We start from the raw sequence: 57,502 nt of genomic DNA, 5'->3' as shown, positions 1-57,502 counted from the left end.
ACCAGGGTCTGCCGTGGGAATCGAAGGCGGTGCTGACCGAGGGCAAGGCCGCGGGCAAGATCCCGGCGAGCAGCCCGGACGCGGGCAGCCTGCTGGCGGCGGCGAACAAGTCGATCTCGAACGAAGGGTCGATGGCGGCGGTCGAGGCGCGCGCGATGAAGGCGGCGGACGGCAAGCTCGCCGCGAGCACCGCGGACGCCTATCTCGGGACCGGCGAATATCCCAAGGCGATCGCGCTGTACCGCGCCGCGCTGCAGAAGGGCGGCGTCGACGCCAATGTCGTGAACACGCGGCTCGGCATCGCGCTGGCGAATTCGGGCGACAAGGCCGGGGCGAAGACCGCTTTCCAGGCGGTGTCCGGCAGCCCGCGCGCCGATATCGCCGGCTGGTGGATCGACTTCCTCGATCACCCGCCGGTCGCTTAACGCGCGCCGATCGGAAGCGAATGTGGAGGGGCGGCCGGCGGGCCGCCCCTTTTTCTATGGTGCGTGTGGCGTTGCGATCAGCTGATCGGGACGCCGGCCTGCGCCTTGAAGGTGCGGATCGTCAGCGACGACTTCACGCTGGTGACATTGGGCGCGGACGTCAGCTTGGTGGTGAGGATGCGCTGAAAGCTTTCCAGATCCTGCGCGACGATCTTCAGGATGAAGTCGATCTCGCCATTGAGCATGTGACATTCGCGAACCTCGGGGATCGCGGCGACATGCGCCTCGAAGGCGGCGAGATCGGGCTCGGCCTGGCTGCGCAGGCTGACCATCGCGAAGACCGTGATCGGGAAACCCAGCTTGGTCGCGTCACACTCGGCGTGATAGCCGCGAATCACGCCGGCCTGTTCGAGCGCACGAACCCGGCGCAGGCAAGGCGGCGCGGTCAGGCCGACCCGTTCGGCCAGCTCGACGTTCGTCATCCGCCCGTCCTCCTGCAGTAGCGCCAGGATTTCGCGATCGATCCGATCAAGGGTCATCTTATCTCACTCAACTTGCCGCGCATCTTCGCGATAGCTTCTATAACGAGGGCTATAGGATTGTTGCGCTCAAACGCAATTGTCCAAAGCTGCTTCAATACGGGATGCCGGCGCGATCTGCGCGATGGCTCCGAACCGGCCGCGTCTCTACGAACGGCGGCGGGATGAACCCGATAAGAAAAGAGGTCGATCGTTTCCGTGCGCTTCAATGACAGCCTCAGAACCGTGTTGGCAGCCGAGGCGCGCTCGGCACTGGGTGCGCGCGCGACCTATCGGCAGCTCGTCGACCTGATCGCGCGCGGGCGCGCGCCGGCCGACGATATGCTCCTGATGCGGCTTGAGCAATTGCGCGAGCGCGTACCGGAAGCGGTGCGGATCGCCTGCGCGCGATCGCTGGCGCTGGTCGATGCGCCGTTGCCGCTCGTCACCGCGTTCGTGAACGACACGCCCGACGTGGCGGCGGCGGCATTGCGCGCGGTGCGACTCGACGCGGCGGATTGGGAGGTGCTGCTGCCACGGCTCGGGCCGGTCGGACGGAGCGCCCTGCGACACCGGCGCGACCTGCCGCCCTCGGTCGAGCGCGCGCTGGAGAGTTTCGGCGGCGCGGACTTTCGGCTCGGCTACGCGCCCGCAGCGGTCGAGACGGCCAGCCGGGACGGAGCGGGCGGTACGCGGTTCGACGTCGCCGATCTGGTCGAGCGGATCGCCGCGCATCAGCGCGACGGGGACGAGCCGATCCGCCCGCTCGCCAGCTTCCGGTTCGAGACCGACGCGGCGGGGGTGATCCGGTGGCTGGATGCCGTGCCGCGCGGCGCGGTGATCGGACTGACGCTCGACCATCGCGCCGGCATCTGGGCAGGGGCGGCGGTCGACGGCGTGGCGTCGGGTGCGTTCCGCAAGCGCGCGCCGTTTTCCGGCGCGCGGCTGCGGGTGCCGGGCGGATCGGCGATCGCCGGGGAATGGCGGATCGCCGGGGTGCCGATGTTCGATCAGGCGACGGGTACGTTCACCGGCATGCGCGGGCAGGCCCGCCGCCCGCGTGCCGACGAGCGCGCCGAACGCGCGGTGGAGCGCGATCACGCGGCCGGGGCGGAAGGGCTGCGCCGGCTGGTGCACGAGTTGCGGACGCCGACGAACGCGATCGCGGGCTTTTCCGAGCTAATCGAGCAGCAGTTGCTCGGGCCGGTCGCCGCGCCCTATCGCGATCGTGCGAGCGATATCCGCCGCCGCGTGACCGATCTGATCGGTGCGATCGAGGATCTCGACCTTGCGGCGCGGATCGACGGCCATGCGCTGGAGCGGCGGGGTGGCGTCACGCCGGCCGCGGCGCTGTTGCAGCGGATCGCGGACGACCTCGCACCGCTCGCCGCCCTGCGAGGTGCGGAGCTGGCATTGCCGGCCGCGCGCGACGCGGGCTGGTCGGTCAGCCCGCACGATGCCGAACGACTGATCGCGCGTTTGCTGTCGGCCGCGTTGTCGGCGGCCGCGCCGGGCGAGCGATTGACGATGACGCTGGTCGGCGGGGTCGGGACGCTGGCGCTGGCGCTGGAACCGCCGGCGGCCTTCGCATCGCGCGATGAGGCGAGCCTGTTCGCGCTGGATGACGAGGAAGCGTCGCGTGACGAGGGCGCGCCGCTGCTGGGGATCGGCTTCGCCTTCCGGCTGGTGCGCAATCTCGCGACCGAACTAGGTGGGCGGTTCGTGATCGCGCCCGGCTTGTTCACGCTGCTGCTGCCGGCGGTGGAGGATGGCGTCACGGGCCATGCGACCGGCGGCGCGACGTAGACGCTTGCCAGCGGGCGGGCGGCGGCGCTACGGGGCGGCGCGGTGTCGGGGCCTGTAGCTCAATGGTTAGAGCTGGCCGCTCATAACGGCTAGGTTGCGGGTTCGAGTCCTGCCGGGCCCACCACCGCACGTCGCTGGCGCATTGCGCCGCGGACGCGGCGTCGCCATGTGCCGCGCATGAGCAGCATCGGCACCCCCATCGACGAGACCGGCCTGTTGGTGCGCGAGCATGGGGCGTTCGTGCTACAATGCGACCGCGGCGGTCGCTATGTGCTGGAACTGCCGCGCGTTCCCGTCGACCACGTGCAGAAGCGGGTGCGCGTGCAGGGGGTGGTCTGTGCCGAGGGGCGCGTCGAGGCCGAGGGCGTCAGCGCCGCCTGAAGCGTGATCCACTTACGTGGAAGCGGCATCGGCTCGCTCCCCGCTCGACCGCCCATAGCGCATCCCGAAGGAAAGGTCGGGTGGCGGAGCGGGCCGGTGCCGCCGCCCATCCAGCTTTGCCGGATCAGGCCCTGATGATGGCCGGGCGGCGGATCGTTCGTCCGCCGCCCGGCCGGCCCGATCAGGCCCAGTTGGCCATCTTCTTCTCGAGATTGAGGCGGACCGCCTCGAAGAACTGCTCGGTGGTCATCCAGCGCTGGTCCGGACCGATCAGAATCGCGAGGTCCTTGGTCATGTCGCCGCTCTCGACGGTTTCGACGCAGACCTGCTCGAGCGTCTCGGCGAAGCGCGTCACGTCCGGCGTGCCGTCGAACTTGCCGCGATACTTGAGGCCGCCGGTCCAGGCGAAGATCGAGGCGATCGGGTTGGTCGAGGTCGCCTTGCCCTGCTGATGCTGGCGATAGTGACGCGTGACGGTGCCGTGCGCCGCCTCGGCCTCGATCGTCTTGCCGTCGGGGGTCATCAGCACCGAGGTCATCAGCCCCAGCGAACCGAAGCCCTGCGCGACCTGATCCGACTGGACGTCGCCGTCATAATTCTTGCAGGCCCAGACGAACTCGCCGTTCCACTTCAGCGCCGAGGCCACCATGTCGTCGATCAGGCGGTGCTCGTAAACGATGCCCGCGGCCTTGAACTGCTCGGCGAACTCGCTCTCGAACACCTCGGCGAAGATGTCCTTGAAGCGGCCGTCATAGGCCTTGAGGATCGTGTTCTTGGTCGACAGATACACCGGCCAGTTGCGACCCAGCCCGTAGTTGAGCGAGGCGCGCGCGAAGTCGCGGATCGACTCGTCGAGGTTGTACATGCCCATCGCGACACCCGATGACGGGAAGTTGAACACCTCGTGCTCGATCGTGTCGCCGTTCTCGCCTTCCCATTTCATGGTCAGCTTGCCCTTACCGGGCACCTTGAAGTCGGTCGCCTTGTACTGGTCGCCGAAGGCGTGACGGCCGACGACGATCGGGTGCGTCCAGCCCGGGATCAGGCGGGGCACGTTCTTCATGACGATCGGCTCGCGGAAGACGACGCCGCCGAGGATGTTGCGGATCGTGCCGTTGGGCGAGCGCCACATCTTCTTGAGGCCGAACTCCTCAACGCGCTGCTCGTCGGGGGTGATCGTCGCGCACTTCACGCCGACGCCATACTTCTGGATCGCCTTGGCGCTGTCCACCGTCACCTGATCGTCGGTGCGGTCTCGCTCCTGGACGCCGAGATCGTAATAATCGAGATCGATGTCGAGGTACGGCTTGATCAGGCGCTCGCGGATCCATTCCCAGATGATCCGCGTCATCTCGTCGCCGTCGATCTCCACGACGGGCGTCTTAACCTTGATCTTCGCCATGCTCGCTTGTCCTTCGAGTGGGTGGTTTGGTGCGGCGATAGGGGGAAGGCGGACGGGGATCAACCTGCGGCGTTGTCACCGCCCGCTTCGCCAGATAGGACGAAGCGATGACTTCGCTCGACAAGCCCCCGGTCGTCACGACCAACGTGAAGTGGCGCTTTCCCGCCGTTCACCCGGAGGGGCAGAAATTCACGGCCATCGCGTTCGGCATCACGCTGTTGATGACCATCGTCTCCAAGGTGTTCTTCTGGCCGTTTCTAGGCCTTACCCTGTGGGTGGCGGCCTTCTTCCGCGATCCGGTGCGCACCACGCCGATCGGCGACGACCTGATTGTCTCGCCCGCCGACGGGCTCATCACGATGATCGAGCGCGTGCCGGTGCCGCGCGAGCTGATCGGCGACCTCGGCGAGACGCCGATGGTGCGGGTGTCGGTGTTCATGTCGGTGTTCGACGTCCACATCAACCGTTCGCCGATCGCGGGGACGATCCGGCAGGTCGTCTATATTTCGGGCAAGTTCCTCAACGCCGATCTCGACAAGGCGTCGGAGGAGAATGAACGCCAGCATTTCGTGGTCGAAAGCTTCGATGGCCGCCGCGTCGGCTTCACGCAGATCGCCGGGCTGGTGGCGCGACGCATCGTCGGCTTCGCCAAGATCGGCGACATCGTCGCTGCCGGACAGCGCGTCGGACTGATCCGCTTCGGCAGCCGCGTCGACGTCTATCTGCCCGAAGGTTATGAGCCGCAGGTCGCGCTGGGGCAGCGTGCGGTGGCGGGTGAGACGGTGCTCGGTCGCCTCGGCGTGCCGCGCATCACCAGCAGGTCGCAGTAACGCGATGCGCCCGCCGATCCGTCGCCCGCTTCGTCGTCCGCCCGGTGGCCTGCCGCTGCGCGCGGTGGCTCCCAATGCGGTGACCGCCCTGGCGCTCTGCTCCGGGCTGTCGGGGATCCGTTTCGCGATCTCGGCGCAATGGGAGCTGGCGGTGGTGATGGTCCTCATCGCCGGCGTACTCGACGGGCTCGACGGGCGCGTGGCGCGGCTGCTGCATGGCGAGAGCCGGTTCGGGGCTGAGCTCGATTCGCTTTCCGACGCGATTTCGTTCGGCGTCTCGCCGGCGCTGATCCTCTATCTCTGGTCGCTTCACGCGCTGCCGCGCTTTGGCTGGATGGCGGCGCTCGTGCTGGCGGTGTTCTGTGCGCTGCGCCTTGCGCGATTTAACGCCAACATCGATGCCGACGACCAGCCGCACAAATCGGCGGGCTTTCTGACGGGGGTGCCCGCACCGGCCGGGGCCGCGTTGGCGCTGTTGCCGCTGTTCCTGTGGTTCGTCACCGAGGCGCCGATCCTGCGCGATCCGCGGCTGGTGGCGCCGTGGGCGGTCGCGGTCGCGCTGCTGATGGTGTCGAGCCTCGCCACCTTCTCGACCGGATCGCTGAAGCTGCGCCCCAACATCCGCTTCGAGGCGATCGCGATCGTCGTAGCGGTCGGTGCCGCGGCGGTCAGCGCCCCGTGGCAGACTGCCGCAGCGGCGGGGATCGCCTATCTGCTCGCACTGCCGTTCAGCGTCGCCAGCTATGCGCGCGTCAAGCGGCTTCGCGCAGCCGCAGCGCTGCCGCCGTCATCGTCGAGCCTGCCGCCCAGCGCCTGACCGCGATCCGCCGCTCGGCGCGAACCAGCGACGAAAGCGGCTCGAAACGTACATTGCCGGATTGCCCGCGCAGCACCGCGGCAATCCGCGACGCCTGCGGCAGTACCGTCGCCGCTAGCGCGTAGAGCGCCAATGCGGCCGCGCCGCCGAACACCATCACCGCCATCAAGGTCGCCATGCTCGCCTCCTCGCACATCGTGCGAACCGTGGTCCTGTAAATTCCTGCACAGCGCCACGGTTCCTAAATCAACGTCAGAGCGGACACTTAACAGTCGAGTTCCCGCTCTGTTCCAAAACCTTGTTCCATCTATGTTCACGCGTGTCAACACCCGCTCCCAGATTGCATTATAGATTGCGGTCGGCTAAGGCGCGCGTCTCAACCCCGCATGGGGAGCATCATCAACCGGTGCGCTGGCCTTTCAGGTCGCGTCACTCGCTCCCCAGAGGCTCAACCGGAAGGAAAAAACACCATGGCGGCTCCTGTCGTCTCCATGCAGCAGCTCATCGAAACCGGCGCGCACTTCGGTCACCAGACCCACCGCTGGAACCCGAAGATGAAGCCCTACATCTTCGGTGAGCGGAACGGCGTCCACATCATCGACCTGTCGCAGACCGTGCCGCTGTTCGCGCGCGCGCTCGACTTCGTCAGCCAGTCGGTCGCGTCGGGCGGCAAGGTGCTGTTCGTCGGCACCAAGCGCCAGGCGCAGGAGCCGGTCGCCGAGGCGGCGCGCCGCGCCGGCCAGCATTTCGTCAACCACCGCTGGCTGGGCGGGATGCTCACCAACTGGAAGACGATCTCGAACTCGATCAAGCGTCTGAAGAGCCTTGAGGAGCAGCTGTCGGGCAACACCGCCGGCCTCACCAAGAAGGAAGTCCTTCAGCTGACCCGCGAGCGCGACAAGCTCGAGCTGTCGCTGGGCGGCATCCGCGACATGGGCGGCATTCCGGACGTTATGTTCGTGATCGACGCCAACAAGGAAGAGCTGGCGATCAAGGAAGCCAACACGCTCGGCATCCCGGTCGTCGCGATCCTCGATTCGAACGTGTCGCCGGACGGCATCGCTTTCCCGGTGCCCGCCAATGACGACGCGGCGCGCGCGATCCGGCTGTATTGCGAGGCGATCGCCATTGCCTCGACCCGCGGCAACCAGCAGCAGCAGGCGAGCCGTGGCGTCGATCTGGGCGCGATGAGCGAGCCGCCAGCGGAAGAGGCGCTGGCCGCCGAGCCGGCCGCGGAACCCGTAGCGGCCGAGGGCGAACCCGCCGCCGCGTAAAGCGAATGTCATGGAGGCGTCGTAACCGGCGCCTCCACTATTTCCCGATCGACGCGTGGCGATGGAGATGTCGCCGCGCGTCGACTCCATCACAATCGAGGACAGTCAAATGGCCGAAATCACGGCAGCGATGGTCAAGGACCTGCGCGAGAAGAGCGGCGCGGGCATGATGGACTGCAAGAAGGCGCTGAACGAGGCCGGTGGCGACACCGATGCGGCGCTGGACTGGCTGCGCACCAAGGGCCTGGCCGCGGCGCAGAAGAAGTCGAGCCGCACCGCCGCCGAGGGTCTGGTCGGCGTCGCCGTCGCCGGCACCAAGGGTGCGGTGGTCGAGGTGAACTCCGAGACCGACTTCGTCGCGAAGAACGAGCAGTTCCAGAACTTCGTCCGCGAAGTGACGCAGATCGCGCTCGCCACCGGCGGTGACGTCGACGCCATCAAGGCCGAGAAGATGCCGTCGGGCCCCACCGTCGAGGAGGTTCTGACCAACAACATCGCGACGATCGGCGAGAATCAGTCGATCCGCCGCGCACGCCAGCTGAGCGTCGCGAACGGCGCGGTCGTGGCCTATGTCCACAACCAGCAGGCACCGGGTCTCGGCAAGATCGGCGTGCTGGTCGCGCTGGAGAGCAATGCCGCCGACGACGTGCTGCAGGGTCTCGGCAAGCAGCTGGCGATGCACATCGCCGCCGCCTTCCCGAAGGCGCTGAACGAGAACGACCTCGACGAGGCCGAGATCGAGCGCGAGCGCGCGATCGCGACCGAAAAGGCGTCCGAATCGGGCAAGCCGGCCGACATCATCGCCAAGATGGTCGAAGGGTCGATCGCCAAGTACCGCAAGGAGCATGCGCTGGTCAGCCAGCTGTTCGTCATGGACGGCAAGACCAAGATCAGCGACGTGGTTGCCAAGGCCGGCAAGGACGCCGGTGCCGAGATCAAGCTGGTGGACTATGTCCGCTTCCAGCTCGGCGAGGGCATCGAGAAGGAAGTGTCCGACTTCGCCGCCGAGGTCGCCGCCGCTTCGGGTGTGCCGCAGGGCTGATCCATCTGCCGCACCGCGGGCGTCCCCCCGGTGCCGGTCGGATATTGCGCCGCCGCTCCGGTCCAGGCCGGGGCGGCGGTTTGCGTTTGTGCGGCGCGGGGAGGGCGTCCGGATCATGTCAACCCATTGCCAGCCGCGCACCCGCCGCTTAGGGTCCGCGCCGCTTCGCCCTCCCACAACGACGGAATTCACGTGACCGAGCCCCGCTACAAACGCATCCTGCTGAAACTGTCGGGCGAGGTCCTGATGGGGCAGGGAGGGCTCGCGATCGATACCGCGGTCACCGCGCGCGTTGCCGAGGAGATCGCCGATGTGCGTGCGCAGGGCTATGAGCTGTGCGTCGTCGTAGGCGGCGGGAACATCTTCCGCGGCATCTCCGGTGCTGCCAATGGCATGGAGCGCGCGACCGCCGATTATATGGGCATGCTGGCGACGGTGATGAACGCGCTGGCGGTGCAAAACGCGCTGGAGACGATCGGGGTCGATACGCGCGTCCAGTCGGCGATCCCGATGCACTCGGTGTGCGAGCCGTTCATCCGCCGCCGCGCCGAGCGGCATCTGGAGAAGGGCCGCGTGGTGATCTTCGCCGCCGGAGTCGGCTCGCCGTTCTTCACCACCGACAGCGGCGCGGCGCTGCGCGCGGCCGAGATGAATTGCGACGCTCTGTTCAAGGGCACCTCGGTCGACGGCGTCTATGATGCCGATCCGAAGAAGGTCGCCGATGCGAAGCGTTATGAGACGGTCAGTTACGACATGGTGCTGGCAAAGAACCTGAAGGTGATGGATGCCAGCGCCGTGGCGCTGTGCCGTGATTCGGACATTCCGATCGTCGTGTTCAACATCCGCGAGCATGGCAACTTCGCCGCCGTGCTGGACGGCAAGGGCGTATCGACGGTCGTGCAGAAGAAGATGGAGACTATCGATGCCCGCGTATGACAAGGCCGATCTCGAGCGGCGCATGAACGGCGCGATCGAAGCGCTGAAGGGCGACCTGAGCGGGTTGCGCACCGGCCGTGCCTCGACGTCGCTGCTCGATCCGGTGACCGTCGAGGTCTATGGCGCGCACATGCCGCTCAACCAAGTCGCGACCGTCTCGGTGCCCGAGCCGCGGATGCTGTCGGTGCAGGTCTGGGACAAGACCAATGTCGGCCCCGTCGAAAAGGCGATCCGCTCGGCCGGGCTCGGTCTCAACCCGATCAACGACGGCCAGACGCTGCGGCTGCCGATCCCCGATCTGACCGAGGAGCGCCGTAAGGAGCTGGCGAAGCTGGCCGGGCAATATTCCGAGAAGGCGAAGATCGCGGTGCGCAACGTCCGTCGCGACGGCATGGATGCGCTGAAGACCGACGAGAAGAAGAACGTCATCTCCGAGGACGATCGCAAGCGGCTGGAGACCGAGGTCCAGAAGCTGACCGACGCCACGATCACCGAGATCGACGCGGTGTCGGCCGCCAAGGAAAAGGAAATCCTCAACAAGTGACGTCGTGCGCGCTTCGGGGAGGGATCTGATGGCGACCGCGGCGATCCCGCAGGCCGTGCCCGCCGTCCTGCCGCGTCACGTGGCGATCATCATGGACGGCAACGGTCGCTGGGCCGCGGCGCGGCGGCTGCCGCGGGCCATGGGGCATCGCGCCGGCGTCGAGGCGGTCCGGACCGTCACGCGCGCGGCGCGCGCGATGGGGATCGAGGCGCTGACGCTCTACGCTTTCTCGTCGGAGAACTGGCGTCGACCGGCCGAGGAGATCGGCGGGCTGATGAAGCTGCTCAAGCTCTTCATCCGCAACGATCTTGCCGAGCTGGTCCGCGAGGATGTGCGCTTGCGCGTGTTGGGCGACTATCGCCGCTTTCCCGAAGATGTCGTTGCGCTGATCGACGATGCGCTGACACGGACCGCCGGCAATCGCGGCCCGATCCTCGCGATCGCGCTCAACTATGGCGCCCAGGCCGAGCTGGTCGCGGCGGCGCAGTCGCTCGCGGCGCGCGCCGCCGACGGTTCGCTCGATCCGACGACGATCGATGCGGAGGCGATCGAGGCGCAGCTTGAAACCCACGATCTGCCGCCGCTCGACTTGCTGATCCGCACCTCGGGCGAGCAGCGGCTGTCCAATTTCCTGCTGTGGCAGGCCGCGTACGCCGAGTTGCTGTTCGTCGACACGCTGTGGCCGGACTTCGGCGCCGAGGCGCTGGCGAGCGCGGTGGACGCCTTCGGGCGTCGCCAGCGCCGCTACGGCGGGCTGTGACCCGGTCCGCATGAGCGACGACGCTCCGCTTCCCCCGACGCCCGACGCCAAGTTGCGGACGCCGTCGAACCTGCGGCTGCGGATGATCGCCAGCGTCGGCATGATCGCGATAGCATCGGTGGCACTGATCGTCGGCGACATCGCATTCTGGCTGCTGGCGGTGGTGATCGCGCTGTTCATGATGGCCGAATGGTCGGACCTTCATCACGTCGACGCGCGGACCAAGCGGCTGGCGCAGATGGCGCTGAGCGTGCCGCTGGCGACGATGGCGCCGGCCTGGCTGATCATCGAGCCGCACGATTTCTTCACGCTCGGGCTGATCGGCGGCGCGGCGTTCTTCGTGGTGATCGTTACCCGGCTGCCGCAACTGGCGGTCGGCATCGTCTATTGTGGAGTGCCGGTGTTGGCGTTGGTGGTGTTGCGGCGGCATGACGCGCACGGGCTGCTCTACGCCTTCTGGGCGATGGCACTGGTCTGGGCGTGCGACATCGGCGCGTTCTTTGCGGGGCGTTCGATCGGCGGGCCGAAGCTGGCGCCGCGGCTGTCGCCGAACAAGACCTGGGCGGGACTGATCGGCGGAACGATCGCGGCGGGCGCGTTGGGGTTGGTGCTTCATGCCACCGCCGGGCTACCGCTCGCGCTCGCGATGTGTTCGCCGTTGCTGGCGGTGCTGGCGCAGGTCGGCGACCTTTACGAGAGCTGGCTCAAGCGGCGGGCGGGGGTGAAGGACTCGGGCAATATTCTGCCGGGGCATGGCGGGGTGCTCGACCGGCTGGACGGGCTGGTGCCGGTCGCCCCCGTTGCCGCGATCCTGGTGCTGATGCTGACGGGCGTTGCGGCATGAAGACCGTCAATGTCCTGGGGGCGACCGGGTCGGTCGGCACCTCGACGCTCGACCTCGTCGAGCGCGAGCCGGAGGCGTTTCGCGTGCGTGCGCTGACCGCCAATTGCGATGTCGCCGGGCTGGCGGCGGCTGCGATCCGCACGAATGCCGAACTTGCGGTGGTGGCGGACGAAGCGTGCCTTCCGCCGCTGCGTGATGCGTTGGCGGGGACGGGGATTGCGACCGCCGGCGGCGCGCAGGCGGTGTGCGATGCCGCGGCGAACGGTGCCGACTGGACGATGGGAGCGATCGTCGGCTGTGCGGGTTTGCGGCCGACGCTGGCGGCGATCGAGCAGGGCGGCACGGTGGTGCTGGCCAACAAGGAGCCGCTGGTTTCGGCGGGTGCGATCATCACCGCCGCGGCCGCGCGGTACGGCGCGACGCTGTTGCCCGCCGACAGCGAGCATAATGCGATCTTCCAGTGCCTCGACCTCAGCCAGGTCGAACGCGTCCGGCGGATCATCCTGACCGCGAGCGGCGGTCCGTTTCGCGACTGGTCGCTGGACGCGATGGCGACCGTGACCCCGACGCAGGCGGTGGCGCACCCCAATTGGTCGATGGGCGCGAAGATTTCGGTCGACAGCGCGACGATGATGAACAAGGGGCTCGAGCTGATCGAGGCGGCGGCGCTGTTCCCGATCCCCGCCGAGCGGATCGAGATCGTCATCCATCGCCAGTCGGTGATCCACAGCCTCGTCGATTACGTCGACGGGTCGATGCTGGCGCAATTGGGACCGAGCGACATGCGCGTGCCGATCGCGCATTGTCTCGCCTGGCCGGAGCGGATGGCGACGCCGATGGCGCCGCTCGACCTCGTGAGGATCGGCAGGCTCGACTTCGAAGCGCCTGACGAGACACGGTTTCGATCGCTGGCGTTGGCGCGGGCGGCGGTGGATGCGGGCGGCGCGCGGCCGGCGATCCTCAACGCGGCCAATGAAATCGCCGTTGCGGCATTTCTGAAGGGCGCGATCGGCTTTCTTGAAATCGCCGCAATCGTCGACGATACCCTGCAGCGCTACGACCCGGCCGCGCCGGAAACGCTCGACGCGGTGCTCCACGTCGATGCGGAAGCGCGGCGACTGGCGGGCGAGCGCGTGAAGGATTGCGTGGCTTGATCCAGACCCCCGGACTAATGCTGACCGTTCTCGCCTTCTTTTTGGTGATCGGTCCGCTCGTCTTCATCCATGAGATGGGACATTATCTCGCCGGGCGCTGGTTCGGCGTGAAGGCGGATGCCTTTTCGATCGGCTTCGGGCGTGAGCTGGCAGGCTGGACCGACCGGCGCGGGACCCGCTGGAAGCTCGCGCTGCTGCCGCTCGGTGGCTATGTGAAGTTCGCGGGCGACATGAACCCGGCGAGCCAGTCGACCGGCGAGTGGTTGGCGCTGCCCCCCGCCGAGCGCGCGCAAACCTTTCAGGCCAAGCCGGTGTGGCAGCGCGCGATCATCGTCGCCGCCGGGCCGTTCGTGAATTTCGTGCTCGCGATCCTGATCCTTGCCGGCTTCGCGATCGCTTATGGCGATGCACGGACGCCGAGCGTCGTTGGACAGGCGATCCCCGGTACCGCCGCCGCGGCGGCAGGCCTGCGGGCGGGCGACCGGGTGACCGCGCTCGGCGGGCGACCGGTCGAGACGTTCGAGGACATGGTGCGGTTCGTGAAGATCCGGGCGGGCGAGCGGGTGCGCGTCGACTACGTGCGTGGCGCCAGCCCGGCGAGCGTCGAGGCGGTGATCGGCACGCAGGAGCAGCGCGATCGCTTCGGCAACAGCTACCGTGTCGGGTTGCTTGGCATCTCGCCGGCCGCGCCGGTGATCGAGCCGGTCGGCGTGCTGGAAGCGCCGGTGATCGCCGTGCGGCGCACCGGGCAGATCGTCGAGATGATGGTCGAGACAATCGGGCAGATCATCTCCGGCCGCCGGTCGGTCAAGGAACTCGGCGGGCCGCTGTCGATCGCCAAGGTGTCGGGCGAGCAGATCACGCTGGGGCCGGACGCCTTCGTTTTCCTGATCGCCTTGGTGTCGATCAATCTCGGGTTCATCAACCTGCTGCCAGTGCCGATGCTCGATGGCGGGCATCTGCTCTTCTATGCGATCGAGGCGGTGCGACGTCGGCCGGTTGCGCCGGAGGCGGTGGAGTGGGCGTATCGCGGCGGGCTGGTGGCGGTGCTTGCCCTGATGTTGCTGGTGACCTTCAACGATCTCGGCAACTTCGGCCTGTGGCGACATCTGGCCGGGTTGATCGGGTGAGCAAGGTGAGGCAGGGCGGCGCACGCGCCGAAGACCGGGCCTGGATGGACGGCGTTTACTCTCGGGTAGGATTGCAGTGACGGTGCTGAACACTTCGACTTCGCGGGCGCGTGCCTCGGCGACCTTGCTGGGCTGCACCATGCTGGCCGGTGTGCCGCTGGCCGCGACCGCCCAGACGCGCCCGGCCGCCAACGCGCCCGCCCGTCAGGCCGCGACCGCCCCGGCCGCGGCGCAGGCACCGGCGATCGCCCAGCCGGCCGCACGCACGATCACCTCGCTGCGCGTCGAGGGGACGCAGCGGATCGAGCCGGAGACGGCGCTGAGCTATACCAAGCTGCGGCAGGGCGACAGCTACACCAACGAGACGCTCGATCAGGCGATCAAGGACCTGTACGCCAGCGACCTGTTCGCCGACGTGCAGATCGACGGCGCGGCGACCGGCAACATCGTGATCCGCGTCCGCGAGAACCCGATCATCAACCGCGTGATCTTCGAGGGCAACAAGCGCCTGAAAGAAGACAAGATCGGCAAGGAAGTGCGCCTCAAGCCGCGGCAGATCTTCACCCGCTCCGCCGTGCGCGCCGACGTGGCGCGGATCATCGAGCTGTATCGTCGGCAGGGCCGCTTTGCCGCGACCGTTCAGCCGAAGATGGTCAGCCTCGACCAGAACCGCGTCGACGTGATCTTCGAGGTGAGCGAGGGGCCGAAGTCGAAGGTCCGCCAGATCAACATCATCGGCAATCAGGTATTCGACGACGGCAAGCTGCGCGCCCAGATGGCGACCAAGGAAGCCCGCTTCTATCGGCTCCTGTCGTCGGGCACGTCCTACGATCAGGATCGCCTCGCCTACGACCAGCAGAAGCTGCGGCAATTCTATCTTACCGAAGGCTATGCCGATTTCCGCGTGACCTCGGCGGTCGCCGAGCTGACCCCGGACCGCAAGGACTTCATCATCACCTATGTGGTGGAGGAAGGGCCGCGCTATAAGTTCGGCGACGTGACCGTTGACAGCGATATCCGCGACTTCGACGGCAAGAAGCTCGCCGCCGGGCTGCCGATCAAGAAGGGCGACTGGTACAATGCCAAGCTGGTCGAGGACACGATCGACAATCTGAGCGAGACCGCCGGGCTGTTCGGCTATGCGTTCAGCAACGTTCAGCCGGAATATCAGCGCGATCGCGAATCGTTGACGATGTCGATCAACTTCCACATCGGCCAGGCGCAGCGTACCTATGTCGAGCGTGTCGACATCACCGGGAACACGCAGACGCAGGACAAGGTGATCCGCCGCGAGGTACGCCTCGGCGAGGGTGACGCGTTCAACAGCTTCCAGGTCAAGCGCTCGCAGGACCGCGTCAACTCGCTGGGCTTCTTTCAGGACAAGTTCGAGATCAAGCAGACGCCGGGTTCGGCCGCTGATCGTGTCGTGCTCGAAGCCAATGTCGAGGAGCGTTCGACCGGCCAGCTACAGCTCTCGGCGGGCTTCTCGAGCCTCGAGCGCTTCATCATCCAGGCGAACATCACGCAGAACAACTTCCGCGGCAAGGGCCAGACGCTCAGCGCCGGCGTGAATTACTCGACCTATTCGAAGTCGATCCAGCTCGGCTTCACCGAGCCGTACATTTTCGACAAGAACATTGCGCTCGGTGTCGACGTGTTCCGCCGTGATTACAATGCGTTCAACTTCATCGGCACCAATCGCAACACCACCTACAGCCAGGTTTCGACCGGCTTCCAGGTGCGCACCGGTGTGCCGCTGACCGAATATTGGCAGCTCGCCGGTCGCTACGGCTTCTCCTATGACGAAGTCGGGCTCGACCAGAACAGCTTCTATACCAACGGCAAGTGCGATCCGCTCAAGGCCGGACGCTATCTGTGCGATTCGCTCGGCAATCGCCTGACCTCGTCGGTCGGCTATTCGCTGATCTTCGACAGCCTCAACAGCCGCCTGCGCCCGACCGCAGGGCAGCGCTTCGTGTTCAGCCAGGATTTCGCCGGGCTGGGCGGCGACGTGAAGTATCTGCGCTCCAAGCTCGACTTCTCGAAGTTCGTCAATCTGGGCAGCGGCTTCATCGGGTCGTTCGTCGGCGAGGGCGGCTATATCAAGTCGCTCGAGAAATCGCGCGGCGAGGGGATCGACCGGATCCGCATCAACGACCGCTTCTATCTCGGCGAGCCGCAGTTCCGCGGCTTCGACATTCGCGGTGTCGGGCCGCGCGTGCAGCGGCGTTATTACACGACCGATTCCGCCGGCAAGCAGGTGCTCATCACCGACCGCGATCAGCTCGTCGATGACGCGCTGGGCGGCACCGCTTATTATCTCGGGCGCTTCGAGGTCGAGCTGCCGCTCGGTTCGGGCGCGCGCGAGATGGGGCTGCGGCCGTCGATCTATGCGCAGTTCGGCAGCCTGTTCAACATCACCCGGCCATTGCCGACCGCGGTCTTCCCGACCACGACCGACGCCAATGGCAACACCGTCGTGCTGCCGCTGCCGGTCAAGGACACTGCGGGCAACCCGCTTTATTCGTACGTCAATGCGGCGGGCGTGCTGGTGCCGACCACCTGCGCCGCCGGTATTCCGAACGGCAATGGCGGGTGTAACGGTATTGTCCCCAACTCGCCGCAGATTGCGTCGCAGCCGTTTGACGAGCAATTCCTTGGCAATTCGGCGCGGCCGCGTGTCTCGGTGGGTATCGGCGTGAACTGGAATTCGCCATTCGGCCCGCTCCGCATCGATCTCGCCAAAGCGCTGATCTCGCAGCCGGGCGACGACCGCAAGCTTATCACCTTCAACGTAGGGACTCAGTTCTGATGACCAACTTCAAGCACCTCCTGCTCGCCGCGGCGCTCGTGACGCCGGGCGCGTTCACCGCCGCCACCGCGACCGCGCAGGTCGCCGGCATCGCCGTGGGCGATCCCGAGGCGGCGGTGGCCAATTCCAAGGCGTGGGCGACCGCGCGCACGCAGATCCAGACGACCTACAAGGCGCAGCTCGATCAGGCGAACACGCGTCGCCAGGCGATCACCACCGAGTTGCAGCCGCTCGTCGCCGCCTATCAGAAGGCCGCCGCCGCCCCGGGTGCGACCGAGGCGTCGCTGCGTACGCAGGCGCAGGCGATCCAGACCCGCGAACAGACCGCCAATGCCGAGCTGCAGCGGCTGACCGCGCCGGCGAGCCGCGCGCAGGCCTATGCGATCGAGCAGATCTCGGCCAAGCTGCCCGACGCGGTGAACGGCGCGGTGCGCGCCAAGAACGTCAGCCTGCTGCTGCGGCCGAACTCGGCGCTGTTCGCGCAGCCGACCGCCGACATCACCGCGGCGATCACCGCCGAGCTCGACCGTCTCGTGCCGACCGTCGGCATCACGCCGCCGGCGAACTGGCAGCCGGGCCAACAAGGTGACGCGCAGGGCGCCGCAGCGCCGGCCGCTGCCGCCGCGGCTCCGGCCGCAACCACCCGCGCGCCCACCGGCCGGTGAGCGACGCGCCGGCCGACACGACGGGCGGGCCGATCGGCCCGCTCGACATCGTGGACGTGGTGGCGGTGCTGCCGCATCGTTATCCGATGCTGCTGGTCGACCGGGTCGAGGAGATCGTTCGCGATCGCTCGATCCGCGCGACCAAGGCCGTGACGATCAACGAAGGTTTCTTCCAGGGGCATTTCCCCGGACGCCCGATCATGCCGGGCGTGCTGATCGTAGAGGCGCTGGCGCAGGCAGCGGGCGTGCTCGCGGTCGAGAGCCTCGGGCTCGCCGGCTCGGGCAAGCTGGTCTATTTCATGGCCATCGAGGGGGCTAAGTTCCGCAAGCCGGTCGAACCCGGCGTGCTGCTCTCGCTCGAGGTCGCGTTCGTGCAGAAGCGCTCGTCGGTGTGCAAGTTCGCCGGGGTGGCGAAGATCGACGGTCAGGTCGCCGCGGAAGCCAATTTCACGGCGATGATCGCGGACCCGCCCAAGCGCGGCTGATCGCACCACAGACTTTGACTTCGGCGCGCGTTTCGATTAGGCGCGCGCCTTCCTTTCAGGCTGGTCGGAACCAGCCATTTCGGAGCACGACCATGAAGAAAGACACGCATCCCGACTATCACATGATCAAGGTCCAGATGACCGACGGCACCGTGTACGAGACCCGCTCCACCTGGGGCAAGGAAGGCGACACGATGACGCTGGAAATCGACCCGCTGGCGCACCCGGCATGGACCGGCGGCCGCGGTCAGCTGCTTGACTCGGGCGGCCAGGTCGCGCGCTTCAACAAGCGCTTCGGTGGCGGGCTCACGCTGCGCAAGTAAGCGCGACAGCCTTAACTTCGCGTTAAGCATGGCGGCGTAGGGTCGCCGCCATGTTCGCAGCCGAATATACCCCTGCCGCTCGCCCGCTCCGCCGCAGCAAGCGCGCGCGGCTGGAGCTTGAGACTCCTGCCGAGCAGAGCGGCATGGCCCGCACCCTGTGCAAGGTCGTCGATCTGTCGGAGCACGGCTGCCGCCTGCTGACCTTTTCCAGTATGGACCGTAACCAGCCGATCTGGCTGAACCTGCCGGGGCTCGGCATGATCGCCGCGATGGTGGTGTGGGCGGACGATCTGGTGGCGGGGTGCGTCTTCGCCTCACCGCTTTCGGCCGATGCCTTCAACGCCTTGGTCAGTCGTCACGGGCTCATTCACTGATCGTCGGCAAGGCCGGCCAGATAGCGATCGACACGCGCGGCGGTGCCGGCCGGGACGTGCAGGCCGAGCTTGCTGCGTCGATAGAGGATGTCCTCGGCTGAACGCGCCCACTCGACTGTTCTGAGATAGTCGACCTCGCGACCGAACAACCCGCCGCCAAGCTCCTCGCCAAGATCGGCTGGGCTCTGCGCGTCGGCCAGCAAGCGCTCCACCCATGTGCCATAGGCACGTGCGAGGCGGCGGAGCAGGGGTGCCGGGAACGCGGGATAGCGTTGCCCCAGCGTGGCGAGATAGCGATCAAAATCGCCGTCCGGCAGATCGCCGCCGGGCAGCGCCGCCCCCGCGGTCCATGCCGGCCCCGCCGCCGGGAAGAAGCGCGCGAGTTCCTGCAGTGCATGTTCCGCAAGCTTGCGATAGGTCGTGATCTTGCCACCAAAGATGCTGAGCATCGGCGCGCCGTCCTCGCCCGTATCCAGATCGATCACATAGTCGCGGGTGACCGCAGAGGCGCTGGCGGCGTGATCGTCGTAGAGCGGACGGATGCCGGAATAGCTCCAGACGATCTCCGCCGGTGCCACGGGCCGCTCGAAATAGCGGTCGATCGTTTCGAGCAGGTACGCTGTTTCGGCCGCGTCGATCGTCGCGCGACCCGGCTCACCCTGCCAGGCCTCGTCGGTGGTGCCGACGAGCGTGTACTGCTGCTCATAGGGGATCGCGAACACCACCCGCCGGTCGGGGTTCTGGAGCAGGAAGGCATGCGCACCGTCGTAAAGCCGCGGCACGACGATGTGACTGCCCTTGACCAGTCGTACACTGCGGTCGCGTCGCGCATCGGGCACCTTGCCGAGCACCTCGGCGACCCATGGCCCGGCGGCGTTGACGAGCGCGCGCGCCCGAACCGTCCGCTCACCCTTGTCATCGGCGATCGTCGCGGCCCATCCGCCGGCGTCGCGACGGGCGTCGACCAGCCGGGTGCGCGTCAGGATGGTTGCGCCACGATCGGCGGCGTCGCGCGCGTTCAGCACGACCAGCCGACTGTCCTCGACCCAGCAATCCGAATAGACGAACGCCTTGGGATCGCCGGGCTTCAGCCCGAGACCGACAGGGTCGTGATCGAGCGCCACGGTGCGGGTCGCGGGCAGGCGCTTCCGCCCGCCGAGATGGTCGTAGAGGAACAGCCCGAGCCGTACGAGCCAGGCCGGGCGCGGCGAATTGCCTTGCGGCAGGACGAACTCGAGCGGCCAGATGATGTGCGGTGCCATCCGCCACAGCCGCTCGCGCTCGATCAATGCCTCGCGGACCAGCCGGAACTCGCGATATTCGAGATAGCGCAGACCGCCGTGGATCAGCTTGGTGGAGGCGGATGAGGTGTGGCTCGCCAGATCGTCCTGCTCGACAAGCATGACCGACAGTCCCCGCCCCGCCGCGTCGCGCGCGATCCCGGTGCCGTTGATGCCGCCGCCGACGATCAGCAGGTCGGTGTCAGAGGCGGCTGGTTCGGTCGAATGCTGCACAGGCGCCTCGTCGCTAAGATAGTGCGCCAACATATGCCAAGTGTGGGCGACGCTTCAAACCGGCATTGACCTTCGTTGCAAACACAGGAAGGTATCAGCCAGCGCCCGCACGAGGCGCAGGGGAGGGCGGCGCATGACGGGGCAGCATGGCTTCAGGGGCGAATTGATCGCCGAGGCACTGGCGGTGACGATCATCATCACGCTGGGCGATTCCGCGGCGGCGATGCTGATCCTCTACGATCCCAGCCCTTATGCCACCGCTTACTGGGGCGTCTGCATCGCCTGGGGGCTGGCGGTGACGCTGGCGATCTATGTGACCGGCGCGGTGTCCGGAACGCATGCCAATCCGGCGGTGACGCTCGCGCTGGCGATCTTCCGGGACTTTCCCAAGCGCAAGGTGCTGCCGTACGTGGTGGCGCAGGTGATCGGCGCGATGATCGGGGCGGCGCTGGTCTATCAATTGTTCGGGCCGGTGATCGAGGCGTTTAACAGCGCGCACGGGCTGACTCGCGCGGGCGGCGGCGCGGCCGGGGTGTTCTTCACCGCGCCGGGTGCGCATATCACCCCGGTTCATGCCTTTTGGGACGAGGTGGTGCTGACCGCGATCCTGTTGCTTGGCATCTTCGCGATCACCGACGAGTTCAACACGCAGGCGCCGATGGCGAATGCCAGCGCGCTGATCATCGGCCTGCTGGTGGCGTGCATCGGCGCCGCGGCCGGCTATCTGGAGGGCTGGCCGATCAACCCGGCGCGGGATTTCGGTCCGCGGCTGTTCTGCTGGCTGATGGGCTGGGGTGAGAGTGCGCTGCCGGGACCGGGCAATTACTGGTGGGTGCCCATCGCCGGACCGCTGGTCGGCGGCGTCACCGGGGCGAGCGTCTACCAATATCTGGTGCGGCCGTACCTGCCGCCCCACGCGCATCACTGAGAGTCGAGGAGAAAGACGTGGCGGCTCCGCAGCATATTCTGGCGATCGACCAAGGCACCACCTCGACGCGCGCGATCATCTTCGACGCCGAAACGCGCGCGGTGGCGACCGCGCAGCGCGAGTTCGCGCAACATTATCCGCAGCCCGGCTGGGTCGAGCACGATCCCGAAGACATCTGGCGCGATACGCTGGCGACCGCGCGCGAGGCGCTGGCGGCGAGCGGCATCGGCGCCGACGGAATTGCGGGCATCGGGATCACCAACCAGCGCGAGACGGTGGTGGTCTGGGACCGGGCGACCGGCGACGCGATCCACCACGCGATCGTCTGGCAGGATCGCCGCACCGCCGAGCTGTGCGCGCGGTTGAAGGAAGCGGGGCACGAAAGCGCCGTGCGCGCCAAAACCGGGCTGCTGCTCGATCCGTACTTTTCGGCGACCAAGCTGGCGTGGATCCTCGACCATGTCGACGGCGCGCGCGCGCGGGCGGACAACGGCGAGTTGGCGTTCGGGACGATCGACAGCTTCCTGCTGTGGCGGCTGACCGGGGGGGCGGTCCACGCGACCGACATCACCAACGCCAGCCGCACGTTGCTGTACGACATCCATGCGCAACGCTGGGACGAGGATCTGTGCGCACTCTTCGACGTGCCGGCCGGGTTGCTGCCCGAGGTTCACGACAACAGCCATCTCTTCGGCCACACCGCCGACGGATTGTTCGATGCCGCGATCCCGATTGCCGGGGTGGCGGGCGACCAGCAGGCGGCGCTGTTCGGGCAGGCATGTTTTGCCAAGGGAATGGTCAAATCGACCTATGGCACCGGCTGCTTCATGCTGCTCAACACCGGCGAGGAAGCGGTCGCGTCCGAACATCGCCTGCTGACGACACCGGCATACCGGTTGGACGGACAGGTGACCTATGCGCTGGAGGGCTCGATCTTCATCGCCGGGGCGGCGGTGAAGTGGCTGCGCGACGGGATCGGGGTCATCACCCATGCGCGCGACACCGACGATATGGCGACGCAGGTGCCCGACAGCCACGGCGTCTATATGGTCCCGGCCTTCGTCGGGCTTGGCGCGCCGCATTGGGACCCGGATGCGCGCGGCGCGATCTTCGGGCTGACGCTGGGATCGACGCAGGCGCATCTGGCGCGCGCGGCGCTGGAAGCGGTCGGCTACCAGACGATGGATCTGGCCGATGCGATGGTGGCCGACGGCGGCGATCCCCCGGCGACGATCCGCGTCGATGGCGGGATGGCAGCGAACGACTGGCTATGCCAGTTCCTCGCCGACATGTTGCGGGTGCCGGTCGAGCGGCCGCGGCATCTGGAGACCACGGCGCTTGGCGCGGCGTTCCACGCCGGGCTGGCGACCGGCGTGTGGAAGGACCTCGACGCGCTGGCGGCGACCTGGGCGCGCGGGGCGTGTTTCGAGCCGAAGATGCCGAACGGCGCGCGCGCGACGCTGGCGGAGGGCTGGCACGCTGCGCTGGCCAAGACGCTGACCGTGCGGGGATAAGCCGTTCGCTTTCGATCGTCGCCCCGGCTCAGATCCGGAGCGACGAAGAATTAGCTGGCGGCTTTCGGATCGAGCCTCGGAACCAGAAGGTGGACCAGCAGCAGCGCGATCAAATAGGCGCTGCCCGCCCACAGGAACACCGGCACGTAGGTGCCGACCGTCTCCAGCACCTGCCCGACATATTTCGCCATGATCATGCCGCCGATCGCACCTGCCGCACCGCCGATCCCCATCACCGAGGCGATCGAGGTGCGCGGAAAGGTGTCGGAGACCATCGTGTAGAGGTTGGACGACCAGCCCTGGTGTGCGGCCGCCGCCAGCCCGATGATCGCCACCGCCGCAGTCAGGCTCGACACGCTGCTGGCGAACACGATCGGCGTCACGAGGATCGCCGAGGCGAGCAGCGCGAGCTTGCGTCCGGCATTGACGCTGAAGCCGCGCTTGATGAGCGCCGACGACAGCCAGCCGCCACCGATGCTGCCGACGTCGGCGAGCAGATACACCGCAATCAGCGGCGGACCGAAGGTCTTGAGGTCGAGGCCGTGCCGCTTGGCGAAGAAATCGGGCAGCCAGAAGAGGAAGAGGTACCAGACCGGATCGGTCAGGAACTTGGCGATCACGAACGCCCAGGTCGCGCGGCGGCGGAACAGCTGCGCCCACGGGATCGGTGCGGTGCCGGCGTCATTGTCCTGATCGGCGGCGATATAGGCGAGTTCCTGCGCGCCGACGCGCGGGTGCTGGCCGGGGGCGCGGTAGAAGAGCAGCCACGCCGCAAGCCAGATGAAACCGAGCCCGCCGGTTATGAGGAATGCCGCCTGCCAGCCGTACGTAAGCGCGATCATCGGCACGACGATCGGGGTCGCGATCGCGCCGACATTGGCACCGGCATTGAGGATGCCCGCCGCGAGCGCGCGTTCCTTCTTCGGAAACCATTCCGCGACCGACTTGATTGCGGCGGGGAAGTTCGCGGCCTCGCCGAGCCCGAGTGCGAAGCGCGCCATCGCGAAGCCCCCGGGGCTGCGCACCAGCGCGTGCACCATCGCCGCGACGCTCCACAAGGTAATCGCCGCGGCGTAGCCGAGCTTCGACCCGACCTTGTCGATGATCGGCCCGCACGCCAGCAACCCGATCGCATAGGCGGCCTGGAACCAGAAGACGATCGTGCCATAATCGATCTCGGACCAGCCGAGCTCGGATTGCAGCGTGGGCTTGAGGATGCCGATGACCTGCCGGTCGATGTAATTGATGGTGGTGGCGAAGAACAGCAGGGCGCAGATTACCCAGCGGATGTTGCCACCCGCCTTGAGCGGCGCAGGTCGTGGATCGGTCATCGGCACCCGTTGGATCAGAGCTGGAAATTGATGGCAAGCGCGTAGGTGCGCCCGAAATAGGCGGTGTAGAGCGGGTCCTGACGAACGGTATCGACGGTAAGCCGGTTGGTCTCGTTGGTGATGTTCGACACTTCGGCGATCAGCTTGATATTGTCGGTCAGATTGTACGAGGCCGATGCGTCGACGAAGATCGAACTGGCATTCGACGACGAATCCGCATCGATCGACCCGCTCGGCACCGCGGTCAGGAATGACGAGCGGTAATTGACCGTCGAGCGGATGCTGAACCTGTTGTCTTCGTAATAAAGCGTGCCGCTTGCGGTTTCGCCCGACAGGCCGACCAGCGGCGCGACGCGGGTACGGCCGTTGCCGAGCAGATAGGTGATGTTCGAGCGGACGCGCGTGAAGTTGGCGAGCGCACCGAAGTTGCTGAGCGGCCCCGGCAGGAAGCGGAACGGGAGCTGGACGTTGACCTCGAACCCGCGCAGCGGGCCGCCGGGCGTATTGACGTTGCGTTGTACGCTGAACAGGTCGGTCGGGCGCAATTGCGTTCCCGACAGCAGCGACAGCGGCAGGCCGATATCCTGGAACGGCACCAGCTGCGGCAGCGCCTGGATGTAGGTTTCGATATTCTTGTAGAAATAGCCGACCGATACCAGCGACCCCGGCGCGAAATACCATTCGAGCGCGGCGTCGATCGTGTTGGCGCGGATCGGATCGAGGAACGGATTGCTGAACGAGGCGGTCTGGATGACGAGGTTGGCGGAGCCCGCCGGGATCAACTGTCCGTAGGACGGTCGCGACATGACCCGCGCCGCCGAAAAGCGCGCGATCAGCTCGGGCGTGATGTCGAGCGCGAGGTTCACCGCGGGCAGCCAGTCCTCATAGGAGCGGCTCACCTCCGAAATCACGAACCGCGACGAATAGGCCGATCCGGCGGGCGCCGCGGTGGTGATCGGTCCATAGGTGTCGAGGCTGGTGTGGACATAGCGGACCCCGGCATCGCCGCGTAGCCCAAAGGGCAGCACGTCCTTGGTGTCGAACCGGACCATCAGATAGCCCGACTTGTATTTCTCATCGACGCCGCCGTAGGTGCCGCGCGCGCATTCGATGCTGCAATAAGCGTAATTGTCGAGCCCGACCGCGTTGCGGAACTTGGTCGGATCAACCGAGACGAAATCCTGCAACTGCCCGTCGAGGTTCTTGCCGATGCCCGACGTGGTATAGGTGAAGTCGGCGATCGACACGCCCGCCGGCAAGGTCAGCGGCGTGGTCGTGCCCAATTGGCGTTCGCGCGCAGTATAGCGGTTGGTGCGATACTGGCCGCCCGCGACGAAGGTGAAGCCTTGCGCTGCCTGCCACTCGCCATTCAGCTCGAAGGTCTTGCTGAGGATGACGTTCCGGCGGATGAAGTTCGAGAGCTGCCCCTGCTGATCGCCGTTGGTGAGCGGCGGGCCGTAGCGGAACAGCGCCGGGTTGGTGGTGTCGATCCCGTAGCCGATCTTCGGAATGTCGGGATTGTCGCGAAAGTCGATCGACCAGTCGCGGGTGTCGTTCGAGTCGATCGCGACCTGCAGGCGGTTCACGTCGAGGCGTGATTCGTTGATGCCGACCAGCCCGAACAGCCGGAACGTGTCGGAGAAGCGGTGATCGAGGTTGAGGTTGGCCTGGCGATATTCCGACGTGAAGCGCTCCTCCTGCATCTCCGAGCGCAGATCGACGCCGTCGAAGAGGCCGTGGATCAGCGAGCCGTTGTCATCGACCTCGATCTCGCGCACCGAGGTCAGCGGCTGGCCGTTATTGGAGATGGCACGACCGAACGAGCGTGCGTCGAAATAGGCGTCGAGGCGGTTCACCTTGAAGCGCGAGTAGAGGCCGTCGAGCGAGATGTCGGTATTGTCGCTCGGCTTCCACTGCAACGTCAGCGTTCCGGCGAGGCGCTGCTGGTCCTGGCTGCTCTTCACCGGGCGCGGCAGGCGCGGCAGGAAGACGCCGCCGCCCGGACGACCGCTGACGCCGGTGCGGCTCATGATGTAATCATAGGCCGCCGCAGTGCCGGTACGCGGGTTGTTGGTGCTGCAATTGTTGGCGTCCGCACCGATCCCGACGCCGTTTGGCTGCGTGTAGCCCGGTACGGGGCTGGTCGTCGCTGCGCCGCCGTAACTGTAACCGACCGGCGTGCAGAAGGGGAAGATCACCCCGGCATTCGGCGTGCCGGCGGGCGCGGCCTGGCCGTAGACATAGGTCGGCACGACATCGACCGCCGAATAGGCATATTCGTCGATACGCCGCTTCGAATAAGCGATGCTGCCGAGGATCCCGAACGTGTCGCCGAACTTCTTGGAGACGATCGCGGACAGGCGCGGGTCGATGTCCTTCCTGATGTCGTTGTAGATCCCGCGCGCGGTGCCGGAGAGGACGAAATCCTTCTTCTGGTCGAACGGTCGCGGTGCGCGCAGATCGACGGTCGCGCCCAGCGAGCCTTCCTCGACATCGGCAGACATCGTCTTGCGGACCGACAGCGCCGAGAAGATTTCGGTCGGGAAGGTCACGAAGTCGAACGACCGCCCGGTCGCGACACCGCCGCGGATATCGCTGCCGCTGACCTGCGACACACCCTCCATCCCGTTGATCCGCACGCGCGTGAATTGCGCGCCCAGCCCGCGCACCGAGATGTTGCGCCCCTCACCACCGTCACCGCGCGACAAGGCGACACCCGGGATGCGCTGCATCGACTCCGCAAGGTTGGAATCAGGAAACTTGCCGATATCTTCCGCGACGATGCTGTCGATCGCGGCGGTTTCGTTGCGCTTCTGGTTGAGCGCATTGTTGAGCGCGGCGCGGAAGCCGGTGACGACGATGTCGGCGACTTGCCCCTCGGGCAGTTCCTGGTCCGCGGTGGCGGCTGCCGGGGAGGGCGCCTGCGCGTTGGTCTGCGCCGCGACCGGGGCGGCGGCGGCCATGCTCATGAGGCTGATCGAGACGTACAGATGGCGCTTGTAGCGGTGCTGACTGGTCAAAAGCCCTCTCCCTGCCGGCCGGCGCGCTGCGTTGTGCAATACGGCCGCTGCCTTGTGACAGTCGACCGAGCGCGTCCTTGCCCAGTTGTCAGGTAGCATTGTCAGTCCATGCTGACAATGCTCATCAAGGTTTCATACAGCGCGTCGCGCAAGGGCGTGACGGCGTTGCGTCGCCTCGGCGCGCGCGCGTTCGACCGCTTCGGTCTCGGTGACGTCGAGCAGATGGTCGATGACTCGCGACAGATGGTCGCGCATCGCGTTGCGGGCGTCGACCGGCGACCGTGCCTCCAGCGCGGCAAGGATGCGGCCATGTTCCGCCATGCGGCTTTCGGTGCCGAGGCTGCCGGCCTTGACGAGCACCTCGCGCGCGAGCGGCGAGCGGAAGCGCATGTCCCAGAAGTCGGTCACGGCGGCGATGATGACGGCATTGCCGGTCGCCTCGGCAATCGCGATGTGAAAGCGGCGGTCCGCATCCTCGGCAGCCGATATGTCGCTCTGACCCATCTGCGACAATAACGACCGCAGTTCAGCGAGTTGCGCGGCGTCGATCTCGGTGGCGGCGACCGCGGCGACCTCACCCTCCAGCAGCCGGCGCGCTTCGGTGATCTCGAACGCGCCGATGTCGAGTTCGCGACTCGCGTCGGCGGGGCCGGTGGCGAGCACGAACACGCCCGAGCCTTTGCGTGCCTCGACCAGTCCCTGCATCTCGAGGGCGATCATCGCCTCGCGCACGGTCGGACGGCTCACCCCGAACCGCTCGGTCAGATCGCGCTCGGCAGGCAGACGCGCGCCGACCGGGTAGATGCCGTCCGCGATGTCGGTCATGATCGCGTCAACGATCCCGCGGTACAGTTTGCCGCCACTCTCTGTCTTACGCATCGATCGTCCCGTTTCGTCAGCAGGGCGCATCGATTGCGACGGCGCCAGACCGCCGTCCTAGCGTAACGTGGAGCAGCCGCCAATGTCTGACATGTCTATTGCAAGTGGTCGGGCCGCGACCTAGGCTTGCCGGCGGAGAGGTGCACAGCACCCGACACATGACGGCCGGTGCGATCGCACTCCGGCCGCGAACTAGGGCAGGGTGCGTGATGAAGGTTCGGACTTTCGCAGCGGCGATGTTGTTGACGACCTGCTTGTCGGCCGCCGGAAGCGCGCGTGCGCCACAATCGCACCAGCAGAAGGCGCCGTGGCGCGATGTGACGCCGCGCGCCGGATTGAGCGGGTGGCACAAGGTCGGGGGCAATGCGACCTACGACGTGGCCGACGGCGAGCTGGTCGGGCGCGCCGAGCCGGGCAAGACCAACAGCTGGCTGGTTTCCGACGCGCAATATGGCGACTTCATCATCGAATTCGATGCGAAGACCGATCCGGCGCTCAATTCCGGGGTGATGATCCGCGGTCAGAGCCGCCCCGATTACAGGAACGGCGTCGTCTTTGGTTATCAGGCGGAAATCGACCCCTCCAAGCGGGCGTGGAGCGGCGGGCTCTACGACGAGCAGCGCCGGCAGTGGCTCTACACGCTGGGGCGCAACGAGGCGGCACGCCGGACCTTCCGCTCGGGCGACTGGAACCACTATCGCGTCGAGGCGATCGGCAACCGGCTGCGGACGTGGATCAACGGCGTCCCGGCGGCCGACATCGTCGACGACATGGATGCACGTGGCTTCATCGCCTTTCAGGTACATGCCATCCCCGACGCCGAGGCGGCCCGCCACCCGGAGGCGCGGTTCCGCAACGTGCGGATGATTACCGATCGCCCCGCACGGTTCGCGATGCCAGCCACCGCGCTGCCGCAGCAGGGCTGGCTGTCGAACCGCCTGTCAGAGAACGAACGCCGCGCAGGCTGGAAGCTATTGTGGGACGGACGCACCGGTGCCGGGTGGAAGGCTGCCAAAGGCAACGGTTTTCCGGCAAAGGGCTGGTCGATCGCCGATGGCTTGCTGACCGTCGAGGGTGCGAACGGTGCCGAATCGACCAACGGCGGCGACATCATCACGACCCGCGATTACAAGGACTTCGAGCTGTCGGTGGACTTCCGGCTGACCGAAGGCGCGAACAGCGGCATCAAATATTTCGTCGACCCCGATCTGTCGAAGGGTGAGGGATCGGCGATCGGGCTTGAGTATCAGTTGCTCGACGACGCGCGCCACCCGGACGCCAAACGCGGCCGCGACGGCAATCGCACGCTTGGCTCGCTTTACGACCTCATCCCGGCGCGCAACCTGTCCGACCCGGACAGCCCGGGCAAGCGGATCAACCCGCCAGGCGAGTGGAACCGCGCCGTGATCGTGTCGCGCGGGCGGCATGTCGAACATTGGCTCAACGGCTTCAAGGTCGTCGAATATGAGCGCGGCTCGCCGGCGTTCCGGGCGCTGGTGGCGCAGAGCAAATATGCCAAATGGCCGTCGTTCGGCGAGCGGGCGCAGGGCCCGATCCTGTTGCAGGACCATGGCAATCGGGTCGACTTCCGGTCGATCAAGCTTCGTGAATATTGAGGGGGATGCACCGATGATCGACCGTCGTACGATGTTGACCGGGGCCGGTGCCGCGCTTGGGGTCGCGATCAGCGCGCGCAGCTATGCGCAGATCAGGGGCGCGAACGACCGGCTGCGCGTCGCGGTCGTCGGCGTCAACGGGCGCGGGCAGGCGCATCTCAGCGCCTTCTCCAAGCAGCCGAACGTCAGCATCACCCATCTCGTCGATGTCGACTCCGATGTGCTCGCCAAGCGCGCCGCCGCGTTCGCCGCCAAGGGGAACAGCGGGGTGAAGACCGAGGGCGATTACCGCCGATTGCTGGATCGCAAGGGCGTGGACGTCATCACGGTCGCCACCCCCGATCACTGGCACGCCAAGCTGGCGATCGATGCGATGGATGCCGGGCGTCACTGCTATCTCGAAAAGCCGATCGGCATCGCGCCGGCCGAGGGCGAGGCGTTGATCGCGATGCAGAAGCGGACCGGGCGCACGCTGCAGGTCGGCAACCAGCAGCGATCGAGCCCGGAGACGCAGCAGCTTGGTGCGTTGATCCGCGCCGGCGAGCTGGGGGACGTCTATGAGGCACAGACCTGGTACGCGAACAATCGCGCGTCGATCGGCAAGGGCAACGTCGTGCCGCCGCCTGCCAATCTCAACTGGGACCTGTGGCAGGGACCGCGTCCGCGCGGCGACTATCGCTCGAACCTTGTCCACTATAATTGGCACTGGTTCTGGAGATACGGCACGGGCGAAATCTGCAACAATGCGATGCACGAGCTGGACGTCGCACGGTGGCTGATGGGGCTGACCTATCCCAAGACGGTCACCGCACGCGGCGCAAAGCACTTCCACAAGGGCGACGACTGGGAGATGTACGATTCGCTCGCGCTCGACCTGATCTACGACGGCGATCGCGCGATCCGCTGGAACGGCCAGAGCTGCAACGCGCAGCAGACCTATGGGCGCGGTCGCGGCGTGCTGCTGCTCGGCACCAAGGGCTCGGCGGTGGTCGATCGTAACGGGTTCGAGCTGTTCGATCTGGCGGGCAAGCCGGTGCGGGAGGTGAAGGCCGCGGCGACCTCGGAGACCACCGGGACGGTCGGGGAGGGGGTGCTCGACGTCTATCACGCGCGCAACTTCGTCGACGTGATCCGCGGGAACGCGTCCGCTTTGGCATCGCCGATTGCCGAGGGGCATATCAGCACCACGCTCTGTCATCTCGGCAATATCGCCTATCGTACCAACAGCGAGCTGACGATCGACACCGCCACGGGCAAGCCGGCGGGTGCCGAGGCGATGAAGCTGTGGGCGGTCGATTACCAGCCGGGTTGGGAGGTCAAGGCCTGACCCAGCCGGCGGTCTCGATGCGCGCGTTGCCGGCTACCGGCGAATTGTGCTTTTCTGCGATGGGAACGCGCGTGGAGCTGCATCGCTTCGGCGGCGGTGCGGCGGATGCGCTGGCGCAGGCGGAGCGCGCGATCGAGATGGTCGACGACGCGCTGACGATCCACCGGCCGTCATCGACCACCGCGCTGAACGAGGCGCTGCGCAGCCGCCAGACGGCGACCATCACCGATCCGATCCTCCTCGACGCGCTGATCCGGATCGACGACGCGCGTGCCGCAACCCTGGAGCTGTTCGACCCGACCATCGATGCGCGCCATACGGTAGGCTGGGAAGCGCTGCGGTTCGACAGGCAGGCGGCGACGATTTCCTGCGCCGATCCGATCGCACTGGATTTCGGCGGGTTCGGCAAGGGCTACGCGCTGGACCGTGCGGTGCTGGCGTTGCAGGAAGCGGGGGTAGGGTGCGCCCTGCTGTCGGCCGGGGAGAGTTCGATCGCGGTGATCGGCGAGCATCCGTTGGGCGGCACATGGTCGTTCGCGATTCCCGATCCGCGCCAGCCGGAGGCGACGCTGGTCGAGCTGGAGCTGGTCGACGAGGCGCTGTCGATCTCGGCCACGATCGGCGCCGGCAGCGCCGCGCCCGAGCGCGCCGCGATGCTGCGGCCGGGCGCGCCTTCGCCGGTCACCGCGCCACGCACCGCCATCGTCGTCGATCGCAGCGGGGCGATGGCGGAAATGTTGAGCACCGCCCTCATCGTGGCGGATGACGCCGCCGCGCTCCGGTTGCATGATGGCGCACGACGGATGCGGTTCGATCTCACACCCGCCGCCCCGACCAGGATATTTGTTTGATGACCGACAAGTTCTTCGACCTGACCCGCCGGACCTTCCTCGACCGCGTGCTGATGGCCAGCGCCGGCGGGGTGATGGCGACGGCGACGCCATGGGTCGCGATGGCGGCGGGGGCGGAAACGGCCGGCGCCGGCAAGGTACGACTGGGGGTGATCGGCACCGGCGATCGCGGGCGGGCGCTGATCCAGAACATCGCCAAGACGCGCAACTGCATGGTCGCCGCGCTCTGCGACACTTACGCGCCGAATCTCGCCAAGGCGCGGCAATGGGTGGCGGCGGGAACGCCCGAATTCAGCGACCATCGTGCAATGCTGGACACGCGCGGGCTCGACGCGGTGGTGATCGCGACGCCGCTCCACCGTCACGCGCAGCATACGTTCGACGCGATGGACGCCGGGCTGCACGTCTGGTGCGAGAAGGCGATGGCGCGGACGATCGCCGATTGCGGCGCGATGGTCGAGCGCGCGCGGACGCGGGGCAAGGTGCTCCAGATCGGGCATCAGCGGATGTTCCACCCGACCTATCTCAACGCCTTGCGGCGCGTCAAAGCCGGCGAGATAGGCCCGGTGACGCAGATCCGCGCCAGCTGGCACCGCAACAATGCGTGGCGGCGGCCGGTTCCTGCCGATAGCGACGACCGCCGCATCAACTGGCGGCTTTACCGCGAGAGTTCGGCCGGATTGATGACCGAGCTGGCGACGCATCAGCTACAGGTCGGCAACTGGTTCCTCGACGCGGTGCCGACGCGGGTGATCGGGTCGGGCAGCATCTGCTTCTGGAAGGACGGGCGCGAGGTCTATGACCATGTCGCGCTGATCTACGAATATGCCGGCGGGCGGAAGGTCATCTACACCTCGTTGCTCAACAACGCACGTTATGGGTGTGAGGAGCAGGTGCAGGGCAGCAAGGGCACGATCGAGCCCGAGCTCGGCCGCATCTATCAGGAAGTGCCGCACCGCGCCCTGGCGTTGCAGCGGATGCAGGCCGATGTAAAGCGTGGTCACAAGCGCACGATCCCGATTGGCGGCGCGACCTGGTTCCCGGAGCTGCCGGTGACGACGCCGGGAGAGTCGCTCGGCTGGGGTGAGTATGACGAGACGATGCTGCAGTTCGAGGGCTTCGGCGAGGCGGTGCGAAAAGGCAAGGCGCTGCCGGGGCTGTTGCAGCAGGCCTATTATGCCAGCGTGGCCTCGTTGCTCGGCGAACAGGCGATGGACAAGGGCGAGGCGATGACGTGGCCGACGTCGCTGGTTACGGTTTAAAAGGGGACGACACGATGACGCATTCCGACCGCCGTTCGGTGCTGGGGCTGGGGTTGAGCGCGGGGCTGATGGGTCTGGCCGGCGACGCGCTGGCCCAATCCGCGACGCGGGGTGACGCGCCGACCGAGACCGCGGTCGCCAAGCCGGCGCCCGAGGCCAAATATCGCCTGCCGTTCGCGGTGATCGGCATGGATCACAACCACATCTACGGCATGACCGACGCGATGATCCGTGGGGGCGGGGTGCTGACCAGCTTCTACGCGACCGATCCGCAGCAGATCGCGGCCTTCCGCAAGCGCTACCCCGGCGCGAAGCTGGCGCGGAGCGAGGACGAGATCCTACAGGACCGCGCGATCAAGCTGGTGTGCAGCGCCGCAATCCCCAGCCTGCGCGCGCCGCTCGGCATCCGGGTGATGCGCGCGGGCAAGGATTATCTGAGCGACAAGGCGGCGGTGACGACGCTGGCGCAGCTTGCCGAGGTGCGGCGCGCGATCAAGGAGACCGGGCGCAAATACGGGATCATGTATTCGGAGCGGCTGGAGGTGCCTGCCGCGGTGATGGCCGGGCAGATGGTGCATGACGGCGCGATCGGCCGTGTCATCCAGACGATCAATCTCGCGCCGCATCGCCTGTCGGCGCCCAACCGACCGGAATGGTTCTGGGACCCGGCGCGCAACGGCGGCATCCTGACCGATGTCGGCAGCCACCAGGCCGACCAGTTCGTCTATCTGACCGGCAGCACGCGCGCGCAGGTACTCGCGTCGCAGACCGGCAATTTCGCGCATCCCGAGCATCCCGCCTTCGAGGATTTCGGCGACATGATGCTCCATGGCAGCGGTGGTGCCGGCTATGTGCGCGTCGACTGGTTCACGCCGGACGGCCTGCCGACATGGGGCGACGGACGGCTCTTCATCCTCGGCACCGAGGGTTATATCGAGCTGCGCAAGTACGTCGACATCGCCGGGCGACCGGGTGGCAACCATCTGTTCATCGCCGATCGCAAGGGCACGCGCTACATCGACTGCTCGAAGGTGCCGCTGCCGTTCGGGCCGCAGTTCATCAACGATCTCGTCGAGGGAACGTCGGTGTCGCAGGATCAGGAGGGCGCCTTGCTGGCGGCCGAGCTGGTGCTGACGGCGGAGGCAAAAGCGACACGGGCAACGCCGGGCTAACCCGGAGAGGAGAGCCAACCTCTACCTGAAATATTGATAATCAGCGTTATGTAAACAATCGAATGACGATGGCGAGGGCGGCGGCGATAACGAGCCAGATGCCCCCGTACATCAAAGCCGTGCGCACTGGCACTCGCTGAGCGAGCAAGGCCGAGAGCGGAAAGACCAGCACGAGGATCAGAAGTACTGCCTGCATGCCGTTGTCGGTCACGCCGTCCATTCCCATCCGTCATAGCCGGGTTCGACACGCGCCGGCAGTTCGGCGCAAAGTCCGGCGTAATCCATCGATTGGTCCATATGCACCAGCGCGGTGCGGCCCGGTTTCAATGTCTTCTGCCAGCCGAGCACGGTGGCGAGATCCGGATGGGTCGGGTGCGGCCGGCGGCGCAGCGCGTCGACGATCCAGACATCCAGACCCTGATAGTGACGCGCCATATCGTCCGTCATGGCGCTGATATCGGTGGCATATCCGATGACGTGCCCTCCAGCGGCGAAGCGCAGCCCGGCGGAGGTGATGCTGCCGTGCGGCTGGTCGACGATGCTGACGTCGATCGATCCGACGCGAAGACTATCGGGTAAGTCATTGAGATTGACGGTCGGCGGATAGCCGCTGTTGCCCTGAAAGACATAACCGAACTGACGGCGCAGCGCGGCGGCGGTGCGCGGTCGAGCATAGCCCTCCACCGGGCGGCCGAGCGCGTGGTATACCTGACGAAGATCATCGATTCCAAAGACATGGTCGGCATGTTCGTGCGTCCAGATCACCGCATCGAACGTGTTGACCCCGGCATCGAGCAACTGCTCGCGCATGTCCGGGCTGGTGTCGACGAGGATGCGCGTCCCCTCATGCTCGACGAAAATAGACGATCTTTTCCGACGGTTGCGGGGTTCGTTCGGGTCGCAGTCGCCCCAATCGTTGCCGATCCGGGGAACGCCCGAGGACGTGCCCGAGCCAAGGATGCGGACTTTCACGCCGGAATGGTCTTGCTGAACAAGGCGTGGAAGTTATCCGCGGTATAGGCCTGCAAATCATCGACTTCTTCACCGCGAAGCTTGGCGAGGAACGCGGCGGTGTCGGCGACGAACGCCGGTTCGCCCGGCTTGCCGCGGTGTGGAACAGGCGCGAGAAACGGCGCATCGGTTTCGATCAGGAGCCGCTCGCGGGGCAAGCGGGATGCAGTTTGTTGCAGATCCACCGCGTTGCGGAACGTCACGATGCCCGAAATGGAGATGTAAAGGCCGAGCCGGAGCGCTTCATCGGCGAACGCGCCGCTCGCGGTGAAGCAATGGATCACACCGGTATACGCTCCCTGCTCCATCTCCTCGCGCAAGATCGCCAATGTGTCGGCCTCGGCATCGCGGGTGTGGACGACGATCGGCACCTGCAGCGCGCGCGCGGCGGCGATGTGCGCGCGGAAGCTCGCCTGCTGCCGGGCGCGGTCGGAATGATCATAGTGATAGTCGAGCCCGCTCTCCCCGACCCCGACCACGCGCGGATGCCGGCCGCGCGCGACCAGCTTGGCGGTGTCGACATGCGGATGCGCGTCGGCCTCGTTCGGGTGGATGCCGACCGTCGCCCAGACATCGGGTTCGCGCTCAGCGGTGGCGAGCACCGCATCCCACTCGTTTTCCCGGGTGGCGATGTTGAGCATCGCGGTGACGCCGCGCGCGCGGGCGCGTTCGAGCACCGCCTGCTGTTCCTCGACCAACCCCTTGTAATTGAGGTGGCAATGGCTGTCGGCGAGCATCAGGCCGGCTCCGCTTCCGCCGGCATTTCAAGGCGCGGGAACGCCGGTGCCGGGGTCGCGAGCACGAAGCCCGCCGCCGCCTGTCGCGCATACCAGCCGTCATCGTCGATCGCGGCGTGGCTCCGGTCGTCGACGCCGAGCAGGTCGAGGACGCGCCCCGCCCCGGCCGGCACCACCGGCAGGATCGCGATCGCGAGCATTCGGATCGCGCGGACGAGGGTGCCGAGCACCGCGTGCATCCGCTCGGGATCGGTTTTGCGCAACGCCCATGGCGCCTGCGCGTCGATATATTGGTTGCAGGCGAAGACGCCGCGCATCCACGCCTCGATCCCCTGGCTGAGCAGGAGGTTGCCGAAGCCGGCCTTGAACCCGGCGCAGGCGACGACGACTTCCTCGATCAGCTGCGCGTCCGCGGCCTCGGCGCGCCCAACGTCCGGCAGCGCGCCGCCGAGGTTCTTGGCGATGAACGACAAGGTGCGCTGCGCGAGATTGCCGAAGGCGTTGGCCAGTTCGGCGTTGACGCGCGTCACGATCGCGTCGGCGGCATAGCTGCCGTCCTGCCCGAAACTCACCTCGCGCAGCAGGAAGTAACGCAGCCCGTCGACACCGAAGGCGTTCGCCAGATCAAGCGGATCGACGACGTTGCCGAGGCTCTTCGACATTTTTTCGCCGCGGTGGAGCAGGAAGCCATGCCCGAACACCGTCTTCGGCAAGGCGACCCCGGCGGACATCAGGAACGCCGGCCAATAGACCGAGTGGAAGCGGACGATGTCCTTGCCGATCAGATGCAGGTCGGCGGGCCAGTGCGGCATGTCGCTATCGGGATAGCCGGCGCCGGTCAGATAATTGGTGAGCGCGTCGACCCAGACGTACATGACGTGGCCGGGACTGTCGGGCACCGGCACCCCCCAGTCGAAGCTGGTCCGCGACACCGACAGGTCCGACAGCCCGCCCTCGACGAAGCGCAGGATCTCGTTGCGGCGCGCTTCCGGGCGGATGAAGTCCGGATTGGCGGCGTAGAAGTCGAGCAGCGGCTGCTGGTATCTGGAAAGACGGAAGAACCACGTCTCCTCCGCCGTCCACGTCACCGGCGTGCCCTGCGGAGAAAGCTTGCCCCCCCCTTCCCCGTCGACCAGTTCCTTCTCGTCGTAGAAGGCCTCGTCACGGACCGAGTACCAGCCCTCGTAGCGATCGAGATACAGATCGCCCGCCGCCGCCATCGCGCGCCACAGCGCCTGGCTCGCGACATGATGATCGGGGTCGGTGGTGCGGATGAACCGATCATAACTGATGTTCAAAGCGTCGCACATCGCGCGAAAATGGCCCGACATTTCATCGGCGAGTGCGCGGACCTCAACGCCCTTGTCGCGCGCGGTCTGCACCATTTTCAGCCCGTGTTCGTCGGTGCCGGTCTGAAAGCGGACATCGCGTCCGGCCTGCCGCTGGAAGCGCGCGATCGCGTCGGCGGCGATCGCCTCATAGGCATGGCCGATATGCGGACGGCCGTTGGGATAGCTGATCGCGGTGGTGATATAGAAGGGGTCGCCCATGGCGTCCTCCTAACGCCCTCCATCCCGCGACGCCAGCCGCGCAACGATCCCGGTCAGCTCATAGACGGTGCCCTGTGCGTCGAGCGACAGGCTGCGCGCCGCGGCGGCGACCCGTCGCGCCTCGTCATAGGCGTCGAGCGCGGCGCGCAGCTCGCCACCGACGCGCAGCGCGGTCATGCGCGCGATCACCGTGGGCACGCGATCGAGAAAGGCTTCGTAGCGCGGCTGCGCCGCCTTGGGCGACAGCGCGCGCGCGAGCGCCGCACGCCGGGTGAGCATCGGATCGCCGTCGCGCCCGATCGCCTCGACCGCGGCATCGATCGCGCCGAGATCGAGCCCGGCATAGCCGATCGCGCGGCCCGGTGCCCCTTCGCCGATCCGCACCAGCGCCGCGCGCTCGTCGGGGTCGGCGTCGGGGAGGATGTCGGCGAGGACAGCGGCCATGTCGACGTCGTCGAGCGGGTCGAAGCGCAACAGGCGGCAGCGCGAGCGGATCGTCGGCAGCAATCGCCCGGGCGCATGGCTGACCAGCAAAAACACCGTGCCGGCGGGCGGCTCCTCAAGGCTCTTGAGCAGCGCGTTCGAGGCGCCGGGGCGTTCGAGATCGTCGGCGGCGTCGATCACGATCACGCGCCGCGGCGACAGCGACGGCATGGTGCCGAGAAATGGGCCGAGGCTGCGGATCTGGTCGACCGTGATCGACCGCGCGAGTTCGTCTTCCTTGTCCTTTTTCGCCAGCCGGCGCAGCACGCGCAGATCCGGGTGCGATCCGGCGGCGATCAGCTTTGCGGCGGGATGGTCGTCGGGAACGTCGAGGCCGGGCGGCAGCGATCCCGGCACCATCGCCTCCGCCAGCAGCCGCATCGCCGCCGCCTGCGCGAACGTCCCCTTGCCGACGCCGCGGGGGCCGGCGAGAAGCCACGCATGATGGAGCGCGCCGCCGTTGTTCGCCGCCAGAAAGGCATCGATCGCGGCGCGATGGCCGCGGAGGCGCGTGGTCACGGCAGCAGGTCCGCCAGCGCCGCGAGCATCGCCGCGGTCACGGCTGCCGGCGCGAGGCTTGCGTCGATCCGGGTGAAGCGGGCGGGTTCGCGGGCGGCGAAAGCGTCGAAGGCGGCGGCGACCGCGGCGTGGAAACCCGGATCGCGGCGCGCGAATCGATCGGCGGCGAGCCCGTCACGCGCCGCCGCGCGCGCCGCGCCGATCGCGGCGGGCACCGCCAGCAGGAAGGTGCGATCGGGAAGCAGGCCGTGCGAGCCGAACGCGTGCAACGCGCGGATCGCTTCATCGTCGATCCCGCCCGCCAGCCCCTGATAGGCGCGGGTCGAGTCGAGATAGCGGTCGCAGATCACCCAGCGTCCGGCGTCGAGCGCCGGGCGGATCACCTTCTCGACATGGTCGGCGCGCGCGGCGGCGAACAGCAAGGCTTCGGTGCGCGCGCTCCAGCGCGTCGCGTCGCCGTGCATCAGCAGTGCACGGATCGCCTCCGCGCCCTCGCTGCCGCCGGGCTCGCGCGTGACGATTGCGTCGATGCCGTGCGTTTCCAGCGCGGCGGCGAGCGCACGCGCCTGCGTCGACTTGCCTGCCCCCTCCCCGCCTTCGAGGCTGAGGAACCGCCCCGTCGTCATCCGCGTGGCGCCGGTCAGCCGAACAGCCCGGTCAGCCCGTGCCATGCGCGGCCGAAGAAGCCCGCCTCGCCGACATCGGCGGCCGCGACCAGCGGCATCCGCTGCTCCGGAAGGCCCGGCGACGAGACGACGAGATCGGCGACATGTGCGCCCTGCTTGATCGGCGCCTTGAGCGGGCCGTCATAGACGATCTTGGCGGCGAGCTGCGGCCGGCTGCCCGACGGGATCGTGACCTTGAGGTCGGTCGGTGCGACCAGCTTCACCTCTGACGCGCTGCCGAGCTGGACGGCGGCGGTGCCGACCTCGCGGCCCGCCTTGACCACCGGCTTCGCCTGCCACGCGCGGAAGCCCCATTCCATGAAGCGCACCGACTCGCTGGCGCGCTGGTTGAAGCTGGTCAGCCCGGCCAGCACCATTACCAGCCGCCGGCCGTTCTGCTCCGCCGAGCCGGTGAAGCCATAGCCGGCCTCCTCGGTATGGCCGGTCTTCAGCCCGTCGGCGCCCGCGACGCGGCCGAGCAGCGGATCGCGATTGGCCTGGGTGATCGCCTGACCGGCGCCCATCGTCTTGCCCCAGGTGAAATCACGCCGCGAATAGAATTGCTTGTAGAGCTTCGGATGCTGCTGGATCGTCGCGGCCGCCAGCGTGGCGAGGTCGCGCGCGGTGACATAGGTGACGCCGCCATCGGGCCAGCCATTGGCGGTGCCGAAGTGGCTGTTCTTGAGCCCGAGCTTGGCGGCATCCTCGTTCATCCGCTCGACAAACGCCTGTTCGGTGCCCGAAATCCCCTCGGCCAGCACGATGCACGCGTCGTTCCCCGACAGCGTGACGATGCCGTAGAGCAGGTTCGCGACCGACACGCGCTCGCCCGACGACAGGAACATCGTCGACCCCGCCTGCGGGCCGTGCCACTTCTGCCACGTCTCGGGCCGCACCTCGAACTCGGTGTCGAGCTTCAGGTCGCCGCGCTGGATCATCTGGAAGGCGGTGTAGACCGTCATCATCTTCGCCATCGACGCCGGCGGCATCCGGCGATCGGCGTCGCGCGCGAACAGCACCGCGCCCGACGACAGGTCTTCCATGAACGCGACCGGCGCGGGCGTGTCGAACTGCGGCGCGGCGGCGACGGCCGGCATCGCCAGCGCGACGACGGCAGCGGGAAGCGCGAGAACGGTCAGCAGCTTGGTCATCGAGGGTTCCGTGTAACGAGGCGAGATGGGGCGATCAAAGGACGTGCCATAGCGACGCCGCGCTATGACGCAATCGCATCGGCGAGCAGGCCGACCGACAAGGCGTAGAAGTTCGAGCAGTTATAGTCGAGGATCACGCGGTAATTGCCGGTGAGCAGATAGGCGGTCTGGCCGGGGCCGTCGGGCTCGATCAGCGTCGCCTGGACGTCGTCGGCGAGCGTCCGCCCCTGCGCCGACACGCCCAGCGCACGCCACTCGGCCATCGAGCGCCAGCCGCTGTGGCGCTCGAACACGCGCGGGCAGCGCGGCGAGACCAGCCGGTTGCGGACCTCGGCACGATTGTAGCCGGCCGGCACGTTGACCGCGACGCCCCACGGCTGCCCGCGGCGCCAGCCGGCCTGGACGAAATAATTGCCGATCGATGCCAGCGTGTCGGCTGGCGAATTCCAGATGTCGGCGCGGCCGTCGCCGTCGCCGTCGCGCGCCAGCCGCAGATAGACCGATGGCAGGAACTGCGGGTTGCCCATCGCCCCGGCCCAGCTCCCGGTCAGTTGCGTTCGCGACACGCCGCGGTCGATCATCTTGAGCGCCGCGATGAGCTCGCCCTCGAACAGCGGCCGCCGCCGGCCTTCATAGGCGAGGCTGGCAAGGCTGCGGACCGTATCGAAATTGCCGGTGTAGGATCCGTAGTTGGTCTCGTGGCCCCAGATCGCGACCATGATCTGCTCGGGCACGCCGGTCGCCGCCTCGACGCGCGCGAGCCGGGCGCGCTGCGCCTCGTAGGTCGCGCGCCCGCGCGAGATCCGCGCCGCGTCGACATGCGTGGTGCGATAGGGCGCGAACCGCGGCACCGGCGCATTGGGGCGCGCCTCCGGCTGCTGCTGGTCGAGCGCGACCACGCGCGGGTTGAAGGTCAGCGTCGGCAGCACGCCATCGACCGTCGCGGTCGAGACGCCGGCCGCCAGCGCACGCCCGCGCACCTGCGTCAAATAGGTTCGGAATCCGCTGTCATCCTGCGCCGACGCCATCGCCGGCGCGATCAGGCACGCCCCTGCGGCCAGACCGCGCGTGAGAGTTGTTGCCGCTTTCATGATCGCGCCGTTCTGACACAGCGCATGCGACGGTGGTACCGCAAATCGTCGCGCGGGCGGCACGGATGACCGCAGCATCGGTCAGGGGCTTGAACACGCCCGAGCCTTGCTGCCATAGGCACGCGCACCGCGCGTCTGGAAGAGTGGCCGAGCGGTTTAAGGCACTGGTCTTGAAAACCAGCGAGGGTGCAAGCTCTCCGTGGGTTCGAATCCCACCTCTTCCGCCATCCCCAGCGCTCATCCCTCCCCGGCCAAGCCGCGCTTAGGCGTGCGCAAGCAAGCCTTGGACGCCTAATCACCATCAGGGACGTAGAGAATGGCGCGATCTACTATCGCCCAAAGACAAGAAGGGGAATACGCATGAGCACCACCCGAGCCGCGCTGCTGGCGGGCGCTGCGCTGTTGCTGCCGGCGCTGACCATGCCGGTCGCCGCGCAAACCGCCCCCGCCCCGTCGACCGACGCCGAGCCCGCCGCCGCACCGGCCGACAATGAAGTGGTCGTGACCGGAACACGCGCGCCTGGGCGGAGCCGGCTCGACACCGTCTCGCCGGTCGACGTGCTGACGGGCGACGCGTTGCGCGCGCAGGGCACGACCGAACTGGCCGATGCGCTGTCGACGATTGCACCTTCGGTCGACTTTCCGCGGCAGGCGGCGGTCGACGGCACCGATGCGATCCGCCCCGCGACGCTGCGCGGGCTGTCGCCGGATCAGACTTTGGTGCTCATCAACGGCACGCGGGCGCACACCTCGGCGCTGCTCAACATCAACGGCTCGATCGGGCGCGGGTCGGCAGCGGTCGATCTCAACACGATCCCGACCGTCGCGCTGGACCGCGTCGAGGTGCTGCGCGAGGGCGCGTCGGCGCAATACGGGTCTGACGCGATCGCGGGCGTCATCAACCTGCGGCTGCGCGAGGCGCGCGAGGGCGGCGGCGCGAACGTCACCTTCGGCACCTATGCGACGAACTATGATGCGGCACGGACGTCGCGCTCGGTACGCGACGGCGAGATCGCGACGTTCAGCGGGTGGAAGGGTTTCGCAATCGGCAGCGAGGGGTTCCTGACGCTGTCGGGCGAATATGTGACGCGCCAGCCGACCAACCGCGCCGACCTCGATCCGCGTGGGCTGACGACGCCGCGGATCCGCGCACGGTTCGGCGATCCGGAGGTCGAACAGGGTACGGTCTACGTCAATGCCGCGGCGCCGCTCGGCGACGGCAACTGGACCGCTTATGCCAATGGCGGCTTCCAGCAGCGTGACAGCAAGAGCGGCGCCTTCCCGCGCGTCGCCAATGCCAGCAACCTGAATGCCGACGCGCTGATCGGCCTGTACCCGGACGGGTTCCTGCCGCTGATCGGCTCGCGCTCGAAGGATTACAACGCCACCGTGGGGGTGCGCGGCGATCTGGGCGGGTGGAACACCGACCTGACCGTGAGCTATGGCCGCAACACGATCGACTTCGAGACGCGCAACTCGGGGAACGCCACCTACGGCAGCGCCTCGCCGCGCGATTTCGACAGCGGCCAGCTACGCTACGATCAGCTGACCGCCGGGCTCGATCTGGCGCGCGAATATACGCTGGGCGCGGCAGTCATCAACATCGCGGCGGGCGGCGAATATCGTCGCGAAGGCTTTGCGATCGGGGCCGGACAGCCGGAGAGCTACAATCGCGCGGCGGGGGCACTGAGCACGCTGGGCTCTGGCGCGCAGGGCTTTGTCGGGTTCCAGCCCGACAACGAGGTCGACGTCCATCGCAGCAACGGCAGCCTCTACCTCGATGTCGAGGCGCGGCTTTGGGACAAATTGACGTTCGGTGCCGCCGCGCGGGGCGAGAGCTATTCGGATTTCGGCGAAACCGCGACCGCCAAACTCTCGGCGCGCTATGACGTCACGCCATGGCTGGCGTTCCGCGGATCGGTGTCGACCGGTTTCCGCGCCCCGTCGCTCCAGCAGCAATATTATACGTCGACGCAATCGCTGGTGAACGGCAACGTCCTTCAGGAAACCGGGCTTTATCCGGTGTCGAGCGACATCGCGCGTGCGCTCGGCGCCTTGCCGCTCGATCCGGAGAAGTCACGCAACTATTCGGCCGGAACGGTGGTGCGCTTTGGCGGCTTCAGCCTGACGGTGGATGGCTATCACATCCGCATTCGCGACCAGATCGCGCTGTCGGAGAACATCCAGGCGTCGGCAAGCACGCAGGTCGGCAATCTGCTCGCCCCGTTCCGGGTGCAGGCGGCGCGCTTCTTCATCAATGGCGTCCAGACCACGACGAAGGGACTCGACATCGTCGCGGCCTATACGCTGCGCACCGAGCGCCTCGGCAGCTTCAACCTGAGCGCGGCGGCCAACCTGAACGACATTTCGGTCGATCGCATCCCGACCTCGACCGCGGCGCTGAACCCGGCGCCGAGCCTGTTCGGGCGCAACCGCATCCTGACGATCGAACAGGGCACGCCGCGCACCAAGATCGTCGGCGCGGTCGACTGGCGCGGCGAGGCGCTGGGCGCGACGCTTCGTGCGGTCCATTATGGCGATGTGCTGCAACCCGGTACGGTGGTCGCGAACGATGTCTATACCGGTCGCAACACGATCATCGATCTGGAAGGGCGGTATCGCTTCAACGACAATGTCACGCTGGCGCTGGGGGCAGAGAATCTCTTCGACATCTACCCGAACACCACGCCGGCCGCGCTCAACAACAATGGCGTGACCGCCTTTCCCTATTACTCGCCGTTCGGGTTCAATGGCCGGCAGATCTACGGGCGACTCAACCTGACCTGGTAAGCCGGTGCGCGCCGTCGTGGTTCACGGATCGCGGCGGCGGCGCTATGCGGAGCGCCATGCGAAATCTTCTTCTTGCCGTCGCCGCCCTGCTGCCCTTCACCGGCAGCGCCGGGGCGGAGACGATCCTCTTCGTCGGCAACAGCTTCACGTTCGGCGCCAACACGCCGGTGCGGGTGCTGAACGCCGACCGCGTCACCGATCTGAACAATGAGCGGATCGGCGGTGTGCCCGGCCTGTTCAAGCGCTTCGCCGAACAGGCCGGGCTCGACTGGCAGGTCTCGCTCGAAACTTCCGGGGGAAAGACGCTGGGCTGGCATCTGGCCGAGCGGCGGGCGCTGCTCGATCGCCGCTGGGATCATGTCGTCCTGCAGGAATATAGCACGCTCGACCCCGTTCGGCCGGGCGATCCCGCGGCGACGATCGCCGATGCCAGGCGCATCGCCGACCTGCTGCGTGCGCGCAATCCGCAGGTCGCGATCACCCTTACCGCCACCTGGACGCGCCCCGATCTCGTGTTCCTGCCGGGCAAGCGCTGGTCGGGCGCGCCGGTGGAGGCGATGGCCAACGACCTGCGCCGTGGCATCGACAGCGCGGCGCGGCGTGCGAAGGCCGATGTCGCGCCGGTCGGTCAGGCGTTCACCTGCGCGATCCGCAGCGGTGTCGCGGACGCCAATCCATACGACGGGATCGACTATACCCGCGTGCCGCTATGGTCCTACGATCATTATCACGCGAGCAGCTTCGGCTATTATCTGGAGGCGCTGGTCGTCTTCGCGCGGGTGACCGGGGTCGACCCCCGGACGTTGGGCGGGCGCGAGGCGGCGGCGGGCGAGCTCGGTTTCTCGGAGGCCGAGACGGTCGCGCTCCAGCTATCTGCCCATGAGGCGATTGCGACCAACGGTGGCTGCGGCCGATAGGGCCACGGGGCGCGCGGCTTCATCGCGGAGCAAGATCGTTCCCTCCATAACGCGGAGAGAACGAACGATGTTCGAGGTTGCGTCATCGAAAACCACTATCGTCGCCACCGACGTCCGCGCCGACGGACGAAGGTGCTTGCCTTCACGATCTTCCTGACCTTGGTCGCGCTCGCCAGCGCCGGCCTGTGCCTGTTCGCGCTGAAGGGGTGAGCCCCCGCCCCTACACCCCGGCGTCGCGGATCGTCTCCATGGCGACGAAGGTCGAGGTGCTGGCGACATGCGGGAGCGAGGAGATGCGCTCGCCGAGCACCTCGCGATAGCGGCGGATGTCGGCGGTGCGCACCTTGAGCAGATAATCGAAGCTGCTCGCGATCATGTGGCATTCCTCGACCTCGGGGATGCGCAGTACCGCGCGGCGGAACTCCTCGAGCGCAGTCTCGCGGGTGTCGGACAGTTTGACCTCGGTGAAGGCGACGTGGTCGAGCCCGAGCCGCGCCGGGTCGACGATCGCGCGAAAGCCGCGGATGTAGCCGCCCTCGATCAGCCGCCGTAGCCGTACCTGACACGGGGTCTTCGACAGACCGACCCGCCGGGCGAGTTCGGTGACGGACAACCGCCCCTCGGCGCGCAGCGCATCGATGATGCGCCGGTCGAACGCGTCGATCGGCGCGGATGCGAGCGCTTTCTGGTCCGTTCGCTCTGTCATGACCGCCCAAATAGCTTCGTTCGGCACATCGATGCGTCATATTCGGTCGGATTGCCAGAGCATCTTCCACTATGGAGCGGGCATCACGAGAGGATGTTCCGCGATGCGCGCCGCTTTGCCCCCGTTCGCCGATTTCGCCCCGCCGGTTCGCGCGCAGAGCGCGTTGCGGCACGCGATCACCGCTGCCTACCGCCGCAGCGAGCCCGAGTGCCTCGCGCCGCTGCTCGACGCCGCGAGCTTGCCGGGCGATCTGGCCGAGGCCACGGCGGCGACCGCCACCGCGTTGGTCAGTGCGCTGCGCGCCAAGCACAAGGGCACCGGCGTCGAGGGGCTGGTGCAGGAATATGCCTTGTCGAGCCAGGAGGGCGTGGCACTGATGTGCCTGGCCGAGGCGTTGCTGCGCATCCCCGACACCGCGACGCGCGATGCGCTGATCCGCGACAAGATCGCGGGCGGCGACTGGCGGGCGCATGTCGGCGACGGTCGCTCGCTGTTCGTCAACGCCGCAAGCTGGGGGCTGGTCGTGACCGGCAAGCTGACCGGCAGCGTCAACGACAGCGGGCTGAGCGCTGCGCTGACCCGGCTGATCGCGCGCGCGGGCGAGCCGGTGATCCGCCGCGGGGTCGATATGGCGATGCGGATGATGGGCGAGCAGTTCGTCACCGGCGAGACGATCGGCGAGGCGCTGAGGCGCGCGCGGCCGCTGGAGGCGCGCGGCTTCCGCTACAGCTATGACATGCTCGGCGAGGCGGCGACCACCGCGGCGGATGCCAACCGCTATTACCGCGACTATGAGGAAGCGGTGAAGGCGATCGGCGCGGCGTCGGCCGGGCGCGGGATCTACGAAGGGCCGGGGATCTCGATCAAGCTGTCGGCGCTTCACCCGCGCTACGTCCGCGCGCAGGCGGAGCGGGTGATGGCCGAATTGCTGCCGCGCGTGAAGGCGCTGGCGCTGCTCGCCAAGCACCATGACATCGGGCTGAACATCGACGCAGAGGAAGCCGATCGGCTCGAATTGTCGCTCGACTTGCTCGAAAGCCTCGCGACCGATCGCGATCTCGCCGGCTGGGACGGCCTCGGCTTCGTGGTGCAGGCCTATGGCAAGCGCTGCCCGTTCGTGATCGACTGGATCGTCGACCTCGCGCGGCGTGCCGGACGGCGGATCATGGTCCGGCTGGTCAAGGGCGCCTATTGGGACGCCGAGATCAAGCGCGCGCAGGTCGACGGCCTCGCCGACTTCCCGGTCTATACGCGCAAGGTCCATACCGATGTCGCCTATACCGCCTGCGCGCGGAAGCTGCTGGCGGCGCGCGACGCGGTGTTCCCGCAGTTCGCGACGCACAATGCGCAGACGCTGAGCGCGATCTATCATCTCGCCGGGCCGGACTTCACGGTCGGCGACTATGAGTTCCAGTGCCTGCACGGCATGGGCGAGCCCTTGTATGACGAGGTGGTCGGCGCGGCGAAGCTCAACCGTCCGTGTCGGATCTACGCGCCGGTCGGCACCCACGAGACCTTGCTCGCCTATCTCGTCCGGCGACTGCTCGAGAACGGTGCCAATTCGTCGTTCGTCAACCGGATCGCCGATCCCGATGTGGCGATCGCCGACCTGGTCGCCGATCCGGTCGAGACGGTGCGGCGGATGGCGTCACCGGGGCAGAAGAACCCGCAGATCGCCTTGCCGCGCGAGCTGTACGGGATGCGGCTCAACTCTGCCGGGCTCGACCTGAGCGACGAGACGGTATTGGCATCGTTGAGCGGGACGCTGGCGGCGGAAGGGCCGTGGCAGGCGGGCACCGTCGGTTCGGAGCGGCCGGTTCTCAACCCCGGGGATCACCGCGAGCAGGTCGGCACGGTGCGCGAGATGTCGGTCGCGCAGGCGCAGGCCGCGGCACGCGACACGACCGCCGCGGCGGCAGACTGGGCGGCGCGCGTGCCGGCCGAGCGGGCGGCAGTCCTCGACCGTGCCGCCGACGCGATGCAGGCGCGGATGCCGCAACTGCTCGCGCTGATCGTCCGCGAGGCGGGCAAGTCGCTGCCCAACGCCATCGCCGAGGTGCGCGAGGCGATCGACTTCCTGCGCTATTATGCCGAACAGGCGCGTTCGACGCTCGGTGCAGGGCATCGCCCGCTCGGCGTGGTGACGTGTATCAGCCCGTGGAACTTCCCGCTCGCGATCTTCACCGGGCAGGTCGCCGCCGCGCTGGTCGCGGGCAATGCGGTGCTCGCCAAGCCCGCGGAAGAGACGCCGCTGATCGCGGCACAGGGCGTGGCGATCCTCCATGAGGCGGGGGTGCCGCGCGCGGTGTTGCAGCTGGTGCCCGGCGACGGCGCGATCGGCGCGGCGCTGGTGGCGGCGCCCGAGACGATGGGGGTGATGTTCACCGGCTCGACCGAGGTCGCGCGGCTGATCCAGCGCGAGCTGGCCCAGCGGCTGCTGCCCGACGGCGCGCCGATCCCGTTCATCGCGGAAACCGGCGGGCAGAATGCGATGATCGTCGATTCCTCGGCGCTCGCCGAACAGGTGGTGGCGGATGTGATCGCCTCCGCCTTCGACAGCGCCGGGCAACGTTGCTCGGCGCTGCGGATCCTGTGCCTTCAGGAGGAAATTGCCGATCGCACGCTGACGATGATCCGCGGCGCGCTGCACGAATTGTCGATCGGGCGCACCGACCGGCTGGCGGTCGATATCGGCCCGGTCATCAGCGCCGAGGCCCAGGCGACGGTCGACACGCATATCGCGACGATGCGCGCGCGCGGGCTCCGCGTCGAGCAGGTCGCGCTGTCGGGCGATACTGCGAACGGCACCTTCGTCCCGCCGACGATCGTCGAGCTGAACGACATCGCCGAGCTGGAGCGTGAGGTGTTCGGCCCGGTGCTGCACGTCGTGCGCTTCCGCCGCGCCGAACTCGACCGGTTGATCGACCGGATCAACGCCACCGGCTACGGACTGACCTTCGGACTGCATACCCGGCTCGACGAAACGATCGCGCACGTCACCAGCCGCGTGAAGGCCGGCAATCTGTACATCAACCGCAACGTGATCGGCGCGGTGGTCGGGGTCCAGCCGTTCGGCGGGCGCGGGCTGTCGGGAACCGGACCCAAGGCGGGCGGGCCATTGTACCTCGGGCGGCTGGTCGCCGGGGCGGCGCTGCCGCCGCCGGTGGTCTGCGACCATGCCGATCCGGCGGCGCGCGACCTGGCGATGCGGCTGGAGGAGCGCGGCGAGCCGGCGGCGGCGGCGCGGGTCCGAGACGCGATCGCCGCCTCGATGCTGGGCGCGGAGATCGAGCTGGCCGGGCCGGTCGGCGAGCGCAATCTTTATGCGCTGCATCCGCGCGGCCGGGTGCTGGCGCTGCCGACGACCCGCGCCGGGCTGTTCGAGCAACTGGGGGTCGCGCTCGCCGCCGGCAATGACGTCGTGGTCGGCGACGCCGCGGCGGTGCGCGAGGCGCTGTCGCTGCTGCCCGACACGGCGGCAGCGCGGGTGCGGGTTTGCGAGGACTGGCGGCGGGAGCCGGCGTACGCCGGGGCGCTGATCGAGGGCGATCACGAAAAGGTCGGCGCGGCGCTCGCCACGCTCGCGGCGCTGCCCGGCCCGATCGTCCTGCCGCAGGTGGCGAGCGCGGGGTATCGGCTCGACTGGCTGGTCGAGGAAGTCTCGACCTCGATCAACACCACCGCGGCGGGCGGCAACGCCAGCCTGATGAGCCTGAATTGACGTTGATGTAGGTAAAGCGCGCTGCGCCAGCCCGGAACGGCCGCGGCGGTGGGCCGTATAGTCCCGACACATGATCGAGGGACTTGATGGCGCTCACCCCGCGCCTCTCCGGGCAGGTTGCCGCCCGGGCGCACCATTCCGGCGCGGCACGCCTGCTCAAGCGCGCCGCGCCGTTTTTCGCGATCGCCGAGGTTTCGGGCGGTCCGTTGCTGATCGCGTCGCTGATCGCGCTCGTGCTGGTCAACTCACCCTGGAGCGGCTGGTACGAGCGGATCTGGGACACCGATCTGCGGCTGAGCTATGGTGGCGAGATCATCGCGCTGCCGCTCGCCGAATGGGTCAACGACGCGCTGATGCCGTTGTTCTTCCTCATCATCGGCACCGAGGTGAAGCGCGAGTTCAGCAAGGGGTCGCTGTCGACGGTGCAGACGGCGGTGCTGCCGGTCGCCGGGGCGATCGGCGGGCTGGTCGTGCCGATCGGAATCTATCTGGCGTTCAACTACGGCACCGCCACGCAGCATGGCTGGGGCGTGGTCGCCGCGATGGACACCGCCTTCAGCCTCGCGATCGTCGCGATGTTCACGACACGGTTGCCGGCGGCGGTGCGCGCGGTGCTGCTCGCCTTCGCCGCGATCGACGACGTCTTCGGCCTGCTGGTGATTGCCTTCGCCTACACCGACACGCTGCAGGTCTCCTATCTGCTGCTGGCGGCGGCCGGCTATGTCGGCATCCTGCTGTTGTTGCGGCTCGGCTGGGTCGCATCGGTCGCCTATGTGCTGCTCGGCGCCGCGGTATGGATCGGCGTGCTCGGGTCGGGCGTGCATCCGACGATCGCCGGGGTGGCGATCGGGTTGCTGCTGCCGACCAGCTCGCGTCTGTCCGAACAACGGTTCGCCGACCGTGTGCAGCGCCCGGTGGATCGCCTGCGTCGCGCGCAGCGGGTGGCGACCACCGCCGACGACGAGGCGACCGCCGAGCGCGGGCGCGAGGAAGCGCAGAGCCAGCTCGGCTATATCCACGAAATGGCGGCGGCGACCGACGAGCCGGCCGAGCGGCTGGTCCGCATCCTGACGCCATGGGTATCCTATCTGATCCTGCCGCTGTTCGCGCTGTCGAACGTGCGCATCCACTTCTCGCCCGAGCTGATCGGCGAGGCGCTGCATGCGCCGTTGGCGCTGGGGATCGTCGCCGGGCTGGTGATCGGCAAGCCGGTCGGCTTCTTTGTCGCGACCCGCGCAGCGGCGGCGACCGGCGTCGCCAGACTGCCTGACGGTGTGACCTGGCGCATGATCGTCGGGATCGGCGGCGTGGCCGGAATCGGCTTCACGATCTCGCTCTTCATCGCCGAACTTGCTTTCGTCGGCAGCGCCGGGACCGAAATCGCCGCGCTCGCGATCCTGACCGCCTCCCTGGTGTCCGGCCTGTTCGGTTATATAATGTTATGGAGTGCGGCTACGCGCGAGGAGCGCACCGCGCCGCCGCCCGTCACGGAATAAAACGTATCGTCGTGGCGGCAGGACATTGTCTCGTCCTCCTTCCTGATCTAGGTTGCAAGCATCTTGGATCGTTCCCCGCTCGCCCCCACGCCCGTTGCGCCTTTCTGCCCATCGCCCGAGATCAGCGCGGCAGTGGCGGCGTTCGCACGCGGGCTCGACCCCAGCGATCCGTTCCTTGCCGCGGTGACGCATTCGACCACGCCGATGGTGGTTAGTGATCCCCGCCTGCCCGACCACCCGCTGGTGTTCGTCAATCAGGCGTTCGAGGCACTGACCGGCTTCCCCGCGGTCGAGGTGATCGGCCGCAATTGCCGCTTCATGCAGGGGCCGCTGACCGAGGATGCCGACATCCAGCGGCTGCGCGACGCGATCGCGAGGCGCGAGCGCATCGACATCGACCTGCTCAACCATCGTCGCGACGGGACGCCGTTCTGGAACCGGTTGATGGTCGCGCCGGTCTTCGATGCGGATGGCGCGCTGCGCTATTTCGTCGCCACCCAGCTTGACGTGACGATCGAGCGTCATCGCCTTCGCCAGTTACAGGACGATCGCGACGCGCTGACCGCCGAGGTGGCGCGGCGCGAGGCGGCGCTGGCGGAGCGCGAGGCGCGGCTGGCGATGGCGTTGAAGGCGGGTGCGCTCGGCACCTGGTCGGTCGCGCTGCCCGATCTCGATGTGACGGTCTCGGACGCCTGTCTCGCCAACTTCGGCCGGGCGCCGGGCGAGCCATTTAACTTCAAGGACTTCGAGCGGAGTCTTCATCCGGAGGATTATCAGCGTGTCCAGGCGGCGCTGGCCGACACGCTCGACCGTGGCACACCCTATGACATCGAATATCGTGTGATGACGCCGGCGGGCGAACAGCGGTGGCTTCATGTTCAGGGTGCGCTGCAACGCCGCGCGGACGGGACGCCGCTGGTGCTGTCGGGCTTTTCCTCGGACATATCGGAGCGCAAGTTCGCCGAGGAGCATCGTGCGGTGCTCGCCCGCGAGTTGACGCACCGGGTCAAGAACACGCTGGCGACGGTCGGCGCGGTGGTGAGCCAGACGTTGCGCGATGCCAGCTCGCTCGCGGACGGCCGCCGGGCGGTCGCCGGACGCATCGCCAGCCTCGGCACCGCGCACGAGCTGCTGGTCCGTGACGAGGTCGAGGGCGCGGCAATCAACGAAATCGTCGAGCGGGTGCTGGCGCCCTTCATCGATACCGGTGGCAGCCGCTTTTCGATCGAGGGTCCCTCGATCCGGCTCTCGCCGGATATCACGCTGGCCTTGTCGATGGCGCTGCACGAGCTGGCGACGAACGCGATCAAATATGGTGCCCTGTCCGTGCCAGAAGGCTCGGTGCAGATCCGCTGGGCGCTCGCGGGCAGCGCCGCCGAGCGACGGTTCCGCTTTTCGTGGATCGAGCGTGACGGTCCGCCGGTCGTCGCGCCGACGCGTATCGGGTTCGGCACACGGATGATCGAGCGGGTGCTGTCCGGCCACGTCAGCGGCGCCGCCGCCATGTCCTATCCGCCCGAGGGCGCGCGATTCGAGATCGAAGCGCCGGTCTGAGTCGCAGGCGCGTCAGTCGTCCTGCTTCGCGGGTTCCTCGCACCGGCAGGCGGGACGCGGCGCCTTGCGCTTCGGCGCGGTGGTGGCGAATTCTGCGGCATCCATCGTGCCGGAGTGATCGCGATCCGCCTCGGTGAAGCGTGTCGTGGTCTTGATCGCCCATTCCTCGAACGTCAGCCGGCCGTCGCCGTTGGTGTCGAGCCTGGCAAAGGCCTTGCGGCGCGGGATGAAATATTCCTCCTGCGTGATCCGCCCGTTGCGGTCCCTGTCGTAGCGGTCGAACCGTTTCTGCTCGCGGCTTCGCGCCGGCGCTTCGGGCAGCGCCGCGGCGGGTGGATCGGCCGGCGCGCTCCCCGCTGCGGGGCGTGCCGACGCGGCCGTGATCGGTGACGCGTCAGGATGCGCAGCGCCGTCGAAGATCAGCCACCCCGCCCCGACCAGCGCCATGGCCGCTGCCCCGCCGACCAGATACCGCCACATGCCCCCATGCTCCCCGCTGCGATCGCCGGCACGCTAGCGCGCGGCGCAGCGTGTGCAAGATGGCGGTCAGCGCCCGCTGACCCGAAGCCACAACAAGCGAGCGGCGCGCGCCGGGTGACCATGCGGCCGACGATCGGTCCGCAGATCGAGACGGACGGTCTGCGCGATGGCGCCGATGGCACGTGCGGGTGTCGGCCAGCGGAACGCCGCCGTGCCCGCGAACGCTTCCTGCGCCAGCGCGCGTGCGCGATCGGCCTTGTCGCGGGCGTCGAGGTGCGTCGCCAGATCGGCCAGCGCCCAGCCGGCGCCCGCGGCCGGGATCGCCGGATCATCGACGCCGACGACCGTCGCCATGGCGGCGAACAGGCCGCTGCCTCGCTGGGTGGCATGCGCATGCATCGCCGCCGCGTCGAGCGTCGGTTCGAGCAATGCTTCCCAGCCTTCGACGAGGTCGGCAAGGCGGCGACCCGGAACCCGGGGCACGACCACGCGCGCGAGTTCCTCCAGCAACGGCTCGGCAGGCGGCGCGGAGTCATCGAGCGCCGATAGCGCCCCATGCCACCAGGTCAGCCGCATCTGCCCGATCATCGGCTCGCGAGTGGTCCGCAGTATGCCTGCCAGCCGGTCATCCAACCGCCACAATGCGGCGAGCGCCGGGCGGTGCGCGGGTGCGGCATAGGTCAACGCCAATGCGCGTTCCGGGTCGGCATCCGTCGAGGTAAATTGCTGATTAACCATTAAAGTTTAGCCGCCCTTACCCATTCCCTCTCCATGAGAGCACTGCCTTGCGGTTTGTAATGTAAAGAGAAATTGCGCGTGCCGCTTTCCCTGTCGCGTACCCTGCCCCGTCTGTTCCGCAACGTCGCCGGCAACGTGGCGATCATGGCGGCTTTTGCGGTCATCCCGCTGCTGGCGATGATCGGCGGTGCGATCGACACCAGCCGTACCTACATGGCCTACACCCGGCTGCAACAGGCATGTGACGCCGGTGCGCTCGCCGGACGCAAGGCGATGTCGAACGTCACGCGGCTGACCGATGCCGAAAAGGCGAAGGCGACCGAATTCTTCCGCTTCAACTTTCCGACGGGGACCTATTCGGCCGAGCAGATCAACGCGGTCTATGACAAGGGCGCGAACGGCGTGGTGGTCGGCCGCGCGTCGCTGTCGATGCCGACGACGCTGATGCGCATCTTCGGCTTCGGCGCGATCCCGGTGAGCACGACCTGCCAGGCCGAGTTGAACATCCCGAACACCGACGTCATGTTCGTGCTCGACGTGACCGGGTCGATGGACCTCACGCCGAGTGGCCAGATCACGAACGACGAGACGCAAAGCCGCATCTACGGTCTCAAGCAGGCGGTGAAGGATTTCTATGCCGCGCTCGGACCGGGACCCGCGAGCGGCCCCGGGCGGATCCGCTACGGCTTCATGCCTTACTCGTCGAACGTCAACGTCGGGCGGATCGTCTACGGCTTGAGTCCCGCCTACATTGCGGGAGGGAGCGGCACCGAATACGTGAAATATCCGTCGCGCAGCGGCGAATACGTCCGGCGGTCCTGCGACTATGGCTGCGATTACGTCGACTGGTCGCCGACCGTCTTCACGCTGGACGTTAGCCAATGGGTAAGGTCGACCAACCGCGTCGCCAATCCTGCCTATTGGACCGGCAATCCGACCGGGCAAAACGACGGCGCCCCTTCGTCGTTCGCGTGGGATGGCTGCATCCGGGAGGCAAGTACGTTGCAGACCATCGGCGCATCCTCGTCTCTGGATGCGCCGGCGACCGCGTACGACCTGCAGATCGATCTGAAGCCGAACAGCAAGGCGACGCGCTGGAAGCCGGCGCTGTCCGAAGCATTGGCAACGAAGATGACCTATTACGATCGCACCACCAGATCGTGGCGGCTCTACCGCGGCGCGGTCTGCCCGCAGGCGGCGAGCGCGCTTGCACAATATACGTCGGATTATAACAGCACGACGAAGACCTCCACGGCGTTCAACGCGTACGTAGACACGCTGGACGCCGGAGGACAGACCTACCATGATCTCGGGCTGATGTGGGGGGCGCGCTTCCTTTCGCCGACCGGCATTTTCAGCGCCACGAATTCGGACGCGGTCGCGCCGGGCGGCTTCCAGGTGTCACGCCACATCGTCTTCATGACCGACGGCAAGCTGCAGCCAACGTCCTATCTGGCCGATGCATGGGGCATCAACAATCTGATGGACAAAGTACAGGCGGACAATGCGGTGGCTCCGGCGACCGCCAGCGACGACGATGTCTATCAAAGCCATCTGCGGCGCACACAGATCGTCTGCAACGAGATGAAGAAGCGCGGCTTCATCATCTGGATCGTCGGCTTCGGGACCGAAGGGCTGTCGCAGGAACTCAAGGAATGCGCCACCGATCCGGATCACTGGTCGATCGCGACCGACACGACGGCGCTGCGCCGGTCCTTCGCCAAGATCGCGCAGACGATCGGCGGGCTGCGGTTGTCGTCATGACCCGGCGACGACGGTCTCTACGCGCGCTGCGGGGCGCGAAGGACGGCGCGACGCTGGTCGAATTCGGGCTGGTGGCGCTCCCGTTCCTGACGCTGATCATGGGGGCGCTCGACCTCGGCTATCAGGTCTATCTCAGCGCGCTGACCAACGGCGCGATGGAGCGCGCGGCGCGCAAGGCGACGGTCGGCAGCGTCACCAAGGATCAGGTCGCGGCGGTGATTCGCTCCGAAGTCCGCACCATCCTGCCCAGGGGCAGCCGCGACGATCCCGCCGCAGTGACGGTGACGCCGCTCAGCTACACCAATTTCGCGTCGGTCGGCAAAGGCGAACGGATCGTCGCAGATACCGCGCCGGTCGGTCAGTATAATTCGACCGACTGCTACGAAGACCGCAACAACAACGGCCGCTACGACGCGACGTTCGGCGGGGGTGACGACATGGGCAGCGCCGACGACGTCATCTATTACGATGTGCTGGTGAAGGTGCCGCGGCTGTTCCCGCTGGCGCAGGCGATCGGGCTCGGCGCGTTCACGATCGTCGACGCCCGCACGCTGATCCGCAATCAGCCGTATGGCGATCAGCAGATCCGGGTGCGCTGCTCGTGAGCGGGGTGCGACCAGCGGCCGGCCTCCGGCAGCGGCTCGGCCGCGATCGTTCGGGCGTGGCGATGATCGAGTTCGCGCTGTCGCTGGTGTTTCTGGTGCCGATCGCGATGGTCGGGATCGAGCTGGCCAATCTGGCGGTGGTGACGCTGCGGCTGAACCAGCTTGCAATGATGGTTTCGGACAATGTCGCCCGTTACCGCGGCAGCATCGACGAGGCACAGGTTGACGAGGTAATGACCGGGGTGGCCTTCGCCGGCCGCGGGATTGGCTTCGGGCAGCAGGGACGCGTGATCGTCTCGACGCTCGAAAGCAATGGCCAGACCGGCACGCAGACCGGCTACAAGATCACGTGGCAACGTTGTTTCGGCGCGAAGAACGTGAGCTCGTCTTATGGCCTCGAGGGGGCGGGCGCGACCGACGCCACGCTGGCCTCCGGGATGGGACCGTCGGCCAACAAGGTGAAGCCGGTCGACAATTCGGCGCTGATCTTCGCCGAGCTCCGTTACACGTACCGGCCGATCGTCGGCACCGGCTTCATGCCGGCGCGCGAACTGACGTCGCTTCAGTCGTTCACGGTGCGGGACCGGTCGTCACAGACGCTGACCAACACCACGAACATGACCGATGCGCAGCGCCGGCTGTGCGATGCCGCGCACCTCTCCGCCACCTGAACGGCAGCGGAGTGGTGCGACGGCGGGTCAGCCGCGGTAGCAGACCTTCTTGACCGTCTTGACGATCTTGTCGGTCGAGATCAGCGCGAGCTTTTCGAGATTGGCGGCATAGGGCAGCGGCACGTCCTCGTTGGTCACGCGCAGCACCGGCGCGTCGAGGTCGTCGAACCCTTCCTCCATCGCGATCGCGGCGATTTCCGAGGCGATCGAGCAGGTCGGCCAGCCTTCCTCGACCACCACCAGCCGGTTGGTCTTGGCGAGCGACGTGAGCACCGTCTGCTTGTCGAGCGGGCGCAGCGTGCGCAGGTCGACGACCTCCGCCTCGATCCCCTCACCCGCCAGCGTCTCGGCGGCTTCGAGCGCGAGCCCGACGCCGATCGAATAGCTGACGATCGTCACGTCCTTGCCCTCACGCATGATGCGGGCCTTGCCGATCGGCAGCACCCAGTCGTCGAGCTTGGGGATCTCGAACGAGCGGCCGTACAGCAGTTCGTTCTCGAGAAACACGACCGGATCCTGGCTGCGGATCGCGGCCTTCAGCAGACCCTTGGCATCGGCCGCGTCATACGGCGCGATCACGATAAGTCCCGGCACCGAGGCGTACCACGGACCGTAATTCTGCGAGTGCTGCGCGCCGACGCGGCTCGCCGCGCCGTTCGGACCACGGAACACGATCGGACAACGCATCTGTCCGCCCGACATGTAATTGGTCTTGGCGGCCGAGTTGATGATGTGGTCGATCGCCTGCATCGCGAAGTTGAAGGTCATGAACTCGACGATCGGCTTCAGCCCGCCCATCGCCGCGCCCGTGCCGACGCCGGCAAAGCCATATTCGGTGATCGGCGTGTCGATGACGCGCTTGTCGCCGAACTCGTCGAGCAGGCCCTGGGTAACCTTATAGGCACCCTGATATTGCG

Annotated in this window: 52 protein-coding genes and 2 tRNA genes (2 of these 54 only partly in view); 35 read left to right on the top strand and 19 right to left on the bottom strand. The window is 67.4% G+C overall.

The genetic code is table 11. The features are described 5' to 3' along the window. Positions 1-425, top strand: the 3' portion of a protein-coding gene (locus FHS97_RS00710) for a hypothetical protein (protein ID WP_246346355.1). 820 nt of this gene lie to the left of the window's left edge; the window shows 425 of its 1,245 coding nt (coding positions 821-1,245); the start codon falls outside the window, past its left edge; it ends in the stop codon at positions 423-425. 77 nt (positions 426-502) lie between these two features. On the opposite strand, the gene FHS97_RS00705 is transcribed toward FHS97_RS00710, so the two are convergent. Then, positions 503-964, bottom strand: a complete 462-nt coding sequence (locus tag FHS97_RS00705) for an Lrp/AsnC family transcriptional regulator (protein ID WP_184032430.1) — start codon at positions 962-964, stop codon at positions 503-505. Positions 965-1,189: 225 nt separating this feature from the next. Between FHS97_RS00705 and FHS97_RS00700 the strand changes: the two genes are divergently transcribed. The 3 genes from FHS97_RS00700 to FHS97_RS00690 all read left to right on the top strand — a co-directional run bounded on the left by FHS97_RS00700 (position 1,190) and on the right by FHS97_RS00690 (position 3,130). Further along, on the top strand, positions 1,190-2,749 hold the full coding sequence (locus FHS97_RS00700) for a sensor histidine kinase (protein WP_343053338.1): 1,560 nt from the start codon (positions 1,190-1,192) through the stop codon (positions 2,747-2,749). A 48-nt stretch (positions 2,750-2,797) separates the two neighbouring features. Then, positions 2,798-2,873: transfer RNA gene (locus FHS97_RS00695), tRNA-Ile, on the top strand. A 53-nt stretch (positions 2,874-2,926) separates the two neighbouring features. Beyond that, positions 2,927-3,130: a DUF5818 domain-containing protein gene (locus FHS97_RS00690; RefSeq protein WP_184032428.1), complete on the top strand. Its 204-nt coding sequence runs from the start codon at positions 2,927-2,929 to the stop codon at positions 3,128-3,130. Between the two features lie 181 nt (positions 3,131-3,311). On the opposite strand, the gene FHS97_RS00685 is transcribed toward FHS97_RS00690, so the two are convergent. Continuing rightward, positions 3,312-4,532, bottom strand: coding sequence for an NADP-dependent isocitrate dehydrogenase (locus FHS97_RS00685; protein WP_184032426.1), 1,221 nt, complete (start codon positions 4,530-4,532; stop codon positions 3,312-3,314). 107 nt (positions 4,533-4,639) lie between these two features. Here FHS97_RS00685 and FHS97_RS00680 point away from each other — a divergent pair, with 107 nt between their 5' ends. Both FHS97_RS00680 and FHS97_RS00675 read left to right on the top strand, forming a co-directional pair. Beyond that, positions 4,640-5,362, top strand: coding sequence for a phosphatidylserine decarboxylase (locus FHS97_RS00680; protein ID WP_184032424.1), 723 nt, complete (start codon positions 4,640-4,642; stop codon positions 5,360-5,362). A gap of 4 nt (positions 5,363-5,366) precedes the next feature. Beyond that, positions 5,367-6,179 (top strand): CDP-alcohol phosphatidyltransferase family protein, encoded by an 813-nt coding sequence (locus FHS97_RS00675; RefSeq protein WP_184032422.1) that lies wholly within the window; start codon positions 5,367-5,369, stop codon positions 6,177-6,179. On the opposite strand, the gene FHS97_RS00670 is transcribed toward FHS97_RS00675, so the two are convergent. Beyond that, entirely contained in the window at positions 6,115-6,357 is a 243-nt protein-coding gene (locus tag FHS97_RS00670) for a hypothetical protein (protein ID WP_184032420.1), read from the bottom strand. The genes FHS97_RS00675 and FHS97_RS00670 overlap by 65 nt on opposite strands. 292 nt (positions 6,358-6,649) lie before the next feature. Here FHS97_RS00670 and rpsB point away from each other — a divergent pair, with 292 nt between their 5' ends. From rpsB to FHS97_RS00605, 13 genes are all read left to right on the top strand, one after another. Beyond that, the gene (rpsB, locus tag FHS97_RS00665; RefSeq protein ID WP_184032418.1) at positions 6,650-7,453 is read left to right on the top strand and encodes a 30S ribosomal protein S2; all 804 of its coding nucleotides are present in this window, start codon (positions 6,650-6,652) and stop codon (positions 7,451-7,453) included. A gap of 109 nt (positions 7,454-7,562) precedes the next feature. After that, on the top strand, positions 7,563-8,495 hold the full coding sequence (gene tsf, locus FHS97_RS00660; protein WP_184032416.1) for a translation elongation factor Ts: 933 nt from the start codon (positions 7,563-7,565) through the stop codon (positions 8,493-8,495). A gap of 192 nt (positions 8,496-8,687) precedes the next feature. Next, complete coding sequence (gene pyrH / locus FHS97_RS00655) at positions 8,688-9,431, top strand: UMP kinase (RefSeq protein ID WP_184032414.1); 744 nt, start codon at positions 8,688-8,690, stop codon at positions 9,429-9,431. Beyond that, positions 9,418-9,975 (top strand): ribosome recycling factor, encoded by a 558-nt coding sequence (gene frr / locus FHS97_RS00650; protein ID WP_184032412.1) that lies wholly within the window; start codon positions 9,418-9,420, stop codon positions 9,973-9,975. The genes pyrH and frr overlap by 14 nt, the downstream gene beginning before the upstream one ends. Positions 9,976-10,003: 28 nt before the next feature. Then, complete coding sequence (locus FHS97_RS00645) at positions 10,004-10,735, top strand: isoprenyl transferase (protein ID WP_184032410.1); 732 nt, start codon at positions 10,004-10,006, stop codon at positions 10,733-10,735. Positions 10,736-10,745: 10 nt separating this feature from the next. Continuing rightward, positions 10,746-11,579 carry a phosphatidate cytidylyltransferase gene (locus FHS97_RS00640; protein WP_184032408.1) on the top strand — a complete coding sequence of 278 codons (834 nt, stop codon included), beginning with the start codon at positions 10,746-10,748 and terminating at the stop codon, positions 11,577-11,579. After that, positions 11,576-12,733 (top strand): 1-deoxy-D-xylulose-5-phosphate reductoisomerase, encoded by a 1,158-nt coding sequence (locus FHS97_RS00635; protein ID WP_184032406.1) that lies wholly within the window; start codon positions 11,576-11,578, stop codon positions 12,731-12,733. The genes FHS97_RS00640 and FHS97_RS00635 overlap by 4 nt, the downstream gene beginning before the upstream one ends. Further along, positions 12,730-13,863, top strand: coding sequence for a M50 family metallopeptidase (locus FHS97_RS00630; protein WP_184032404.1), 1,134 nt, complete (start codon positions 12,730-12,732; stop codon positions 13,861-13,863). Before FHS97_RS00635 ends, FHS97_RS00630 begins: the two co-directional genes overlap by 4 nt. Positions 13,864-14,002: 139 nt before the next feature. Next, positions 14,003-16,675, top strand: a complete 2,673-nt coding sequence (gene bamA, locus FHS97_RS00625; RefSeq protein ID WP_184033000.1) for an outer membrane protein assembly factor BamA — start codon at positions 14,003-14,005, stop codon at positions 16,673-16,675. Further along, positions 16,675-17,340, top strand: a complete 666-nt coding sequence (locus FHS97_RS00620; RefSeq protein ID WP_184032402.1) for an OmpH family outer membrane protein — start codon at positions 16,675-16,677, stop codon at positions 17,338-17,340. The genes bamA and FHS97_RS00620 overlap by 1 nt, the downstream gene beginning before the upstream one ends. Next, positions 17,337-17,825 carry a 3-hydroxyacyl-ACP dehydratase FabZ gene (gene fabZ, locus FHS97_RS00615; RefSeq protein WP_343053337.1) on the top strand — a complete coding sequence of 163 codons (489 nt, stop codon included), beginning with the start codon at positions 17,337-17,339 and terminating at the stop codon, positions 17,823-17,825. The genes FHS97_RS00620 and fabZ overlap by 4 nt, the downstream gene beginning before the upstream one ends. Before the next feature lie 92 nt (positions 17,826-17,917). Next, the gene (rpmE, locus tag FHS97_RS00610; protein ID WP_159757289.1) at positions 17,918-18,148 is read left to right on the top strand and encodes a 50S ribosomal protein L31; all 231 of its coding nucleotides are present in this window, start codon (positions 17,918-17,920) and stop codon (positions 18,146-18,148) included. 50 nt (positions 18,149-18,198) lie between these two features. Further along, positions 18,199-18,522 carry a PilZ domain-containing protein gene (locus tag FHS97_RS00605; RefSeq protein ID WP_184032400.1) on the top strand — a complete coding sequence of 108 codons (324 nt, stop codon included), beginning with the start codon at positions 18,199-18,201 and terminating at the stop codon, positions 18,520-18,522. On the opposite strand, the gene FHS97_RS00600 is transcribed toward FHS97_RS00605, so the two are convergent. Then, entirely contained in the window at positions 18,516-20,069 is a 1,554-nt protein-coding gene (locus tag FHS97_RS00600; RefSeq protein WP_184032398.1) for a glycerol-3-phosphate dehydrogenase, read from the bottom strand. The genes FHS97_RS00605 and FHS97_RS00600 overlap by 7 nt on opposite strands. A 100-nt stretch (positions 20,070-20,169) precedes the next feature. Between FHS97_RS00600 and FHS97_RS00595 the strand changes: the two genes are divergently transcribed. Both FHS97_RS00595 and glpK read left to right on the top strand, forming a co-directional pair. Beyond that, complete coding sequence (locus FHS97_RS00595) at positions 20,170-20,964, top strand: MIP/aquaporin family protein (protein ID WP_184032396.1); 795 nt, start codon at positions 20,170-20,172, stop codon at positions 20,962-20,964. A 17-nt stretch (positions 20,965-20,981) separates the two neighbouring features. Next, complete coding sequence (glpK, locus tag FHS97_RS00590; RefSeq protein WP_184032394.1) at positions 20,982-22,478, top strand: glycerol kinase GlpK; 1,497 nt, start codon at positions 20,982-20,984, stop codon at positions 22,476-22,478. 50 nt (positions 22,479-22,528) lie between these two features. Here the strand turns inward: glpK and FHS97_RS00585 are convergent, their stop codons facing one another. The 3 genes from FHS97_RS00585 to FHS97_RS00575 form a co-directional block, all read right to left on the bottom strand. Next, entirely contained in the window at positions 22,529-23,809 is a 1,281-nt protein-coding gene (locus tag FHS97_RS00585; RefSeq protein ID WP_184032392.1) for an MFS transporter, read from the bottom strand. Between the two features lie 14 nt (positions 23,810-23,823). After that, a complete protein-coding gene (locus FHS97_RS00580) occupies positions 23,824-26,829 on the bottom strand; it encodes a TonB-dependent receptor (protein ID WP_246346354.1) in 3,006 nt (1,001 codons plus the stop codon). 132 nt (positions 26,830-26,961) lie between these two features. Next, positions 26,962-27,708, bottom strand: a complete 747-nt coding sequence (locus FHS97_RS00575) for a FadR/GntR family transcriptional regulator (protein ID WP_184032390.1) — start codon at positions 27,706-27,708, stop codon at positions 26,962-26,964. A gap of 209 nt (positions 27,709-27,917) precedes the next feature. Here FHS97_RS00575 and FHS97_RS00570 point away from each other — a divergent pair, with 209 nt between their 5' ends. The 5 genes from FHS97_RS00570 (at position 27,918) to FHS97_RS00550 (ending at position 33,936) form a co-directional block, all read left to right on the top strand. Next, positions 27,918-29,324, top strand: coding sequence for a 3-keto-disaccharide hydrolase (locus FHS97_RS00570; RefSeq protein ID WP_184032388.1), 1,407 nt, complete (start codon positions 27,918-27,920; stop codon positions 29,322-29,324). Between the two features lie 13 nt (positions 29,325-29,337). Next, positions 29,338-30,651, top strand: coding sequence for a Gfo/Idh/MocA family protein (locus FHS97_RS00565; protein WP_184032386.1), 1,314 nt, complete (start codon positions 29,338-29,340; stop codon positions 30,649-30,651). Between the two features lie 71 nt (positions 30,652-30,722). Next, on the top strand, positions 30,723-31,502 hold the full coding sequence (locus FHS97_RS00560) for an FAD:protein FMN transferase (protein WP_184032384.1): 780 nt from the start codon (positions 30,723-30,725) through the stop codon (positions 31,500-31,502). Beyond that, entirely contained in the window at positions 31,502-32,764 is a 1,263-nt protein-coding gene (locus tag FHS97_RS00555) for a Gfo/Idh/MocA family protein (protein WP_184032383.1), read from the top strand. Before FHS97_RS00560 ends, FHS97_RS00555 begins: the two co-directional genes overlap by 1 nt. A gap of 14 nt (positions 32,765-32,778) precedes the next feature. Continuing rightward, entirely contained in the window at positions 32,779-33,936 is a 1,158-nt protein-coding gene (locus FHS97_RS00550; RefSeq protein WP_184032382.1) for a Gfo/Idh/MocA family protein, read from the top strand. Positions 33,937-33,982: 46 nt separating this feature from the next. Here FHS97_RS00550 and FHS97_RS00545 read toward each other — a convergent pair whose 3' ends face one another. The 8 genes from FHS97_RS00545 to FHS97_RS00510 form a co-directional block, all read right to left on the bottom strand. Further along, positions 33,983-34,147: a hypothetical protein gene (locus FHS97_RS00545; protein ID WP_184032381.1), complete on the bottom strand. Its 165-nt coding sequence runs from the start codon at positions 34,145-34,147 to the stop codon at positions 33,983-33,985. After that, entirely contained in the window at positions 34,144-34,908 is a 765-nt protein-coding gene (locus tag FHS97_RS00540; protein WP_184032380.1) for an MBL fold metallo-hydrolase, read from the bottom strand. The genes FHS97_RS00545 and FHS97_RS00540 overlap by 4 nt, the downstream gene beginning before the upstream one ends. Further along, positions 34,905-35,684 (bottom strand): TatD family hydrolase, encoded by a 780-nt coding sequence (locus tag FHS97_RS00535; protein ID WP_184032379.1) that lies wholly within the window; start codon positions 35,682-35,684, stop codon positions 34,905-34,907. Before FHS97_RS00535 ends, FHS97_RS00540 begins: the two co-directional genes overlap by 4 nt. Further along, complete coding sequence (gene metG / locus FHS97_RS00530) at positions 35,684-37,234, bottom strand: methionine--tRNA ligase (protein ID WP_184032378.1); 1,551 nt, start codon at positions 37,232-37,234, stop codon at positions 35,684-35,686. The genes FHS97_RS00535 and metG overlap by 1 nt, the downstream gene beginning before the upstream one ends. A 9-nt stretch (positions 37,235-37,243) precedes the next feature. Continuing rightward, positions 37,244-38,236, bottom strand: coding sequence for a DNA polymerase III subunit delta' (locus FHS97_RS00525; RefSeq protein ID WP_184032377.1), 993 nt, complete (start codon positions 38,234-38,236; stop codon positions 37,244-37,246). Continuing rightward, entirely contained in the window at positions 38,233-38,862 is a 630-nt protein-coding gene (gene tmk, locus FHS97_RS00520) for a dTMP kinase (RefSeq protein WP_184032376.1), read from the bottom strand. The genes FHS97_RS00525 and tmk overlap by 4 nt, the downstream gene beginning before the upstream one ends. A 14-nt stretch (positions 38,863-38,876) precedes the next feature. After that, positions 38,877-40,052 carry a D-alanyl-D-alanine carboxypeptidase family protein gene (locus tag FHS97_RS00515; RefSeq protein WP_184032375.1) on the bottom strand — a complete coding sequence of 392 codons (1,176 nt, stop codon included), beginning with the start codon at positions 40,050-40,052 and terminating at the stop codon, positions 38,877-38,879. A 62-nt stretch (positions 40,053-40,114) separates the two neighbouring features. Continuing rightward, positions 40,115-41,143, bottom strand: coding sequence for a lytic murein transglycosylase (locus FHS97_RS00510; protein ID WP_184032374.1), 1,029 nt, complete (start codon positions 41,141-41,143; stop codon positions 40,115-40,117). A gap of 137 nt (positions 41,144-41,280) precedes the next feature. Between FHS97_RS00510 and FHS97_RS00505 the strand changes: the two genes are divergently transcribed. The 3 genes from FHS97_RS00505 to FHS97_RS00495 all read left to right on the top strand — a co-directional run bounded on the left by FHS97_RS00505 (position 41,281) and on the right by FHS97_RS00495 (position 44,850). After that, positions 41,281-41,370 (top strand) — tRNA-Ser (locus tag FHS97_RS00505). Between the two features lie 133 nt (positions 41,371-41,503). Further along, on the top strand, positions 41,504-43,933 hold the full coding sequence (locus FHS97_RS00500; RefSeq protein WP_184032372.1) for a TonB-dependent receptor plug domain-containing protein: 2,430 nt from the start codon (positions 41,504-41,506) through the stop codon (positions 43,931-43,933). Positions 43,934-43,989: 56 nt separating this feature from the next. Continuing rightward, positions 43,990-44,850: an SGNH/GDSL hydrolase family protein gene (locus FHS97_RS00495; RefSeq protein WP_184032371.1), complete on the top strand. Its 861-nt coding sequence runs from the start codon at positions 43,990-43,992 to the stop codon at positions 44,848-44,850. A gap of 220 nt (positions 44,851-45,070) precedes the next feature. Here FHS97_RS00495 and FHS97_RS00490 read toward each other — a convergent pair whose 3' ends face one another. Beyond that, entirely contained in the window at positions 45,071-45,556 is a 486-nt protein-coding gene (locus FHS97_RS00490; protein ID WP_184032370.1) for an Lrp/AsnC family transcriptional regulator, read from the bottom strand. A gap of 103 nt (positions 45,557-45,659) precedes the next feature. On the opposite strand from FHS97_RS00490, the gene putA reads away from it, so the two are divergent. The 3 genes from putA (at position 45,660) to FHS97_RS00475 (ending at position 52,327) form a co-directional block, all read left to right on the top strand. Continuing rightward, on the top strand, positions 45,660-49,277 hold the full coding sequence (gene putA, locus FHS97_RS00485) for a trifunctional transcriptional regulator/proline dehydrogenase/L-glutamate gamma-semialdehyde dehydrogenase (protein ID WP_184032369.1): 3,618 nt from the start codon (positions 45,660-45,662) through the stop codon (positions 49,275-49,277). 86 nt (positions 49,278-49,363) lie between these two features. Beyond that, entirely contained in the window at positions 49,364-50,773 is a 1,410-nt protein-coding gene (gene nhaA, locus FHS97_RS00480) for a Na+/H+ antiporter NhaA (RefSeq protein WP_184032368.1), read from the top strand. A gap of 63 nt (positions 50,774-50,836) precedes the next feature. Further along, positions 50,837-52,327, top strand: coding sequence for an HWE histidine kinase domain-containing protein (locus FHS97_RS00475; RefSeq protein WP_184032367.1), 1,491 nt, complete (start codon positions 50,837-50,839; stop codon positions 52,325-52,327). Positions 52,328-52,339: 12 nt separating this feature from the next. Here the strand turns inward: FHS97_RS00475 and FHS97_RS00470 are convergent, their stop codons facing one another. Together FHS97_RS00470 and FHS97_RS00465 are read right to left on the bottom strand one after the other, a co-directional pair. Next, the gene (locus tag FHS97_RS00470; RefSeq protein WP_184032366.1) at positions 52,340-52,807 is read right to left on the bottom strand and encodes an EF-hand domain-containing protein; all 468 of its coding nucleotides are present in this window, start codon (positions 52,805-52,807) and stop codon (positions 52,340-52,342) included. A 66-nt stretch (positions 52,808-52,873) separates the two neighbouring features. Then, the gene (locus FHS97_RS00465) at positions 52,874-53,497 is read right to left on the bottom strand and encodes a squalene/phytoene synthase family protein (protein WP_246346353.1); all 624 of its coding nucleotides are present in this window, start codon (positions 53,495-53,497) and stop codon (positions 52,874-52,876) included. Positions 53,498-53,623: 126 nt separating this feature from the next. Here FHS97_RS00465 and FHS97_RS00460 point away from each other — a divergent pair, with 126 nt between their 5' ends. Genes FHS97_RS00460 through FHS97_RS00450 form a run of 3 tightly spaced genes read left to right on the top strand, consistent with a single transcriptional unit; the run spans position 53,624 to position 56,585 of the window. Beyond that, entirely contained in the window at positions 53,624-55,309 is a 1,686-nt protein-coding gene (locus FHS97_RS00460; RefSeq protein WP_184032361.1) for a pilus assembly protein TadG-related protein, read from the top strand. Next, positions 55,306-55,914, top strand: a complete 609-nt coding sequence (locus FHS97_RS00455; protein WP_184032359.1) for a TadE/TadG family type IV pilus assembly protein — start codon at positions 55,306-55,308, stop codon at positions 55,912-55,914. The genes FHS97_RS00460 and FHS97_RS00455 overlap by 4 nt, the downstream gene beginning before the upstream one ends. Continuing rightward, positions 55,911-56,585, top strand: a complete 675-nt coding sequence (locus tag FHS97_RS00450) for a TadE/TadG family type IV pilus assembly protein (RefSeq protein WP_184032357.1) — start codon at positions 55,911-55,913, stop codon at positions 56,583-56,585. Before FHS97_RS00455 ends, FHS97_RS00450 begins: the two co-directional genes overlap by 4 nt. A gap of 27 nt (positions 56,586-56,612) precedes the next feature. On the opposite strand, the gene FHS97_RS00445 is transcribed toward FHS97_RS00450, so the two are convergent. Continuing rightward, positions 56,613-57,502: the 3' portion of a pyruvate dehydrogenase complex E1 component subunit beta gene (locus tag FHS97_RS00445; RefSeq protein WP_184032356.1), read on the bottom strand. The gene runs 541 nt beyond the window's last position; only the last 890 of its 1,431 coding nucleotides appear in the window; its start codon lies off the right edge, out of view; it ends in the stop codon at positions 56,613-56,615.

This window comes from Sphingomonas endophytica (assembly GCF_014199415.1).
GTDB lineage: Bacteria > Pseudomonadota > Alphaproteobacteria > Sphingomonadales > Sphingomonadaceae > Sphingomonas > Sphingomonas endophytica.
Note: the sequence above shows the minus strand (reverse complement) of the source record. Positions and strands in the feature narration are given on the sequence as shown.

Bases quoted from the DNA above. Each gene is read 5' to 3' on its own strand.
- FHS97_RS00705 (WP_184032430.1), bottom strand. From the start codon at position 964: ATGACCCTTGATCGGATCGATCGCGAAATCCTGGCGCTACTGCAGGAG.
- FHS97_RS00690 (WP_184032428.1), top strand. From the start codon at position 2,927: ATGAGCAGCATCGGCACCCCCATCGACGAGACCGGCCTGTTGGTGCGC.
- FHS97_RS00685 (WP_184032426.1), bottom strand. From the start codon at position 4,532: ATGGCGAAGATCAAGGTTAAGACGCCCGTCGTGGAGATCGACGGCGAC.
- FHS97_RS00680 (WP_184032424.1), top strand. From the start codon at position 4,640: ATGACTTCGCTCGACAAGCCCCCGGTCGTCACGACCAACGTGAAGTGG.
- FHS97_RS00675 (WP_184032422.1), top strand. From the start codon at position 5,367: ATGCGCCCGCCGATCCGTCGCCCGCTTCGTCGTCCGCCCGGTGGCCTG.
- FHS97_RS00670 (WP_184032420.1), bottom strand. From the start codon at position 6,357: ATGGCGACCTTGATGGCGGTGATGGTGTTCGGCGGCGCGGCCGCATTG.
- rpsB (WP_184032418.1), top strand. From the start codon at position 6,650: ATGGCGGCTCCTGTCGTCTCCATGCAGCAGCTCATCGAAACCGGCGCG.
- tsf (WP_184032416.1), top strand. From the start codon at position 7,563: ATGGCCGAAATCACGGCAGCGATGGTCAAGGACCTGCGCGAGAAGAGC.
- frr (WP_184032412.1), top strand. From the start codon at position 9,418: ATGCCCGCGTATGACAAGGCCGATCTCGAGCGGCGCATGAACGGCGCG.
- FHS97_RS00645 (WP_184032410.1), top strand. From the start codon at position 10,004: ATGGCGACCGCGGCGATCCCGCAGGCCGTGCCCGCCGTCCTGCCGCGT.
- FHS97_RS00640 (WP_184032408.1), top strand. From the start codon at position 10,746: ATGAGCGACGACGCTCCGCTTCCCCCGACGCCCGACGCCAAGTTGCGG.
- FHS97_RS00635 (WP_184032406.1), top strand. From the start codon at position 11,576: ATGAAGACCGTCAATGTCCTGGGGGCGACCGGGTCGGTCGGCACCTCG.
- bamA (WP_184033000.1), top strand. From the start codon at position 14,003: ATGCTGGCCGGTGTGCCGCTGGCCGCGACCGCCCAGACGCGCCCGGCC.
- FHS97_RS00620 (WP_184032402.1), top strand. From the start codon at position 16,675: ATGACCAACTTCAAGCACCTCCTGCTCGCCGCGGCGCTCGTGACGCCG.
- rpmE (WP_159757289.1), top strand. From the start codon at position 17,918: ATGAAGAAAGACACGCATCCCGACTATCACATGATCAAGGTCCAGATG.
- FHS97_RS00605 (WP_184032400.1), top strand. From the start codon at position 18,199: ATGTTCGCAGCCGAATATACCCCTGCCGCTCGCCCGCTCCGCCGCAGC.
- FHS97_RS00600 (WP_184032398.1), bottom strand. From the start codon at position 20,069: ATGTTGGCGCACTATCTTAGCGACGAGGCGCCTGTGCAGCATTCGACC.
- FHS97_RS00595 (WP_184032396.1), top strand. From the start codon at position 20,170: ATGACGGGGCAGCATGGCTTCAGGGGCGAATTGATCGCCGAGGCACTG.
- FHS97_RS00585 (WP_184032392.1), bottom strand. From the start codon at position 23,809: ATGACCGATCCACGACCTGCGCCGCTCAAGGCGGGTGGCAACATCCGC.
- FHS97_RS00575 (WP_184032390.1), bottom strand. From the start codon at position 27,708: ATGCGTAAGACAGAGAGTGGCGGCAAACTGTACCGCGGGATCGTTGAC.
- FHS97_RS00570 (WP_184032388.1), top strand. From the start codon at position 27,918: ATGAAGGTTCGGACTTTCGCAGCGGCGATGTTGTTGACGACCTGCTTG.
- FHS97_RS00565 (WP_184032386.1), top strand. From the start codon at position 29,338: ATGATCGACCGTCGTACGATGTTGACCGGGGCCGGTGCCGCGCTTGGG.
- FHS97_RS00555 (WP_184032383.1), top strand. From the start codon at position 31,502: ATGACCGACAAGTTCTTCGACCTGACCCGCCGGACCTTCCTCGACCGC.
- FHS97_RS00550 (WP_184032382.1), top strand. From the start codon at position 32,779: ATGACGCATTCCGACCGCCGTTCGGTGCTGGGGCTGGGGTTGAGCGCG.
- FHS97_RS00535 (WP_184032379.1), bottom strand. From the start codon at position 35,684: ATGCTCGCCGACAGCCATTGCCACCTCAATTACAAGGGGTTGGTCGAG.
- metG (WP_184032378.1), bottom strand. From the start codon at position 37,234: ATGGGCGACCCCTTCTATATCACCACCGCGATCAGCTATCCCAACGGC.
- tmk (WP_184032376.1), bottom strand. From the start codon at position 38,862: ATGACGACGGGGCGGTTCCTCAGCCTCGAAGGCGGGGAGGGGGCAGGC.
- FHS97_RS00515 (WP_184032375.1), bottom strand. From the start codon at position 40,052: ATGACCAAGCTGCTGACCGTTCTCGCGCTTCCCGCTGCCGTCGTCGCG.
- FHS97_RS00510 (WP_184032374.1), bottom strand. From the start codon at position 41,143: ATGAAAGCGGCAACAACTCTCACGCGCGGTCTGGCCGCAGGGGCGTGC.
- FHS97_RS00500 (WP_184032372.1), top strand. From the start codon at position 41,504: ATGAGCACCACCCGAGCCGCGCTGCTGGCGGGCGCTGCGCTGTTGCTG.
- FHS97_RS00495 (WP_184032371.1), top strand. From the start codon at position 43,990: ATGCGAAATCTTCTTCTTGCCGTCGCCGCCCTGCTGCCCTTCACCGGC.
- FHS97_RS00490 (WP_184032370.1), bottom strand. From the start codon at position 45,556: ATGACAGAGCGAACGGACCAGAAAGCGCTCGCATCCGCGCCGATCGAC.
- putA (WP_184032369.1), top strand. From the start codon at position 45,660: ATGCGCGCCGCTTTGCCCCCGTTCGCCGATTTCGCCCCGCCGGTTCGC.
- nhaA (WP_184032368.1), top strand. From the start codon at position 49,364: ATGGCGCTCACCCCGCGCCTCTCCGGGCAGGTTGCCGCCCGGGCGCAC.
- FHS97_RS00470 (WP_184032366.1), bottom strand. From the start codon at position 52,807: ATGTGGCGGTATCTGGTCGGCGGGGCAGCGGCCATGGCGCTGGTCGGG.
- FHS97_RS00455 (WP_184032359.1), top strand. From the start codon at position 55,306: ATGACCCGGCGACGACGGTCTCTACGCGCGCTGCGGGGCGCGAAGGAC.